Source organism: Rahnella sp. GSA61A (assembly GCF_019969905.1).
Taxonomy (GTDB): domain Bacteria; phylum Pseudomonadota; class Gammaproteobacteria; order Enterobacterales; family Enterobacteriaceae; genus Rahnella; species Rahnella aceris.
In genome coordinates, this window is record NZ_JAHXYO010000017.1 from 1 (window position 1) to 57,671 (window position 57,671).

Here is a 57,671-nt window from a genome sequence, read left to right on the forward strand (position 1 = left end):
ATGATTGAGTTTACGTTCATGGCGGATGCGGGCGTAGAACGCGCCGGTTTCGGCGGCGGCGTCCACGTCCTCACCGGCCTCGCGGTAAGGGCGGGCGTACAGGTAGCTTTCGCCGGTCACCGGCGCGACGCTGCGCACCTGCGCGCTGACGTCCAGCGGCGTGGTGGCCTCGCGGTAGTTGTAATCGCGTTTGAAGATTTTGCCGGTGACGGCGTTCCAGTGGATTTTCAGCCCCCAGACGCTTTCGGCGTGGCCGTCGCGCATCCCCGACGGCTCGCAGTACGGCAGGGTGACGCCAAACTGGTACTGCTCCGGCCCGTCGCCGAACAGCACCTTTTCACACGTCAGGCGCGTGTCCGCCTCAAAGCGGAACCAGATACCGACCTCGGCCAGAATGCGTTTTATAAACTGCAGGTCGGTCTCGCCCCACTGGGTGATGAGTTCGCGGTCAGGGTAGGTGTGGCTGAGGCGAAACTCAAAATCCTGCCCCTCGAGCCCGTGCTTGCGCAGGATAAACTCCGCCACTTCAGGCACCGACTGGTTCTGAAAAATAAAGCTGTTGGTGCTGTTTTCCAGCAGCCGCAGGCGCGGCACCAGCTCAAGGCGGTACAGGGTTTCGTCGGCGGAGGTCGACAGGCGCTGAAAGTCACGGATAACGCCGTACACGACGCGTTCCGGCTGGAAAGGCGTGCCCATCGTAAAGCTGGCGAACTGGCGCAGCATCTGCGCGGCACCGATATCCGGTGCGGGGCAGGTGACGTCAACGGTGTAGGAAAAAGTCTCGCTGAGCTGTTCCTCGCCGCGAAAGTTCAGCACGTCCAGACTGTAAGGGCTGTTCCAGATATCAAGTGAGTAGCGGGAAAGTGTGTCCATTCCGGTCCCTGGTTGGCATGTGAAAAGCATCCTGCTTTTCGGAGTGTGAGGAGACTGTATTCACATGGTGAAATTGTGGGAATAGAGTTTACTCAGAAATTTGGCTTCGTATAGTGATATTGATTCGAGAGTCTGAACAATATTTTAGGGAATAAAAAAAGCCCCCGCGTGTGAGCAGGGGCTTGTATTACTCTGACTAAGTTGCTTATAAATTAACTTTCGGTACAACAAAAGCTGTTTATAAACTAGGTTGTCAGATAGTTCTGTGCTTTAGCAAGACCATCGGAAATTTGTGAATACGCCTTGTTCACCGCATTACTGGTGTCACTCACCGCGTCCTGACCAAAGTTTGATAGGCGATCGGCAACCTTATTAACATCTTCCGACCAACCCGCACCATTAACCATTTCAATATCATGTTCTGTTAATTGTTTCATCTTAGGCCTTCCTTTTAATCTGTTAAAGCAAGTCCCCTTAAATAACGGGGGCGATGAAAACATTGAGTAAGTCTATGGAGATAATTTCTACGCAATGTCTTCACAGGGATTAAGCCTAGAGTACTGCGGGCGGAATTTGACTAGGAATAATCTCCTATGTGGATTTAGATATGTAACTCATTGTTTGAAATCATTATTAATATATTTTTAAATCTGAATAATTAATGCAATGTGCAAAAAATAATCGAACCAAAGGTCAGGTGGTTATTTTTTATAAGACATTGAAATTAATATTGCTGCGCAATTATCCCTGCGTGGAAATAACTTCATCCGGTGTTTCAGAGTAATCGCGGTGGCAGCGTGATTATGTGCTGCTATCTTTCAAAGATTCTGTTTTTACAGCCGGTTTTTCTGGAACACTTAAATATGCTCTTTCGTAAAGAGGTCAATGAACATCAGCAAAGTCACTGGGCGGGTAAGGCTTTATTGCTCGCCGGCTGGCCTTTATGGATCGTCACGACACTCACGGCCCTCTTCCTGTTTGCTTTACTGGTATTCCTGATCTTCGCTAACTACACACGTCGCATCAACGTCAGCGGTGAAATCATTACTCAGCCGCACAGCATTAATTTATTCAGCCCTGAGCAGGGCGTGGTCACCAAATTGTATGTCGATACCGGTAAACCCGTAAAAAAAGGCCAGCCTTTATATGAAATCGACGTCAGCCGCGTGACGCAGGCGGGGAATGTCAGTACCACCACGCTCGCCGCTATTAAAAAGCAGCGCGAGCAAATCGATTCCATTATTGCCCAGCTGGAACACAATAAGCAGGAAACCCTGCAAAACCTGCAACAGCAACTCGATCAGTATCAGAAGGCGCATGAAGTTTCACAAAGCATGGTGGATTCGGCGCAGGAAGGGCTGGATGCCATGAAAAAGAGCATGCAGAACTACGGGGCATATCAGAAGAAGGGCCTGATCAATACTGACCAGTTGAATAATCAGCGCTACCTGTTTTACCAGCAGCAGACATCGTTCCAGAGCCTGAACACCCAGGCGATTCAGGAAGCGCTGCAAATCACCAATCTGCGCAGCGAACTGGTCACCCGCGCCGCCGAGTTTGATAACCAGATTTCACAGTACGGCTACCAGCGCAATGACCTCGAACGCCAGCTGGCGCAGGCCGATGCCAAAGGGTCATTGCTGATCACCGCGCCGACCTCCGGCAAAATCTCTTCGCTGAGCGTCACGCCCGGACAGATGGTCAACGCCGGTGACAGCCTCGCGCAACTTGTACCGGCCAGTAATTCCCCGTTCTTTCTCGTTGCCTGGCTGCCGAATGAAAGCGTGCCTTACGTGAAAGCCGGCGAGCACATCAATATTCGGTACGAAGCCTATCCGTTTGAAAAATATGGCCAGTTCCCCGGCAAGGTGGAATCGATTTCCTCTGCGCCGGTTTCCGAACAGGAGCTGAATTCTTACGCCAGCGCGCCGAGAACGGCCAATGGCACGGTCAGCGGGCCGTATTACAAAGTGATTGTTTCACTGGATAAAAAAGCCATGAACTGGCACGGCGAAACGCTGAATTTATCCAGCGGCATGAAAGCCGAGTCGACGTTATTCCTGGAGAAAAGGCCGCTGTATCAGTGGATGTTGTCTCCGTATTACAGCATGAAGAAAAGCGTGGTGGGGCCAATCAATGAATCTCGATAACGTACGGGAGCTGGCTGACCGCCTGCACTTTAGCTGGCGCCACCGGGTGCCGCAGATTATTCAAACCGAGGCCGCCGAGTGCGGACTGGCCAGTCTGGCAATGGTGTTTGGCTATCACGGCAAACACGTGGACTTGCAAAGCCTGCGTCAGCGCTATGGCATATCTTCACGGGGCGCGACACTGCGCACGCTGATGGATATCGCGGCAGCGAATGAGATGAAATCCCGCGCGTTAAAGCTGGATATCGATGAGCTGAACGCGCTGAAAACGCCGTGTATTTTGCACTGGGATCTCAATCATTTCGTGGTGCTGGTTGGCGTTAAACAGGGCAAAGTGATTATTCACGATCCGGCCTTTGGCCGCCGTTCGCTTGGCATGCGCGAGGTGTCCGAGCATTTCACCGGCGTGGCACTCGAGCTGTGGCCGGACAACGGTTTTACCTCGGAGAAACCGCGCGTACGGCTGGATCTGCGCAAAATGATGGGCAATGTCAGCGGCCTTATTCCGGCGCTGACCAAAATCTTCTGCCTCTCGCTGATGATCGAATCGGTCAACCTGCTGCTGCCGGTCGGGATGCAACTGGTAATGGACCATGTGATCCCGGCGAAAGACCCGGATTTACTGACCCTGATTTGCCTCGGGTTGCTGTTCTTCATCATTTTCCGCACCGGCGTCAGCATGTTACGCGCCTGGACATCGCTGGTGATGAGTACGCTGATTGATGTGCAATGGAAAGCGCGGCTGTTCGATCATCTGATGAAACTGCCGCTCGATTATTTTGAGAAACGCAAACTCGGGGATATTCAGTCGCGTTTTACTTCCCTCGATACGCTGCGTACCACGCTGACCACCAACGTGGTCAACAGTATTATCGACGGCATTATGTCGGTCGGGTTAATCGTGATGATGGTGCTGTATGGCGGCTGGCTGATTTGGGTGATTCTTGGCTTCACGGCGATTTATGTCATCTTCCGCCTGACGACGTATAACGCTTACCGCCAGGTTTCCGAGGAGCAAATCGTTAAAGGTGCGCGTGCCGGTTCGCACTTTATGGAAACGCTCTACGGCATCAGCACGCTGAAAGCACTGGGTTTATCGAAAGCCCGCGCCAATTTCTGGCTCAATCTGAACATTGATAACGCCAATGCGACGGTGCGCAAAACCAGGTTTGAGATGATGTTTACCGGCGGCAACACGCTGATCGCCACGCTCGATCAGGTCGCGCTGCTGTGGCTGGGGGCGACGCAGGTGATTGACGGCCATATGACGCTGGGGATGTTTGTGGCCTTCAACACCTACCGCGGGCAGTTCTCCGAACGTGCTGCCAGTCTGCTGAATATGGTGTTGCAACTGCGGATGCTTTCCCTGCACCGCGACCGTATCGCGGATATCGCGCTGACCGGCACCGAGAAATCACTGCCGGAACGTGAGTTGCTGCGGGCGGGCGAGGCAGCGTCGCTGGAGGTGCGGGATCTGGTGTTTCAGTACGACAGCCTTTCCGCACCGCTGATCAACGGGCTGAACCTGTCGGTGGCAGCGGGCGAAAGTGTGGCGATCACCGGGCCGTCGGGGCAGGGTAAAACCACGCTGATGAAGATCATGACCGGTTTGCTGACGCCCACCGAAGGTCGCATTCTGATTAACGGTATGGATATCACCACCGCCGGACTGAACAATTACCGCAGTTGCATCGCCTGTGTGTTACAGGATGACACGTTGTTCGCCGGATCTATCGCCGAGAACATTGCCAGCTTTGATGAGCAGAAAGATGAAGCGCGTATTATTGATTGCGCCCGCCGTTGTAACATCCACGACGATATCGAACGGATGCCGATGGGCTATGAAACGCTGATCAGCGAACTGGGCGGCAGCCTGTCGGGTGGTCAGAAACAGCGTTTGCTGATTGCCCGCGCACTGTACCGCCGTCCGGCGATACTGTTCCTCGACGAGGCCACCAGCCATTTGGATCTGGACAATGAAATGCGCATCAATCAGGCGATCAGCGAACTGGATATTACGCGGATATTTATCGCCCACCGTCCGTCTACGATTGCCTCAGCAGATCGCGAGATCAAGCTCGGTTAAATCATTCCTTCAGGCGATCCCTGTTCCGGGATCGCCTTTCCAAAATTGCGGCCTCTGTTACATCTCCTCACGGAAAGTTCATCATTTGTTTAAAAGTTATTATAAAATGCGGGCTTCATCGTCTGACGGCGCTGCCATCGCCTCCTGCCGTCTGAACTGTCTGTGCTCCTGTTTCTAAAAAATATCAGCGCAACAGATTAATTTTTAGGAGTTTTCATGTCGAATCAGTTCCCGAGCTCACGCCTTCGCCGCCTGAGACAGTCCGAATCCCTGCGCACTCTTTTTCAGGAAACTGAATTTAGCGTCAACGATCTGGTACTGCCGATTTTCGTAGAAGAAGAGACCTCTGAATACGTACCCATCGAAGCTATGCCGGGTGTGTTGCGCATCCCTGAATCCCGCCTGGCATTTGAAATCGAACGTTACGCCCGCGCCGGTATCCGCTCTGTTATGACGTTCGGTATTTCGCATCACATGGATGCTACCGGCAGCGATACCTGGAACGAAAACGGTCTGGTCGCGCGTATGGCGCGTATCTGTAAAGACACCGTGCCTGAAATGATTGTCATGTCCGACACCTGTTTCTGCGAATACACCTCACACGGCCATTGCGGTGTGTTGCACGACCACGGCGTGGATAACGACGCAACCCTGGTCAACCTCGGTAAACAGGCTGTCGTGGCGGCTGCTGCTGGTGCAGATTTCATCGCGCCATCCGCCGCGCAGGACGGTCAGGTGCAGGCCATCCGCAGTGCGCTGGATGAAGCCGGATTTATCGATACCTCAATCATGGCGTATTCCACCAAGTTTGCATCTTCCCTGTACGGGCCTTTCCGCGAAGCGGGCGGCAGTGTACTGAAAGGCAACCGCAAGCAATATCAGATGAACCCGATGAACCGCCGCGAAGCCGTGCGTGAATCGTTGCTGGACGAGCAGGAAGGCGCCGATGCGCTGATGGTGAAACCGGCCGGTGCGTATCTGGACGTGATCCGCGATATCCGCGAAGCCTCCCGTCTGCCACTGGCGGCGTATCAGGTCAGCGGTGAATACGCGATGATCAAATTCGCTGCACAAGCAGGTGCTATTGATGAGCGTGCTGTCGTACGTGAAAGCCTGGGCGCGATTAAACGTGCTGGCGCAGATATTATCCTGACTTACTTCGCGATGGATATTGCCGAAAACGGGCTGTAATTTTTGTTCTCGCTGCAAACCAAAACCGGGCTTCCGCCCGGTTTTTTTATGTCCTCGCGTCGGAAGCTGATACTGCGCGATGTATGTTCAGATAACGTCTTTAATATTTAAGAGTGGCAGAAAATTAAAATAATGCTTTTTTATAGAGAATTACCTCACCATTAATAGGGTGTAATTAATAAAAAAGTATTCATACAAAGAATAAGGTTTTATAGCGGTTAAATTACTGACTTTTGTAACTTAATAAACTGAGTTTTTTATTAACTAATTTTTATAGCCTGCCGATACCCCATGTGCTTCACATACAATTGTATTTATAAAAATAATGGAGAGCCATGCGCTATGAAAATATTTATGTCATATTTTGAAAATCTAAAGGTCGGGAAAAAATTAGCATTAGGTTTCGGACTTATCTTATTGCTGAGCATTGCAGTTGCTTTATGTGGTATTAAAAATCTGAATGATATTTCCATTCGAGCTGAGAAAATAAGCCAGCTTAAAGTGATAACTGACCAGTTTGCTATGGCGAAAGCTGAAAGACTGGAATATGTGAAAACGCACGATGAAAAATACATCACAATGAATGAGGTGAACTTACAGCAGGTTGATAAAAAAATTGAAAGTCTCAGGTTGCTTCGTTGGGATACAGAGCACCTGAAGATGCTTAATGAAATGTCAGAGGTCATGAAGACGTATCGTGACAAGCGTGCTCAAACGGTCCGCGAGACCCAACAACGTGATCTTGTTGTCAGTAGTTTTGTGCTGACACGCGAAGAATCTGAGATTAACAGTCTGGCTCAGTCCTATGCACGAGATCCCGCACGTGCTGTCACCGCGATCGCGTTAGGGGATATCGTCAGACACATTGATGGGGTGGCGACACGTGTAAAACTCCTCCAGTTTGAGAATACTGAGGAATCCCTTCAGGCTTTAACAGGTTTTATGGATGAATCGATTCAGCAAATGAATGCCGTCAAATCCCAGTTAAATCCGGCTGATGTCAGCATACTTGAAGAAATTGAACGCTCGGTCTCGGCCAAAAAGGCGAGTGCCGGAAACTACCTCCAATCCTATATTGCTGAGCAGGAAGCGACTCAGTTGCTTGCGAAAGCAGGCGGCAAGCTGACCACCCTGAGTGACAATATATTTGAATCGGAGCTGAGCGCGGCGCATGACGATATCAGAAATGCAGTTATATGGATGACTTCACTCCTGGTAGCAGCAGTCTTATTAAGTATTGGCATTGCACTGATTATTTCCCGCCAAATTGTGAAGCCTCTGGCTGACACGCTTGACGTCGCCAGACAGATAGCGCGCGGTGATTTAAGAGCCCATCTCAATACCACGCGTCGTGATGAGCTGGGAGAACTGATGCAAGCTGTAGATGAGATGAACACCGATCTCCGCCGTATCATCGGGGATATTCGTACCGGTGTGACGCAGGTGAGCCATGCCTCCGCAGAAATTGCGGCAGGTAATAATGATTTATCCGCACGCACTGAGGAACAGGCTGCTGCGCTTGAAGAAACGGCAGCCAGCATGGAGCAGTTAACTGCGACGGTTAAACAGAACGTGGACAATATTCATCATACTAGCCGCCTGGCGGGCAGTACTTCAGAAACGGCGAATAAAGGCGGGCAACTCGTCTCTCATGTGGTGAAAACTATGAATGAAATTACTGCAAGCTCAGCAAAAATTGCTGAGATTACGACGGTAATTAATAGCATCGCTTTTCAGACCAATATTCTGGCTCTCAATGCGGCTGTTGAAGCGGCGCGTGCTGGCGAACAGGGGCGGGGATTTGCTGTTGTGGCAAGCGAAGTGAGAAGCCTTGCGCAGAGAAGCGCTCAGGCTGCAAAAGAAATAGAAGGTTTAATTGGTGAATCGGTAGAGCGAATTAATGCAGGGTCAGATCTGGTAGAACAGGCGGGGACTACCATGCATGACATTGTGACCAAAGTGGCTAATGTTACCGAAATACTGAATGAAATTACTCAGGCATCGGATGAACAGAACAGGGGAATATCTCAGGTAGGGCAGGCAATAGTGGAAATGGACAGCGTGACTCAACAAAATGCGGCCCTGGTGGAAGAGTCTTCTGCTGCCGCCAATGCGCTGCGAGATCAGGCACAAAATCTTGCTGCGTCTGTTTCACGTTTTATTACTGAGTAATCTGATTCTCAAAACAGTCGTGATATTGCGTGCCGTTTGTGCACCACATAGCATGACTGTTTTGTTAAGCCGACCATGTGTGTCATCGGCCAGGTTTTGAGATAAATGCAATTCCCATCCGTAACCCTACTTCTTCACAATGCCCGCAATATCATTGGTGTTCATCAGATGATAATCGCCATTCATGTCGGTGTAGCTGGTCATGCCGGTATTGCGGTCACGGTCCGGTTCGCCGTGGGCGAAAAACTGGTCGCCGGATTTGGTGTTAATCACATAATCGCTGGCGCAGCCAGTTAACGACAGAGCCAGAACCACAGCCGTCAGGCAGGATAATTTCTTCATTGTTCAGTAGTTTCCCGTTGCAATCATCTGCCCATATTACAAAACAACCCGCCGCAAGAAGCAAAGAATAAAAATGTCACCCGGCGTAAGGGTGCGTGCAAAACCGTGCTTGTGCACCAGCGCGGTGCGATGTGATCCCGTCGTTGTTTCTGTCAGTTGCCCGTAACGCTCTCCCGTCGCTATCTATACTCACATAACCCGTCACATTCTCAGAGGTTGAGTAACAATGGCAGATATTTTGCTTATGTTTTTTTACCTTTGATGTTTTCACCCCCGGAGATAAGCGGGAAACCCTCAGTCTTAAGGCTTAAGCGTTAAATTTCAGATTTTCTGATTACGACTTCGTGTTGGTGTTTTTGCTACATGCGTTTTCCATAACCCGTTTTGCATAAACTCTGTCCTAAGGATCATGATGATGTCGATGAAATTTATTAAAAGTCCTCTTTCTTTGTTGCTGGCAGGCTGTCTGGTCACTGCGTTTACCGCGCGTGCGGATATCGTGATTGGCGTCGCTGGCCCGTTCACCGGCCCGAATGCCACCTATGGCGATCAGTACTGGCATGGTGCCACCCAGGCCGCTGAAGACATTAATGCCGCTGGCGGAATCAACGGCGAGAAAATCAAACTGGTGCAGGGCGATGATGCCTGCGAACCGAAACAGGCCGTTGCGGTCGCTAACCGTCTTGTGGATCAGGATAAAGTGCAGGCGGTGGTCGGGCATTTTTGTTCATCTTCTACCATGCCCGCATCTGAGGTGTACAACGATGCCGGCATTATCGCCATCACGCCGGGATCCACTAACCCGCAAATCACCGAACGCGGCATGAGTGATATGTTCCGCATGTGCGGACGTGACGACCAGCAGGGGCAGGTTGCCAGTGATTACATCATCGACAAGCTGAAAGCCAAAAAAGTGGTCATCATCCACGACAAGGACACTTACGGGCAGGGGCTGGCGGATGCCACCAAAGCGGCGCTTAACAAGCGTGGCGTGAAAGAAGTGATGTATGAAGGGTTATCGCGCGGCGAAAAAGACTTCAACGCGCTGGTCACCAAAATCAGTGCGCAGAAACCGGACGTGGTGTTCTTCGGCGGTTGCCATCCTGAAGCCGGTCCGCTGGTACGCCAGATGCGTGAGCAGGGCGTGCAGGCCACGTTCTTCTCCGGCGACTGTATCGTCAACGAAGAAATGGTCACCGCCGCAGGCGGCCCGCAATATACCAACGGGATTCTGATGACCTTCGGCAAAGACCCGCGTCTGATCCCGGAAGGCAAAGTCGTTATCGATAAATTCCGCGCCAGCAAGTTCGAGCCGGAAGGCTACACCCTTTACTCCTATGCCTCCGTGCAGGCGATCGCCGCCGCCTTCAAAGCCACCGGCGGCAGTGATTCCGCCAAAGCCAGCGCCTGGCTTAAAGCCAACAGCGTCGATACCGTCATGGGCAAAAAAGCCTGGGACAGTAAAGGCGACCTGAAAGTCTCTGATTACGTGGTTTATAAATGGGACGACAAAGGCAAATATCAGGAAGTTAAGGAATAAAGCACTCTTATTTGCCATTTTGAACCCGGGCAGTGCTCACTCTTTATGAAAGAACTGGCTCACGTACTTAATGTACGCTCCGGCTCTTGTGCGCTGGCCGGGTCCAAACTGGCTGCAACGATAACGCTTTATTAGCTTTAATGAATGCGCCCTTAGCCAGGCGCGGTCACAAAAAGAGACTGCGTATTTATGGATTCATTCTTCCTGCAACAACTGTTTAATGGCATTACGCTCGGTGCTGTCTACGGTCTCATTGCCATCGGCTACACCATGGTTTACGGCATTATCGGCATGATCAACTTTGCGCACGGCGAAGTGTATATGATTTCGGCTTACCTCTGTGCCATCGCGCTGGCGCTGCTTTCCTTCTTCGGGCTTCACTCTTTTCCGCTACTGATACTGGGCACGCTGGTGTTCACCATCGTGGTCACCGGCGTGTATGGCTGGGCGATTGAACGCATTGCCTATAAGCCGCTGCGTAATTCGACCCGTCTTGCACCGCTGATTTCTGCTATCGGCATGTCACTTATCTTACAAAATTACGCGCAAATCAGTCAGGGGCCGCGACAGCAGGGCATTCCGACCATGCTGGATGGCGCATTCCGTTTTCATATCGGCGAAAGTTTTGTCCAGATGACCTACACCAAAATTTTCATTCTGGTGGCGTCGCTGGCTGGCATGCTGGTTTTATCGTGGATTATCAGTAATACCAAACTTGGTCGTATGTGTCGTGCGGTGCAGCAGGACAGAAAAATGGCTTCCATTTTGGGTATTAACACTGACCGCATTATCTCGCTGGTCTTCATGATTGGCGCAGCGATGGCCGGACTGGCCGGGGTTCTGGTGACCATGAACTACGGCACGTTTGATTTCTACGCCGGTTTCATCATCGGCATCAAAGCTTTTACCGCGGCGGTACTCGGCGGCATTGGTTCATTACCCGGCGCGATGCTGGGCGGGCTGATCCTGGGGATTGCCGAAGCGCAGTTCTCGGGCATGGTGAATTCTGATTACAAAGATGTGTTCTCCTTTGGATTGCTGGTGGTGATCCTCATTTTCCGCCCTCAGGGCCTGCTGGGCCGTCCGGTCGTGACGAAAGTGTGAGGGAAATAAAATGATGTCACAAACTGCTGTGAACAGCGGATTTTCATTTAAACGCTGTCTGCTGGATGCCATTTTTGCCGGGCTGGTGGCGCTGATTATTTTCGGGCCGGTGGTCGGCGTGGTGCTCGATGGTTACAGTTTTAACTTTCATAGCCAGAGGCTGGTCTGGATCATTGCTGCGGTGATGACGGGCCGCTTCCTGCTCAGTGCATTTTTAGAAACCACAGCCGGGCAGAAAATGCGTGCGCGTTTCGAATCCGACAGCGCGGGCGTCTATGTCCGGTCGCCGGATTATAAAAGTCATCTGCGCTGGGTTATTCCGCTGCTGATTGTGCTGGCCATTTTCTTCCCGTTCGTCGCCACCAAATACATTCTGACGGTCGCCATTCTGGGACTGATTTATGTGCTGCTCGGCCTCGGGCTGAATATCGTGGTCGGACTGGCCGGTTTGCTCGATCTGGGGTATGTGGCGTTTTACGCCATCGGGGCTTACGGGCTGGCGCTGGGGTATCAGTATCTCGACCTCGGCTTCTGGTCGATGCTGCCGCTGGCGGCGGTGATGGCCGCGCTGGCGGGTGCGTTGCTGGGTTTCCCGGTGCTGCGTATGCACGGCGACTATCTGGCGATCGTGACGTTAGGTTTCGGTGAAATCATCCGGCTGGTGCTGACCAACTGGTTGTCGTTTACCGGCGGTCCGAACGGTGTTTCCGCGCCTCCGCCCACCTTTTTCGGGCTGGAATTTGGCCGGCGGGCGAAAGAGGGCGGCGTGCCGTTCCACGAGTTTTTCCATCTGACCTATAACCCGAATATGAAATTTATCTTCATCTATGCCGTGCTGGTTCTGGTGGTGTTGCTGGTGCTGTTTATCAAACACCGGCTGACCCGCATGCCGATTGGCCGCGCGTGGGAAGCGCTGCGTGAGGATGAGATTGCCTGCCGCGCGATGGGGCTGAATCATGTGCTGGTCAAGCTGTCTGCCTTTACCCTCGGGGCTTCCACGGCCGGAATTGCTGGCGTGTTTTTCGCCACGTATCAGGGCTTCGTTAATCCGACGTCTTTCACCTTTTTCGAATCTGCACTGATTCTCGCTATTGTGGTTTTGGGCGGTATGGGCTCAACCATCGGCGTGGTGCTGGCGGCATTTGTGCTGACCGTCGCGCCGGAACTGTTGCGCAGCTTTGCCGAATATCGCGTATTGCTGTTCGGCGTTTTAATGGTGGTGATGATGATCTGGCGGCCACGCGGGTTGATCCGCATCAGCCGCAGCGGGTTTGCCGTGCGTAAAGGAGTCGAGCCATGAGCGAAGCGTTAGCGGATAACAACATCCTGAGTGTCGAGCATTTGCGCATGCATTTCGGCGGCATTAAGGCGCTGAACGATGTGAATCTTGCGGTGAAACGCGGATCGATTACCGCGCTGATCGGCCCGAACGGCGCAGGAAAAACCACGGTATTTAATTGCCTGACAGGTTTTTATAAAGCGTCCGGCGGCAATATTTTGCTCAATACGCGCCGCCGGACGACCAATGTAATCCAGGTGCTCGGGCAGAAATTTCAGCCTGATGACTGGATAAAACCAGCGCAACTGGGCAAACGTATTTTCTACAAAATGTTCGGCGGTACACACCTGGTTAACCGCGCCGGGCTGGCGCGTACCTTTCAGAATATCCGGCTGTTTCGTGAAATGTCGGTGGTTGAAAATCTGCTGGTCGCTCAGCACATGCAAACCAACCGCAACCTGATTGCCGGTGTGCTCAATACGCCGGGTTATCGCCGTGCGGAAAATCAGGCGCTGGACCGCGCATTTTACTGGCTGGAAGTGGTGGAACTGGTGGATTGTGCCAACCGGCTGGCAGGGGAAATGTCTTACGGTCAGCAGCGCCGGCTGGAAATCGCCCGAGCGATGTGTACCGCGCCGGAAATGATTTGCCTGGACGAACCGGCAGCCGGTCTGAATCCGGTTGAAACACGTACGCTGAGCAAAATTATCCGCTTCCTGCGCGATCATCACGACATCACCGTGCTGCTGATCGAACATGATATGGGCATGGTGATGGACATTTCCGACCACATTATCGTGCTCGACCACGGCGACGTGATTGCCGAAGGAATACCGCAGGCTATTCAGAACGATGAGAAAGTCATTGCCGCGTATCTGGGTGCTGATGAAGACGACGAGGTCAGCTTATGAGCGACGCGATGCTGGAATTTCGTGATGTGAATGTGTATTACGGGGCGATTCAGGCATTACAGCAGGTCTCATTGCAGGTCAGTGAGGGGGAAACGGTGGCGTTGATTGGTGCCAACGGTGCCGGGAAATCAACGCTGCTGATGTCGATATTCGGCCAGCCACGTATACAGAGCGGGCAGATCCTGTTTCGCGGGGAAGATATCAGCCGCAAATCGACACACTTTGTGGCTTCGGCTGGCATAGCGCAATCGCCGGAAGGGCGACGTGTTTTTCCGGATATGACCGTGGAAGAAAACCTGCTGATGGGCACCATTCCCGTCGGGAATAAACACGCGGCAGAAGATCTGCACACCATGTTTGAGTTATTCCCGCGCCTGAAGGAACGCCGTAAACAGCGGGCGATGACCATGTCCGGTGGTGAACAGCAAATGCTGGCGATTGCCCGTGCGCTGATGAGTCGCCCGAAGCTGTTACTGCTCGATGAACCGAGTCTTGGGCTGGCGCCTATTATCGTTAAACAGATTTTCCAGACCTTGCGCGAACTGGCAAAAAACGGCATGACTATCTTTCTGGTGGAGCAAAATGCGCATCATGCGCTCAGGCTTTCTGACCGGGGTTATGTGATGGTCAACGGACAAATTCGGCTTAGCGGTTCAGGCGAAGAACTTTTACATAATCAGGAGGTGCGGAAAGCTTATCTCGGAGGAATCTGATTTTTCATCTTCAATGCCCGCGATACCCCGTATTGCGGGCCTTCCCGCCAACTTTTTTCCGCATTTTCAACCTGCCTCCACATTTCGCCCACAGTATTCCGCTATCATGCAATTCTTACAGAAAGGTGACCGGAAAGTTAATTTTCTGAGGTATCATGCGGAATTAGCTGTCATGAATTTGTAAAACGTCAGTTTTTTTGGGCACATCAGTGGCCTGAAGCCGTGTTAAGGCGTTGACCCACCAGGATCAACAGGCTATATAGCGCTATCCGTTTTTGGCATGAATTTTCCTGTCTCAGGGATGAAGTAAGTGAATGACAAACGGGTCATTCGCTCGATGAGTTGAACCGTCGGCGCTGCTCGTAAAACAGCAGAAATGGGTCGTAGAGTTTATTGTTTAAATCAGACAGGGTGCTGAAATGGCTTCTGAGATAATTTCCTTCGTATTATTTCTTTCTTCTATTTTTCTCTACGTCACGCGGGCGTCGGCCAGCCGTGTCTGGTTTTCACTGGTGCTGTTTTTCCTCGGGCTTTACGTCATTCTTAACGTCATCCTGATCGGCAGCAATTATTTCACCGGTGAAGGCATCACGGACGCGGTGTTATATACCGTCACCAGTAGCCTGAAAGGGGCGGGGCTCAATAAATATATCCTGCCATTTATCGGTTTACTGGCAGGGCTTGTCAGCGTATTCGCTTTGCTGGCGTGGGGGCTGAAGCAGCGTCGTGCCAAAAACAGCAGCGCGGTCTACAGTGCGCTGGCCGTGGTGCTGGCGGTCTTTTCTGTCGGTTCCACACAGGCATTCCAGAACATCTCGCGTCTGGTCAAAACGCAAATCTCAGGCAGCGGTGCAGATTTTAGTACCTATTACAAAGTGCCCGAAAAAGCCATTAAAGGCGCGAAAAAGCCTAACCTGGTTTATATCTACGGCGAGAGTCTGGAACGCACGTATTTTGATGACAAAGTCTTCCCCGGCCTGACCACCGAATTAAACCGCCATAAAGCGCAGAGTACCGATTTCACAAACACCAAACAGTTGCCGGGCACTGGCTATACCATCGCAGGTATGGTGGCTTCTCAGTGTGGGATCCCGCTGTTTGCGCCGTTTGATGGTAATGCCTCCAGTGCACTGGCGACTTTCTACCCTGAAAACGTCTGTCTTGGCGATGTGCTCAAAGGTGCAGGTTATACCAACTATTTCTATCAGGGCGCTGAACTGGCTTTCGCAGGCAAAGGGACCTTCCTGAAATCCCATGGTTTCGACCATCTTTATGGTTACAACGAATTGCGTCCGACTGTCGCGGACCCGTCTTATAAAAATGACTGGGGCTGGTATGACGACACCTTGCTGGATGAGGTGTACAAAAAATTCGTGACGCTGAGTCAGGAAGGTAAGCCGTTCTCACTGTTCACGCTGACCGTTGATACGCATCATCCTGACGGCTTTATTTCCCGCGGCTGTACCCGCAAGGAATATAAAGTGAACGGTAAAGCCAACCAGTCTCTGAGCGCCGTGTCCTGCAGTCAGGAACTGATTGCCGCATTTATCGATAAGATTAAAAAGTCCGGTTATTTCGATAACACCATCATTGTGGTGTCTTCCGATCATCTGGCGATGAACAACACGGCTTACAACATTCTGACCAAACAGAACCGTAAAGACCTGTTCTTCGTACTCGACGGGCGTCATCCGGCAGGGGAGCTGAACGGTGCGAAACGCAGCACCCTGGATAATGGCGCGACCGTACTGGATATGATGGGCGGCGACAACTACATCGGTCTTGGACGCAGCGGTGTTTCTGCGACATCGATGACTGCGCAGTTCCTCAATATTGATGACAAAGTGAATGCCTGGAAACCGGCGGTCATCAAACAGTGGGGCTTCCCGAACAGCATCAAAGACTATGCGGTGAATACCAAAGACAGCACTTTCACCTTCTCCGGCATGACCATCAAAACGCCGTTTATTCTGAAGGTCACGGCAGACAAAATTGAGCCGATGTTTGATGTCTATCTGTCCACGCCGCTGAAAAAACAACTGGCCGGACTGGCGACCAGCGATAACTTTGTCTGGGTTGATAAATGCTACGAAATGGGACGCGTCTGGGCACCAGAGTTGTCGCTCAATACCGGCCTGTGCGTTGCATCGGGGAACCTCGGGGCGAAGCCGACGATCGTGCAGATCACCGGTGATACCTTCAAAGGTAAAGTGGACTTCGTGAAAGACACCTCGGGCAGCAATGCGATTTATCAGCAAACCCTGAAGACGCTGAACATTGATGATTCCGCCACCACTTATCAGTCGAAAGCCATCGCTTTTATGGTGCCGGGATTGCCGGAGCAGGTAAAAGCGATTACCGGTGTTTCAGCCGTTGAAAACTGGGGACGCTGGTCAGATGCCAATCTGGCACCGTCGGTGAAAATTGATTACGTTAAACCGCTGCCCGCCACCTTTGATGTGGTGATCCGCGCACGGGCTTACGGCAATAACATCGATAAGCCGGTTTCCGTCCGTGTCGGGGATCAGGAGCAGTTTGTCACCTTCGGCGATAAAGACGGTATCGTGAAAGTACAGTTCACCAATCCGGGAGCGGAGCAAAGTATCGTCATCACGCCGCCGGAACCGACCGAACCCACTGAAGGCACCAGCGGCGGCTTCCAGCCTCGTAAACTGGGCATCGGCATGGTTTCTCTTGAAGTTCAGCCGGTGGATCCGCAGTCTTAATCCGCTGTTTGCCCTAAACGCTAAAAACCCGCTCCGGCGGGTTTTTTATTGGAAGCAAATTGGGGAAATGGCAATTGAAAAAACACTTAGCATTTTTATCGCTTTACTATCCCATTTCGGTTATTCATTTCAAGAATAACTATCATTAAAACAATATTATAAAGAAATAAGCCGATGGGTATACTCGCCAAATTCCTGCACGGAAACACAGCCCGAAGCAGGCATCTCATCACACTTTTGGGGATAGCGTATGCGCAAGACATTCAACAAAACAAAGACCCGTATTCACCGTGCTGTTTTACTGGCCGCGACCTCGGCAGTGATCATTTCCGGCAGCGTGCTGGCGCCGCTGAGTGCGGCACAGGCCGCCGATAAAACCACGGTTAAGGTCGGAATTATCAGCGGGGAGGACGAAGATGTCTGGCGTGAAGTGGTCAGACAGGCCGCAGCAAAAGGTCTGACGGTAAAACCGGTGATTTTCAACGATTACAACCAGCCAAATGAAGCCCTGCAAAACGGCGAAGTGGATGCCAATGCCTTCCAGCATCAGCCTTTCCTCGATAACCAGATCAAAGTGAATCACTACAACATCGTGCGCGTGGGTGATACCGCTGTGTGGCCAATCGGGTTGTACTCTAAAAAAGTAAAATCTGCCGACCAGCTGAAAGAAGGGGCGGTGATTGGCGTGCCGAATGACCCGGCGAACGAAGCGCGCGGGCTGATCCTGCTTCAGCAATCTGGCGTGATCAAACTCAAACCGGGCGCCGGTATTTTCGCCACTACGGCGGATATCACTGAGAACCCGCGCCACGTCACCATTAAAGAGCTGGATTCCGGCATTATCGGCCGCTCCGTGCCGGATCTGGATGCTGCGATTGTGAACACCGACTGGGCGCTGAAAAGTGGCCTGACGCCTGCGGATCGTATCGCGCAGGAACCGGTAAAGAATAATCCTTACAACAACTTCATCGCGGTGAAAACTGAAAATGTGAATGCGCCGTGGGTGAAAACGCTGGTCAGTTCTTACCAGAACGAGGCTGTCAAACAGGTGTTTGATAAGGTCTATAAAGGCACCGGCGTGACGGCCTGGTAAGGATGTAAAGCATGACGATCATCTCTGAAACCGGTGCGCAGTTCACGGCGACGTCTTCAGAAAAAGCCCCTCCACGCCCGGCTAACGCCGGGCAGTTTGCCGGTGGCACTCTGAAAACGCATCAGGATGAGGTGCATGACGTCGTGCGCCTTGACCATGTAAGCCGTCAGTTTGGCACAATTCAGGCGCTGAAAGATGTCTCGCTGACGGTCCGGCGGGGCGAAATCCTGGGCATTATTGGCCGCAGCGGTGCGGGGAAATCCACCCTGATCCGCTGCCTGAACGGACTGGAACAGCCGGACAGCGGCGTGATTGAAATCGAAGGCCATGCCATCACCGGCCTGAGCGAGAAAGCCTTGCAGTCAGTGCGCAGTCGCGTGGGGATGGTGTTCCAGCATTTCAATTTGCTGTCGGCCAAAACGGTTGAGCAGAATGTCGCGCTGCCATTGAAAATCGCCGGATATAACAAGGCACGGCGTCAGGCGCGTGTCGCCGAACTGCTGGCGTTGGTCGGGCTGGAAGATAAGGCAAAGAACTATCCGGCGGCGTTGTCCGGCGGTCAGAAACAGCGCGTCGGTATTGCCCGTGCGCTGGCAGCCAGTCCGGCACTTTTACTTTGCGATGAAGCGACATCGGCGCTCGATCCTGAAACCACGCGTTCGATTCTGGCGCTGCTGCAATCCCTCAATCAGAAACTCGGCATCACCATTTTGCTGATCACCCATGAGATGGAGGTGATTAAAAAAATCGCGCATCGCGTGGCGGTGATTAATGGCGGTGAAATTATCGAAGAGGGGCCGGTGTGGCAGGTGTTTGCGCATCCGCAGTCCGCGCTGACCCGTACGCTGTTACAGGGATTATTGCCGCAACTGCCGGAAGCGCTGGCTGAACGGTTGTCGCCGGTACGTCAGGGCGAGGCCATTTACAGCGTCCAGTATGCGGAGCAGGGGCGGCAGGGCGAAATACTCACTCAAATGGCGACGGCATTACCGGGCAAATTCCGGCTGATCCAGGGCGGCGTGGATCATATTCAGCATTATGCCGTTGTGCGTTTCTTCTTCTCAGTGCCGGTAAACGATACGGCATCTGAGCAGGTTGTTTTAGACTGGCTGCGACAGCACCAGGCCACCGTGGAGCTGACAGGTTATGTCTCCGGTAATGATTGATTTACTGATTAACGCCGTCGAAGAAACGTTGCTGATGACGGCAGTTTCCGGCCTGTTCTCGCTGATCGCGGGTTTGCCGCTGGGCCTGATTCTGGTGATGAGCAGTCCTGGCGGCATTGCCGAAAATCGCTGGGTTAACCGCTCGCTCGGGCTGGTGATCAACGGTTTCCGTTCTCTGCCATTTATCATTTTGCTGGTGGCGCTGATCCCGGTAACCCGTTTTCTGGTGGGCACATCGCTCGGCACCTGGGCGGCGATTGTTCCGCTGTCGATTACCGCCACGCCGTATTTCGCCCGCGTGGCAGAAGTCTCGCTGCGCGACGTGGATCGCGGACTGACTGACGCCGTTCGCGCGATGGGTGCCAGTAAACTGCGTATTGTCTGGGACGTGCTGATCCCGGAAGCGCTGCCCGGTATTTTGTCCGGATTTGTGGTCACGCTGGTGGCGTTGATTGGCGCATCGGCGATGGCGGGCGCTATCGGCGCAGGCGGACTGGGTGATCTGGCAATCCGTTACGGTTATCAGCGTTTTGAAACGGTGGTGATGATAGAAGTGATCGTCGTGCTGATTGTGATGGTTTGCGGCATTCAGTGGCTGGGCGATCGTATCGTGGCGCGCGTCGATAAACGTCATTAAAAAGCCGGTTATGCGGCGACCGGCTATGTTCAGTCTCTACAACTCGCTGCGTGAACGCCAGCGTTCACGGGCCATAAATCCTTTCACACCGACATCCAGGAACGGGCGCGGCGGCAGATAACTGGCGCGTCCGATGCCCTGCATATCGGCCAGCAACGGATTGTCCTCTCCCAGCGCATGTTCCGCCAGCAACCGCCCGAACGCACTCTGCTTGGAACTGCCGGAACCATTACATCCCGCTGACGAATACACGTTCGGCGCAATATTCCCCCATACCGGCGCGCCGTTGCGCGTAATGCTGATCAGCCCCGACCAGGTGTACGCCATATTGACGTCCTGTAACTGCGGATAAATACGGGCAAATAATGCCTGATGGCGGCGGGCATGACGGCCGGTTTCTACCGCACGGGTCACCAGACCTGGCGTAAAGTTGACGTGTTCGCGGATCAGGAAGCGATGGTCAGAGGTATAGCGCAACGTCGCACCCGCCAGTGCATTCACCGGCGTCGAGCCCCACGGCGCAATATCACCGATAAGCTGACGTTGTGCGGGTGACAGCGGTTCAGTCAGTGTTGCAAACGTCGACATCGCGAAGACGTTGCCTTTGAACAGCGGTAACCCGCGTGCTGCACCATTGATCGCCAGCATCAGTTTACCGGCACGCACTTCGCCGTGCGGCGTTTCTGCATGAATAGTGCCCTGAGTGTCAATCTGCAACGCAGGTGAGTTGGCATAAACCGTGACGTTTGCCGGCAACGTGGCCACCAGCCCGCTGATCAGCGCCGCCGGATTCACCAGAATACAGTTGGGCGTATACACCGCGCTGCGGTAAAAACCGGTGCCCAAACGCTGGCGGAGTGCGGCTCTGTCCAGCAGCTCAAAGCTTTCGCCGAGCGTGGTGAGTTCCTGCTGATAATGCGCGATTTCACCGTCAAACTGCGCACTCACGGCGCAATGGTATTTGCCTGAATTCAGCCAGTCGCACGCAATATCATGTTTATCGACGGTCTCTTTCAGATGATGCAACCCGTACTGTAAAAGACGCCGGTACGCATTGGCGTGTTCCAGCTCAGCCGATGTGCTGCCGACGGTATGCGGTAAATCAATCACAAAACCCGAATTACGGGCCGAAGCGTTATCGGCCACGTCGAGCGCCTCGAGTACCACAACATGCTCATGCGGCCGAAGCTCGGCAATACGACGGGCAAATGCCAGCCCGGCAAAGCCTGCGCCAATCACCAGCCAGTCTGCCGTGACTTTTCCACGTAAAGCCGGATGGCGGGGAATATCACCCCGCAGCGCCGCCCAGCCGTTAATATTTTGATCAAGAGGTAAATGTTTAATTTTCATTGTCTGTCAGGTGGTTATCCCGGGTGCAATGATCCTAAGGGATAGACGTATAGATGTCTAATGCGGATTAATGCTATCAAAAGAAGGTGAGCTGAATACTGCACAGATAGCGGCTGAATCTGGTCGTCTGCTACCCCCTGAGAATTTTGCCGGTGACCGGTCGCCTGTCTCCGGAAGTTGGCTATGAAATCCTCCTGTTGCGCGAAAGAAAAAATTGAGAGCGCTATCCGTTGAGAACCAGAGACATGTCCGGGTATCGGGCGCACAGGAAATCGACGAATGCGCGAACTTTTGGCGCAGCAAGCCGCCTGGAAGTATGCAAAACCCAAAGTTCCCGCTCTGCCCCCGACACGATGCCCCACTGAACTAAATCGCCGCGGGCAAGCTGGTTCCATGCGATGGATTGCGGAATGAGGGCAGCCCCACCGCCGGCGATTGCCGCATCGCGGACCATCAGTAACGAAGAGAAGCGCAATTTTGGGATCGGCTCCAGGACCAGTTGCCCGCCATCGAGACTCCAGTGGGCAGGCTGGAAACTCGACGTTACGATGCCGGGCACTGGCCTGATTGCGCCGGGGAGTGGCCTGATTATTTCAGGTGCGGCCACGACAACCAGCCTGTCTTTGGCGAAACACCGTCCGACTAAATTGCTGTCGGGGCTTGGGTTGATGCGGATTGCGACGTCAAATTGTTCCTCGACCAGATCTACCATGCGATCTTCCGCCACGATTTCAATTTCAATTTCCGGGTAGGCCGCACAGAATTCGGCACCAATGCGCCCCATCGCAAGCTGGGAAAACAGCACCGGAGCGGCGACACGCAAACGCCCGCGAGGCGTCGAAATACCATCACCGACCGCCGTCATGGCTTCGGTCACCTCACTCAGCAGGCCTTCAGTCCGGGAGATCAGCGTCGCCCCGGCTTCGGTGAGCTTCAAACCGCGAGCGTTTCGCTCGATCAGCCTCACACCCAGTTGCTCCTCAAGATCTGCGATGCGTCGCGATAGCGTGGCTTTGGAAATGCCGCTTGCGCGGCTTGCCTTCCCCAGCCCTTCATTTGTGGCGACGAGTATGAAATCAGACAGCGCGTTCAGGTTCATGGTGTTCCATTTATGAGACAAGGTGTCTAAGTTTTAGGATCTTTGTTTTTTAATTGCAACGGAATATTGTCTCGTTATCAGAACTTGCTACGAGGAACTGCAATGAACAACGTACAACGCGCCGTACTGATTGGGGTCTCTGGTTTATGAATAAGCCCGATCCGGTATTACTCGGGAAGCTGGCCAACGACGTCGCCAGCGGCACGCTACAGTCCAGAATTGGCGGCGTAGTGGGCTTCGCTGATATTCCCAACGCAATCGAACGTAATCGTACCGTTTCACGGACCGGTAAGGTCGTTGCGGATTTCTCACGTTAACCATTATCACTATCTTGCAGGAGTTAAATATGAGCATTCTCGTTACCGGTGCCACGGGCACCATTGGTTCACTTATCATTCAGGGTCTGGCTGACGCTGGCGCCGGGGTCAAAGCCCTGGTACGCCAGGCGGGTAAGCGCGAGTTTCCGGCAGGGGTTACGGAAGTCGTTGCAGACCTGACCGACGTCGCGTCGATGCGTGCCGCGCTGTCATCGGTACGAACGCTGTTTCTGCTGAATGCGGTTACGCCCGATGAGGTTACTCAGGCCCTGATCGCCCTGAACCTCGCCCGCGAGGCGGGCATTGAGCGTATCGTTTATCTGTCGGTGATCCATGCTGATAAATTCACCAACGTTCCGCACTTTACCGGCAAGCATACGGTTGAACGCATGATCAAAAGTCATGACATCCCCGCCACCATTCTGCGTCCGGCTTATTTCATGCAAAACGACCTGATGGTTCAACAGACGATTCAGAACTACGCGGTGTACCCGATGCCTGTCGGCTCGGCGGGCGTCTCAATGATTGATGCGCGCGATATCGCGGATGTCGCCGTGGCTGAGTTGCTGCGACGCGACAGGGCATCGTCTGCGCTGGATCCTGTCACGCTGGAGTTGATTGGGCCGCAACCGCTGACCGGTGCGTCCGTGGCGAAGATCTGGAGTTCAGCCCTGGGTCGCGAGATTACTTACGGGGGAGATGACGTCACCGCGTTTGAAGAGCAACTCGCCTCGTACGGTCCCAACTGGCTGGCTTATGACATGAGCCTGATGATGGCTGGTATTCAGACGTTCGGCATGCAAGCTGCTGAAGGAACCGCAGAACAGCTACAGGCTCTCATTGGACACCCGCTGCGCACTTATGAAGATTTCGTTCGCGAGTCTGTTGCCGGGAGCTAAACCGCGAGGTAAAGGGGCGGTTTACTGTCAGGCAGTACGCCGCCGAACAACCGGTAAACGTAACCCAGTCAGGCACTTGTTACCTTGCAGGCATCTTCTCAGGAGGATACGGTATGTACTGGGTTCGGCAGTTCCTCATCCGCACAGGCTTCACCCTGGATACGACTCTGTGCATACCCGCGCAGGCGCTGGAACGGGCTGGTCAGAACGGTATAAACCGACGATACGGGAGTGATTATGAAAAGAGAGTCGTTATTCAGGTACGCGCGGGAACACTATAATTCGGAGCCGGAATATCTCTGGCGTAACCTGCCGGATTATGCCGTGCTTCGTCATCACAATGGTGATAAATGGTTTGGTCTCGTGATGAATGTATCCGGTACCAAGCTGGGGCTGAAAACGGAAGATAAAGTCGACATACTTGAGGTTAAGGTCCGGCCGGAGCACATCGGCTCATTACGTCAGAAAGACGGCATTTTGCCTGCTTATCATATGAATAAAGAGCACTGGGTCAGTGTGATCCTTTCCGGACCGCTGCCGGCAGATGAAATACACGAGCTGCTTGCCGACAGTCATGAACTGACATGCTGATAATATATTCAAAGACAGAGATACCTATGCAGGCGTTATTTCTTAAGCCCCCTTTGATGGATAAGCTCTGAGCGGCAAGGCGCTGCAAAGGAATACGCCACGTGCATAATTAATGGTGCAATAAGTCACTTAAAAACTTCCTGGCACGCGGGTGTTGCGGATGATTGAAGAAGTTTTCCGGTTTGGATTTTTCCAGAATTTTCCCCTGATCCATAAACCAGATTGTGTCCGCCACGTCGCGGGCAAAATTCATTTCGTGTGTGACGCACATCATGGTCATACCTTCACGTGCCAGACTGCGCATCACATTCAGGACTTCACCGACCATTTCCGGATCAAGCGCCGACGTCGGTTCATCAAACAACATCACCGGCGGTTTCATGGCTAATGCCCGGGCGATGGCAACACGTTGCTGCTGCCCGCCGGAAAGCTGTGCCGGATAGGCATTGGCTTTGTGTGATAATCCGACACGTTCCAGCAGTTCACCCGCGTGCTTGCGCGCTTCCTGACGTTTCACGCCGAGCACCTTTACCGGCGACATCATGATGTTGTCCAGCACCGAAACGTGCGGGAAAAGATTAAAGTTCTGGAAGACAAAACCGATACGCGTGCGCAACTGATTCAGGCGGGTGCTGGTGCCATGAATATCCATACCATCAAACAGGATCTGGCCCTCTTCAATAGGTTCCAGCCGGTTCACGGTGCGGATCAGCGTTGATTTGCCCGAGCCGGACGGTCCGCAAACCACCACGACTTCACCACTTCTAATTTCTGCACTCAGGTCGGTGAGCGCCTGATATTCGCCATACCATTTATTAACCTGATTAAATAAGATCATTGGTCGCATCGTCGTTCCTTATTATGATTGAGTCTTCAGCAGTGGAGCCTTCGTCATTTTCTCCGCTTCCGGCATCCGGTTCTGCCGTTTGCGCGTGATACGGGCTTCAAGCTTATTGGCCAGCCACGTCAGGCTGAAACAGATGATGTAATAGCCAATCGCGACAATCGCGAAGACTTGAAAAGGTTTGGTCAGCAGTTGGTTATTCACCTGATTAGCGGCAAAGGTCAGCTCCGGCACGTTAATGACGTAACCCAGCGTGCTGTCTTTAATGATAGAAACCAGCTGGCTGACCAGACTTGGCAGCGTGTTGTATAACGCCTGCGGCAGAATAATCAGACGCAGCGTTTTGAAATAACTCATCCCTAAAGCGCGCGCCGCTTCGTACTGGCCGCCCGGCAGCGCCTGAATACCGCCGCGCACGATCTCGGCGATATACGCACTTTCATAAATCACCAGCGTACACAGCATGGTGCTGAAGCCGCTGATGTTGTGACCGATTAACAGCGGAACACAGAAATACGTCCAGAACACCACCATCAACAGCGGAATGCCGCGTAAGCCGTAGACCCAGCAGGCAGCGGGCCAGCTCAGCCAGCGGAAAGGCGATAAACGCGCCAGCCCGAGGAGAATACCCACCGGCAGTGCAAACAAAACGGCCAGCAGGGAAATCAGTAACGTACAAAGTATCCCGCCGAGCGGTCCCTGCGGATATTGCCCCATCAGGAACAGCATCCCGTTGTCGTGCAAAATCGTGAACATCTCGAGCATGTGATTACCTCGCGTAGGCCCGCTGGAACCGGCGGGCCAGCAACGCGCCAGCACCCATCAGCAGCAGAGAGAAGAACAGATAACCGGCAGAGGCCACCAGATACGATTCGAAAGTCCGGAACGTCTGGTTTTCAATATCACGGGTCACGTAAGTCAGTTCAGCTACGCCAATGACCATAGCCAGACTGGTGTTTTTGAACAGTAAAACGGTGTGGTTGAGCAGCGAGGGCAGCGCGTTGCGGATACCCTGCGGTAAAATAACCGAACGCAGCGATCGGGTGTAACTCATGCCCAGCGCGCGTGATGCTTCGGTTTGCCCTTCAGGAATAGCGCGTAATCCGCTGCGGATGTCTTCAGAGAAATACGCCGCCTGACACAATCCGAGCGCAAACATCGAGAACAGAAACTCGGCGTTGAAATCGTTAATCCACATCTGCACAGATTCCGGCAGCAGCGTCGGAATGGCGAAATACCACATCATCAGCTGAATAAGCGTCGGCACATTGCGGTGATACGACACATAGGCGCGGACGAAATATTCGGCGGCGCGTTTGTGCGTCAGCCGGATGACGACCAGCAGCAGGGCAATACACATCGCGAGCAGCCAGGACCCCAGCGCCAGCTTGAGGGTGACAACCATGCCATCGACGATCATCTGCCCGAACTGACCGGTCAGGACTTTGCTGAAATCGAGCGTCATCGTATTTTCACCCTCCTGAATGGTTGAACTGTGGGTTTATAGGAAAAAGATCACAGACCTTCGCCGGGGCGCATGGTGGAAAGGCCACCGGGAACCTGCAACGTCGGGGTGATTTCGATGTTGCCGATGTTGACGGCAATCGGCGCAGAAACGGCAAACGCCACGCAATCGGCGATGTCTTTGGCTTCGGGCAGTTCAAAACCGTCAATGAAACGGCGGCGGGCTTCTTCGTGATCGCCGGAAACATTGCCGAAAATGTCAGTCGCCACGCGACCCGGGCAGATTTCAGTGATGCGCACACGCTTGCCGTAGCAGTCAACGCGTAGCTGGCGCGACAGGGCGTGAACCCCGGCTTTGGTGGCGTGATAAATCGAGTTGCCGCCGAAGTTATAAATCGCGGCAATCGAGGTGATGTTGATGACGTGGCCGCGATCGCGTTCCATCATGCCCGGCACCAGCAGGCGGCAAAGATGCAAAACGGCGCGCAGATTCACATCCACCTGCGTATCCACGGATTCTTCATCGGCGCTCAGGATAGAGCCGGGACGGGAAACACCGGCGTTGTTCACCAGAATATCCACGCTGATCTCGCTGCACAGGCGCGTCACCGCGTCGAGGTCGCTGACGTCGAGCGCATGCGGAATACAACCGGTGCGGGCGGCGAGGGCGGCCAGCTGATCGGCGCGGCGTGCGACAGCATGAACGGTGATCCCTTCCTGACAAAGGCGTTCGACAATGGCTTCACCCATTCCGGCCGATGCGCCGGTCACCAGCGCGGTTTTGTAATCTGAAAATGGCATTGCGACTCTCCTGTTAAACCTCCGGCTCCATCATGTTCTGCCGGTGGGTGTTTTCTGACTGTATCCAGTAATTCTCAGACGGTATAAGACATAAACCGTGTGAGGCGATAAGAGGGGCTTATAACAGCGTGTTTTACCGTGCCATCTGGCGGTGTTGCCGGGCTGGCGGCATCAGCGCGATGTCCATTTCGGCAATAATTTCCCGCAGCGTATGCACCATTTCGAGGGATTCCGGCGTATCGCCGTGAACCAGAATCGATGTCGCATCCACCGGCAACGTCACGCCGTCGATGCTTTGCACCGTGCCTTCGCGCAGCAACTGGCGGATGCGCGCGCGTACCTGCTCTTTGTCATGAATAACCGCGCCCGGTTTCGTCCGGCTGACCAGCAGGCCGTTGCTTTCATAGGCGCGGTCGGCGAGAAACGTACAAATCACCGGCAAATCCAGCGCCCGCGCCATGCGCTCGACGGCGTTGCCGGGCATCGTGCTGATGATCATTTGTGCATCGAAATTCTTCACCGCCTGCAATAACACCCGCGCCAGCCGGGCGTCTTCGGACACCATATTGCCCAGCGCACCGTGGAAACTCATGTGCCTCAGCGGGTAATCCGTCGCTTTCGCAAAAGCAGAAAGCGCGCCAAGCTGATAGGTGACGTAATGCGCCATCACCTCTGGTTCGATGTGCATCCGGCGGCGGCCAAACCCGGACAAATCGGGGAATCCGACGTGCGCGCCGAGATCTACCTGATACTTTTTCGCCAGCGCGACGGTTTTCGCCATAATCACCGCATCCCCCGCGTGAAACCCGCAGGCCACGTTGGCGGAGGTGATCAGCGGCATCAGCGCGGCGTCGTCGGCGATGGTGTAATCGCCAAAGCCTTCGCCGATATCGGCGTTTAAATCGATGTATTTCATGCGGTCAGCTCCTCGCGGCGTAAAGTGAAAATCTCCGCGCCGTATTCCACGCAGTCACCGTCTTCCACGGACAGGGATTCCACCACGCCCTGCACCGGGCTGCGCAGCGGCAGATAAATCACGCCGACTTTCAGCAGCCCGAGCAGCGCATCTTTCCCGACTTTTTCACCCGGTTGTGTGAACGGAATTTTGTTGAGCGGATGCTGTAACAACACGATGCCGGGGAAAGGTGCACACACCGCGTCGGGGGCGGTCAGCGCGGGGAGCGCAGGCGTTTCGTCCGGCCTGCGGCATGGCAAAATGGCGGGGGAGACTGGCGCGTATTTCATGCTGACCCGAAAGCCGTTTCCACTGAGTTCAATCTGGCTCAGGCCGGACTTACGCATCTTTCGTGCGATATCTCGCAACTCGCTGAGTGCTGGTGCTTTTTTTTCCATATCCTTCCCGTCGAAGAGAGAGTGTCCCCGCGCAATAACGACGACAAAACGACCCGCTTTGCGGGCGGTAAAAGCACTCTATCGTGTCACTGCCGACGTCAGGAAAGAGGATTTCGCTTTGCGGTAATAAGGTGCGCTTATTACCCCACCAGCGTCAGTGGCCGGTTATCCACCGTGCGGCTGGCCATCAGCGACAGTAAAATCGCTTTGACCGCTTCGGCGGGCTGGGACAGCGGCAGATGGTCGGACATACAAAATGACAGCGCCGCCTGAATATTCGGTTTATCAATTTTCGCCATCCACGAATCCGAGGCTTTGAGCATCGCGCGGGCGGCGGATTCCGGCATGATCGTGCAGCCTAAACCCGCCGCCAGCGCGGCATTGAGGGTGGTTTGCGATTCGATTTCGCACTTCACGCGGTACGTCACTGCTTCATGGATAAACGCGTCGTCGATGACTTTTCGCATGATGTTGTAAATGCGCGGCAGGAACAGGTCATACTTTGCCACCTGCGCCAGGCTGACGGATTTCAGCGGTTTGCTCAGCGCGTGCGGGCAGACGAAATACAACTCTTCTTTCATCAGTGGCATAAACCGTAATCCGTGAATTTCCCGGTTGCCGTAAATCACCGCCATATCCATCCGGCCATTCATGATCAGCTCGCTGAGCGTGGTGCCGAAGTTTTCATTGAAATACAATACGATGCCCGGATATTGCCGGTGGACTTCTTCCATCAGCGGCAATGCCAGTTGCTGTGCGGCGGTGCCCGGCGCAAGCCCGACAGAAACGCTGCCCGAAAGCGCCAGCGCCGAGCCGTCAATCGCGCTCTGGGCCTGATCGCACTGGCGCAAAATGGCCTGCGCGTGGATATACAAAATCTTGCCCGCTTCGGTCGGCGTCACGCCGCGTTTGGTGCGGATCAGCAGTTGCTGATTCACTTCGCCTTCCAGCGTCGCGAGTTGCTGGCTGAGCGCAGGCTGCGCAATGTGCAGGATATCTGCGGCCTGAGTGAGGCTACCCACATCGACAATCTTGATAAAATATTTAAGGCGGCGGAGATTCACGATGGCATCCTCATCACGGAAACAAGTGGTGTTATAAGTAATGTGTATGAAGCAAGATGAGTGCCAACACGCACTAACAGGCTGATTTATGTCCGATATCCGGTTTTCCTTCTGATTTACCCGCCGATTTATTCACTGTATAGCCGGATGTTTTCTGCCTTTGCGCAGCCTCCCGAATAATGAAAATCCCCGCCTGCACTGCGCCGGTGCAAATTGCCTGATTTGCGCGTTCAGCCATTGTTTTGTGTTATGTCACCACAACAAAGCGCTATTGGTCGGCGCGGTCCGTTCCTCATTACTCTTTCCCCTGAAGTGCCTCATCGCTGTCCGTCTTTTTACGTTCGATAAAAACAATGGAACCCCAGGACCATGCCTGATATCGCCGATCGCTTAAAAAATGTCTCTGTTTCTGCCTCCGTCGCCATGACGCAAAAGGCCCGTGACCTCGCAGCCGCAGGCGTGAACGTCATTGCGCTTTCTACCGGTGAACCGGATTTTCCGACGCCCCCTCATGCCACGGAAGCCGCCTACGCCGCCGCGCTCGGCGGTGATACCCGTTATCCGCCAACCGACGGAACCCCTGCGCTGCGGGCGGCCATTGCGCGTAAATTTCAGCGCGATAACAACCTGAATTACGACGTGAGCCAGATCCTCACCGCAGGCGGCGCGAAGCAAATTATTTTTAACGCGATGCTGGCGACGATTAATCCGGGCGATGAAGTGGTGATCCCGACGCCGTCGTGGATTAGCTATGCGGATATCGTCAAATTCGCGGGCGGTATTCCGGTGCCGGTGGCCTGCCCGGAGGAGAACAATTTCAAGCCGTATCCGCAGGACATCGACGCGGCGATTACGCCGAAAACCAAGTGGCTGCTGCTGAATTACCCGAGCAATCCGACCGGTTCCGTGGCAACCCGCCAGGAATTGCAGGCGATGGGCGAGGTGATGCTGCGCCATCCGGGCGTGTGGATCCTGACCGATGACATTTACGAACATCTGATTTATGACGACGTGACGTTTTATACGCTGGCCGAAGTGGAACCGCGTTTGCTCGATCGCGTGCTGACGGTCAACGGCGTGTCGAAAGCCTATTCCATGACCGGCTGGCGTTTAGGTTTTTGCGGCGGTCCGCAAGATCTGATTAAAGCCATGAGTAACGTGAACACGCAAAACAGCGGCGGCGTCACCACGCTCACGCAGGCGGCAGCGGTCGCGGTGCTTAACGGCCCGCAGGATTTACTGAAAGAGCGCGCCGAAATCTACCGCCAGCGCCGCGATTACGTGCTGGAGCGGTTAACGTCCGTGCATGAACTGCGCTGTCATAAACCGCAGGGCGCATTCTATCTGTTCGTGAACATTGAAGGCTGCATCGGGAAAACCACCGCAGGCGGGCGTCACATCAATAGCGATGCCGATTTCGTGATGGCGCTGATCGAAGAAAAACACGTCGTCACCGTGCAGGGCGCGGCCTACGGCATGAGTCCGTATTTCCGCATTTCGTATGCGACCAACATGGAAGTTTTGCAAGACGGCTGTGACCGGATAGCTGAGTTTTGTGCGGAGCTGAAGTCATAACGTCTGAGTCAGAAGCATAAAAAAACGGGCCTTTTCTGGCCCGTTTTCTGTTTCATCCATAGAGCGTTTTAAACCCCCATGATTTTCTTCACCGGCATAATGCTATCGCGCAGGCGGGTGAGCCACTGGCTGATCTGCGCCGCAACAGCAATGGCTTCGCGTGCATCGCTTTTGATCAACTGAATACTCTGACCGGGCTGAACCTGCGCCAGGCGCCATAAATCTTCTTCAATAATTCCGGCAATTTTCGGATAGCCTCCGGCAGTATTGGCGTCAGCCAGCTGAATGATCGGCTCGCCGGCAGGCGGAACCTGAACGATGCCGGGGACTAAACCGTATGAACGCATTTCGATGACTTTCGAGGGCGTGACCGGCGCGCCGGATAAGCGGTAACCGGTGCGGTTGCTGTGCAGGGACACTTTCCACGGCTGCGACCAGAAGCGGGGAAGATCGGCTTCAAACAGCGAATATTCTCCGGCGGGAATAGCCCGCAGTTGCACGCATCCCTCAGTGCTGGTCGGGAATACGTTTGCCAGCGCGATCTCCGGCGGCTCGATGCCCATACCTTGCGCAGGCAGGGGAGATGCGGTGGTTTTACCCGCCGCGAGGCGATCATTTTTCTCCAGCGGTCGTCCGTCTAAACCACCAAAGCCACCACGCAGCGCGGTGCTGCGCGAGCCCATAACGACCGGCACGTCAATGCCTCCGGCGACGCACAAATAGCTGCGGGCACCGTAACGCGGGAACTGCATTTCCAGTTCCTGCCCTGCGCGGACGGAACACGCCCACCAGGGCGGAAGATCTGTACCGTCGAGCTTCGTGCGGCAATCTGCGCCGGTGATGGCGATGCTGGTATCGGCGAGAAACCGGACCTTAAACGGAAACATCTGCACTTCAATGCAGGCGGCGTTTTCGTCATTGCCCAGCATGATGTTGCCCGCGTGAAACGCCAGCGGATCCATCACGCCGCTGACAGACACGCCGATATCCCGGAATCCGCTGCGGCCCGCGTCCTGAACAGTATTCAGCGGGCCGGTTTTCACTATTTCAATCACGGCTGGTTCAGTCACAATTCAATCCTTTCTGGCAGAAAGCGCACGCTGTCCCCCGGTGCCATCAGCGCAGGATTCTCTGCCTGCGGGTCAAACAGCGTCAGTTCGGCGAATCCGATGGCGTTCCAGCCGTTTGGCCCGGTCAGCGCGGAAATCCCGGTCTGTGCGCCGCCGATAGTCACGGTGCCTTTGAGCATATTCAGCGAGGGGACTTTTTTACGCGGCGTGGCCAGAGACGGATCCAGCCCGTGGAGATAGCCAAAACCCGGCGCGCTGCCCAGTGAAAACACCGTGTAGCAACCCTCAGAATGGCGGCGGATAACCTCGCGCGGCGAAAGCCCGGTATGCTGGCAAACCGCGTCCAGATCGGTGGCATGTTCGCCGCCGTAAATCACCGGAATTTCAATCAGCTTGCCTTGCGGATGTACGGCCTGTGCCTGTTCCCAGGCGGCCACCAGCAGGGCAAAGGTGGCGTCGTAATCTGCCGGTGTCTGGCGAAACAGCACCAGCAAATTGGTCACGCCGGGGATCAGTGATTCGATATCATCACGCGCGCGCAATGCGACCGCCAGTGACCAGATGCGGCGCTGGGCGGGCAGGTCGAAATCTCCCGGTGCTTCAATCAGCCATGCACGGCTGCCGATGGTGGAGATTTTGATGTTGTCGCCCTGACTGGCAAGAATAAAAGAGGCGCGGGAAGGCGCCTCGTGCGACGCAGTGATCATCGGTTATTCCAGAGGTTCGAATTTAAGGCTGGAGAGCGGCTGTACTTTGTCTTCGCGCACCATTTTGTATTCGGTATTTGGCCCGATCCAGATATCCCAGATTTTATCGATGGTGCCGTCGTCATCCATCGCTTTCAGGCTGCTGTTAACCTTCGCCAGCAATGCCGGTTCGTCCTTTTTCATGCCGACGCCAATCGGCTCCAGCGCCATCGGCTCTTTGATCATCCCCAGTTCAATGCCGTCTTTCCCGGCCTGAGAAATCATTTTGATGGCGGTCATGGTGTTGGTCACAAAGCCCACCGCTTTATTCTGTTCCAGCGCCAGAAAGGCCGACGCAGCATCCTGGAAGGTCACGGCTTTTGCGCCTGCCAGATATATCGATTGTTCAGACGTCGTGCCTTTGGTGGCGCTGATGCGTTTGCCTTTAAAATCCGCACGAGTTTTATCGACGTTGGGCTTTTTCACCACCAGCACTTCTTTCGCCACGTAATACGGATCGCTGAACTGAATCTGTTGGCCGCGTGTTTTGGTATACGCCAGATTGGCAATCAGCACGTCGGCGCGGCCAGTGGCGATCACCGCAATACGCGCTTCAATAGACGTCGGCATCAGATTGAGTTTTACGCCCATCTGTTTGGCTAACGCCGTACATAAATCGACGTCCATTCCCGCCAACTGGCGCGTTTTCGGATCCGGCGACGAGAACGGCGGCACATCGGAATACACGGCACAATTGAGTGAACCGCGTGCCTGAATATCAGAAAGAACATCCGCTTTCGCAGAGGAAAAGGCCGCCATCAGTGGCAACGCCAGCAAGGAACAAGACAGTAACTTCAGTTTCATCATTCATTCTCCGGGATTTTTTAATTAGCAGTGTGTGACGACAACTTCCCCTGGCTCACTGTGAGCAAAACTGGCTGCGGTTTCTTTATGAGTCAGCCCGACTATATAAGCTCACCCTGGCGTTGTATAAGAAGTAAACCCTGTATGGCGATACGCTTTTTGTATGACCGGGAAAAAGGCGGCTCTGCCAGAATAGCGGACAGATTCATCCCGCTGCTCACCAGGAACGAAGGTTAATAATGAACGCCAGAATGGGTATTTCGCTAAAAATATTATCAGCCCTGTGTGCCACATTAATGCTGGCCTGCGTGAAAGGGCTGGGCGGAAATATACCTACCGGAGAAGTGATATTTTTTCGCTCTTTCGTTGCCTTATTCCCGCTGCTGATCTGGCTCAAATTGCAGGGCCCTGTTTTCCCCCAAATTAAAACGAAGAATATATCCGGCCATTTAATTCGCGGCTTTTCCGGCACGGGGGGAATGTATTTTAACTATCTGGCGTTAGTGTATATCTCGCTGGCGGATGCCACGGCGATAAGCTACGCCGCGCCGCTATTTACGGTGGTCATGGCCGCGGTTTTACTGCGTGAAAATGTTCACGCAGCCCGCTGGCTGGCGGTGGGTATCGGTTTCACCGGCATTATCGTCATGCTGTGGGCGCATCTGACAGACAGCGGTTCGCTGCTGTCGGGCAGTTTTAAGCAGGTTTCGGCGGGGCTGGGCGTGATTCTGGCGCTGCTGGCGGCGATGTGTACGGCGGTATCTTCGGTGCAAATCCGTTTTTTAAATGGCATCGAAAGACCGGGCGCGATCGTTTTCTACTTCTCGCTGATGACCATGCTGATTGGTCTGGCGACGATTTTCTTCGGCTGGAAAATCCCGACTAGCTTGCAGCTTTTACTGCTCATCGGTTGCGGCTTTTTTGGCGGAATGGCACAGATCCTGATTACGCTGAGCCTGCGTTACGCCGATGCGTCGCTGCTGGCGCCTTTTGATTACACCACGATGGTCTGGTCGATGATGCTTGGTTTTCTGTTCCTCGACAGTTTTCCGTCATCTTCCACGCTGGCCGGTGCGTCAATCGTGGCCGCAGCCGGGATTTTCGCCTTATTGAGTGAGAGGCGTATAAACAGAACGGCTATTATCAAATCAGCAAAGTAGGGGAGTAAGGGGGGCGGTAAGCATCCTGATCTCCTCCCGGATATCTCAAACGTGCGTGGAACTAAAACGGGTGTGCTTACACCAGAAGCGGACCTTAAAAGATCGTGATGTGTTAGTAGGTTAGTTTCACTGCGAAAACTTGTGAAAAGAATCGGTAAATAATGAATGAATCACTCTCGTCCGCCTTTTCTCGCATCGCCGTATTACGATTAGATAGGGAATAATATGGTCAAGATATCATCTATTTTAGTGCTGATTAAGCACTAATTTATTATTGTCGCACGACTGATAATTAAGCAGTCTTGTTTTTTATTTCTTTGAATTTCCGGCTAGAATAGTTCATAGCAATACTTTGTGACGCGTATTACAATGCTATAAATCTCGAGGTGATACTATTAAGCCGCTGATACATTAATCTTTAGGAGAAATATGAACAAGGAAATCAACACCTTAAAGTTATTAAATGAAATAGGAAACGCTCCATCATTTAGTGACGCGATTGACCAGTATGAGTATTTTAAGAATGATTTAGGTGAGTGGAGGCTTATTTATTCCAACGAGTCTTCTGATGGACCATTTTATCTACCTAAAAAAGAGTTATCACCGAAATGTTACCTCTTAACGCCATTTAAAGGAAGTTCACTATATGTCATAGATAAAGAAGTGATTGAAATTAAGGGATTAACAAAACATTTCATCTCGACAGCAATATATGTTGACAGTAATACTGCCAGCTATATTCGTTCATTTGCCTATGAAGACCAACCGTCAGATAGAGTTTTTCAGGTTTGTCGTTCTGTATCTGAAAATATGTTGCAAGATGATGTTAATAATTTAAATATGGCATTGTATCTATCTGAGATAGAAAATAACCTGAAAGAAACTGACCTTAAAAAGGTTAGAGAAACAGTATCTGCCTTAAAATCGATTTCCATGATGAACTCTCCCTTTAATGATTCGTGGAGAGAGTCGTTTCTAAAAAAATATAAGACAATATCTGAAAGGGATGCCGATGAACTTCTCTTTGACTACTATAACAAAGATGGACGCCCGTTTGGTCAGTTTTCGGCGATAGTAGACCTAATGGAGCTGTTATTGCTAAAAACGAAAATAATTGAATACAGTTCAAAACGGTCCTCTGAAAATAAGTTGTTGAATCTTTTATCTGTGATTGACAAGGAAATCAACATTTTAATGCCAAAAGAAATGGCGGTTTGTGTTGATATTCTCTTCTACAAAAACACGCTACAAATAACCAGGAAACTGAATGGTCTAACAAATACATCTGAACCACTTCAGTTGATTAGAAATTGTGCTATGGATTTATTTATAGTTAGAATGTTAGATTTACTGACTAATACCATTAATGATGGAAACAATACACAGTTTCACCTTGCACAAATATTAACTTGTGATGTTGATGTTTGGGATATATTGAACCTCACTGGGCTCAATGCGATTGCGGTTCATCGAGAGTCATGTAAGTCACTTCCAGTTTATAGTAGTGATTTCACGGAATGGATATTTGATACACTTGGAGATAAAAAGCTAGATAGCATATCAAGAATGTTTACTCCTCAAGGCATTGTCGAAAGAAAAAAAAGGCATTCTCACAATGAGATAAAAAATAACTTACTTAGATCCCGTCAAGAGTTAGTTGAACTATTGAGAAGCAAAAGAAAAACATGACGCTATTTAACTCTGAGTAACCACATTTCAGTCAAATGCGCATGAGTTATTTATGGCTAATCTCGACACTCTGAAATCGGAAGATAACGGGGCGCACAAGCTTCCGTTCCTCGCTCACAGCACACCTTCAGCGTCACGTGTTTGTCTGCTGCGTGCCGCAAGCGGACGTTCAACACTTCTGATTATGTGGCCAAAATCGGTGTGCCACTACACACCAGCCCACCAGTGTGGTATGGCTCCCTGCACGAAGAGTTTGTCATTGAAGCACAATATGGCAGATACCTCGTTCATTTCAGTATCCACTGACTACTTTGTCACAAACCAAAGTCAGCAAAGTGAATTGCGACTGTTTCAGTAGCCACTCTTGTGGGAACAAAAGTGCCAACTTCCGCTCCCCACTCACAGCGGACAGTCCGTCTGCGTGGGGCTGCTATGTGACAGAAATGGGCAGAGCGCGAGTAAATACTCATCAACAAGATGATATTGTGTAACTCACCACCCCTGGTTATATTTGCCAAAATTTAAGATGTCCTATAATGATTTTTTCATAAAAATACGGCTTGTTCCTTCCGGTTGACAGTCAATACGCCCGAACTCTTCCCAGCCATACTTTTTATAAAAATCAGGAGCCTGAAAGCTTATTGTATAGAGAAACGCAGCAGAGCAGCCTCTTTTTCGCCCTTCATCTTCAAAGCGATGAAGGATGTCTGAACCTATCCCCATTTTTCGCAACTCGGGTGGAAGATAAAAAAGATCTATAAACATGAGTCCCAGCGATGACCGCCCTTGCATTCCGCCAAGTACCTTACCCGTGCGGGTTGATCTGACCAATACAGGCAGTGGCTTACGATCGTTTATACCCGTCATAAGATCGTTAAATTCATTGAGCCCTTCTTCAATTAGCAGCAATTGCGCTGCATCTGAATCTTCACATACCTCAAGACTGATTTCTTCCGCTAAGCTGACCATTCCCTATGCCCTTTCAAAAGTGACAGACCCAATGCCTGAGTAGCCAGTGAGGTTAGCGCGGACAACCTGGATTTACCAGTTGCCCGCCTTTTCAGAATGCATAAACGCCTGCCAGATAATATGTGGTCTTAATGATTTTAACTACCACACCGCGACTCATTATTCGCGCATTCAAACAGAAAGACGCATCGGCACTTTTCGATTACCTGTCTTCACCCCGCACACCTTGTTTTCAGGACGAGAAACTCAATTCACTGGAAGATTGAGGTTGACAGGAGAGCCCGTGATACCAGCCAGTTCGCTGTATGCCTAAAAGAGACTGATGGCATCATCCAGCATGTTTAATTCAATTCGACGCATTTCTCTCAGCCCATCTGGCCAGCGAACTCAGGCCAGAAAGGGATAAAAGATTCTCATCTTGTTGGATTTTCGCCAAACGAAAACGATCTTCGTGCTAACCCCTGCTGTTCAGCAAAATCGCAAGGTATCGACCGTTTTGTGATCTACATTGCAGTACATGATTAATACTTTGTACTACAATTTTCATCAAGGTTAAGAACAATAATTGTGAATTGTGCGGTGATCTTGCGACGCATAGGCTCGATACAGGTAAAGTACCCGGCAACTTTTCCTTTTAGTCTTTTGTGGAGCATCTATGAGTAGCCAGGAGTTGAGCAAAACCGATCGCATTATTCTCGAGATAGGGCAGCAAATCGTCAGTGGCAAATATGCCCCGGGGTCTGCGCTGCCAGCGGAAACGGAGTTGTGCGAAGAGTTCCAGACGTCACGGAACATCATTCGTGAAGTGCTTCGCTCGTTGATGTCGAAGCGGCTGGTGGAGATAAAGCGTTATCGCGGTGCTTTTGTGGCTTTACGCAACCAGTGGAATTATCTGGATACCGATGTTTTGCAGTGGTCGTTGGCGAATGATTATGACCCGCGGCTGATCCCGGCGATGAGCGAGGTGCGTAATCTGGTTGAACCGGTCATTGCCCGCTGGGCTGCGGAAAGGGCGACCTCCAGCGAATTAGCGGTTATTGAAAAAGCGCTTAACGATATGATCGCCGATCACCAAAATCGTGACGCCTTCAATGAGGCTGATATCCGTTTTCACGAAGCGGTACTGGCGTCGGTGCATAACCCGGTGCTGCAACAACTCAGTGTGGCGATAAGTTCCTTACAGCGTGCCGTATTTGAACGGACCTATATGGCCGATGAAGCCAACATGCCGCGCACATTGAAGGAGCATCAGGATCTGTACGATGCGATACGGCATCAGAACGCAGATGCAGCAGAACAGGCGGCACTGACAATGATCGCCAGCTCGACCAAAAGGCTGAAGGATATTACATGAGAGAAAGTTATATCGCCATTGACTGGGGTTCGACCAACTTGCGCGCCTGGCTCTACCTGAACGGTGAATGTACCGATCACCTGGAGTCAGAAGCGGGGGTTACCCGGCTCAATGGCCGTACTCCTGAACAGGTTTTCCGCGACACACTTTTACCCTGGCAAGCTCATCAGGTACCGGTTCTGATGGCGGGAATGGTTGGCAGCAACGCAGGATGGATGACGGTACCGTATCTGCCTTGCCCGACGCGGCTGACTGATTTCTCCAGACAGTTAACGCGGGTGGAGCAGGCCACACCGTTCAACGCGTGGATTATTCCCGGTCTGAGTGTGGTCAGCGAGGGTAATTGCAATGTCATTCGCGGTGAAGAAACACAGTTAATCGGTGCTTATACAGAATGTCCGGCTTCGCTTTATCTGATGCCGGGAACGCACAGTAAATGGGTCCAGATGGACGGTAGCGAGATTGTTGATTTCCGTACTGTCATGACCGGCGAACTCCACCATTTGCTGATACACCATTCGCTGATTGGTATCGGGCTGACCGGGCAACAGGCAAATCCGGCGGTATTCCAGCAGGGGCTGGAGAGTGGTTTCAAAGAAACCAACATTATTCGCAGTCTTTTTGAGACCCGCGCGGCGCATGTGTTAGGGCAATTAGATAAAAGCGCCGTCAGTGAATGGCTGTCGGGGTTGTTGATCGGCAATGAAGTGTCGCAAATGCAGCGGCAATACGGCATCACTGGCGATCAGCCCATTACCTTAATTGGGAGTCCCAAACTGACCGCACGTTACCAGCAGGCATTGAAGTTTGCCGGACTGACCTGGCAAACGCTGGAAGGCGATCGCGCTTTCCAGGCAGGTATAAGGAGTATTATCAATGAGTTGGAATACTGAACTTCCGTTAATCGCCATTCTGCGCGGTATCACGCCACAAGACGTTCAGGCGCATGTGACAGCATTGCTGGAGGCAGGTTTTGATGCCGTGGAGATCCCACTCAACTCGCCTGACTGGCAGCGCAGCATCAGTGAAACGGTGAAAGAGTTCGGGCATCGGGCGCTGATTGGTGCCGGGACGGTTTTACAATCTGCGCAAGTTGATGAACTGAATGCGATGGGCAGCCGTCTGGTGGTCACCCCTAATATTCAGCCGGAAGTGATTCGCCGGGCTGTGGGGTATGGCATGACCGTCTGCTCTGGTTGCGCGACCGCGACGGAAGCCTTCAATGCGCTGGATGCGGGCGCTCAGGCGCTGAAAATCTTCCCTTCCAACGCCTTTGGACCGGATTACATCAAAGCGTTGAAAGCGGTGCTACCGCCAGAAATTCCGGTCTTTGCCGTGGGGGGTATCACTCCTGAAAATTTACATCTCTATCTTAATGCCGGTTGTATCGGTGCAGGGTTGGGAAGTGATCTCTACCGTGCCGGACAGTCTGTTGAACGTACGACACAACAAGCTAACGCCTTTGTTAAAGCTTATAAGGAATCAACCCGATGAAAGTGACCAAACTAACCACCTACCGGCTGCCGCCGCGCTGGATGTTCCTGAAAATAGAAACTGATGAAGGCATTGTCGGTTGGGGAGAGCCGGTTGTTGAAGGCCGTGCCCGCAGTGTGGAGGCTGCCGTGCATGAGCTGTCTGAATATGTGATCGGACAGGATCCGGCGCGCATCAATGACATTTGGCAGACCCTCTATCGCGGTGGATTTTATCGCGGTGGTCCGATTCTGATGAGCGCGATTTCCGGCATCGATCAGGCACTGTGGGACATTAAGGGCAAAGCCCTGGGCGTTCCTGTTTATCAACTGCTCGGTGGTCTGGTTCGCGATAAGATTAAAGCCTACAGTTGGGTTGGCGGCGACCGCCCGGCAGATGTGATTGAAGGCATTAAAAAGTTGAAAGGCATTGGTTTTGATACCTTTAAACTCAATGGCTGCGAAGAAATGGGCATGATAGACAATTCACGTAAAGTTGACGATGCCGTCGCCGTCGTGGCGCAAATACGTGAAGCATTCGGTAACAGCATTGAGTTCGGACTCGACTTCCATGGCCGCGTCAATGCACCTATGGCGAAGATTCTGATCAAAGAGCTCGAACCTTACCGTCCGCTATTTATCGAAGAACCGGTACTGGCCGAACAGGCAGAATACTATCCTCGTCTGGCTGCTCAGACACATATTCCCATTGCAGCCGGTGAACGCATGTTCTCGCGCTTTGAGTTCAAACGTGTATTGGCCGACGGTGGTTTAGCCATTATCCAGCCGGATTTGTCGCACGCGGGTGGGATCACGGAATGCTTCAAAATTGCGGCGATGGCAGAGTCTTACGATATTTCGCTGGCACCGCATTGTCCGTTGGGGCCGATCGCACTGGCTTCTTGCCTGCATCTGGATTTTGTGGCGCGTAATGCGGTATTCCAGGAGCAGAGTATGGGTATCCATTATAATAAGGGAGCCGAATTATTGGATTATGTCATTAATAAAGAAGACTTTACCATGACGGATGGTTATTTCTATCCGCTGAATAAACCCGGACTGGGCGTTGAAATTAATGAGGAGTTGGTGATTGAGCGCAGTAAGAATGCCCCTGACTGGCGCAATCCAATTTGGCGTTATGAAGATGGTGCTGTCGCCGAATGGTAACCTGCTCTATATATTTTAAGTCACAGAAGTATCAGGTAAAACTATATCAATAAAGCAATTAATAATAATATCGATATATCCGTATTTGTTTTTCAATCCACATTAGGTGGAATGGCCATCTTATGCCCTGACACCAGGGACAGACTCATTAAGGTGATAATAATGAACATCGATCTGTGCTCTACAACACTAAAAAAATTAAACGCAAAAATAATACCTTTTATTATTATTTGCTACTTTGTTGCCAATCTGGATAAAACCAATATATCCGTTGCGGCACTGCAAATGAATGCCGATTTGGGCCTGTCTGCCAGTATGTATGGCCTGGGTGTCGGTATGTTCTATATCTCCTACATCATTTTTGAAATACCCAGTAACGTCATTATGACGCGGGTTGGTGCACGCATCTGGATTGCGCGCATCATGATTACCTGGGGGATTATCAGCGCCGGGATGTCACTGGTCCATACGCCGACACAACTGTACGTGATGCGCTTTTTGTTGGGTATGGCAGAAGCCGGGTTTACACCGGGGATTATCTACTATATCTCCTGCTGGTTTCCCAAGAGCAACCGCGCACGTGCCATGTCGTTCTTCTATATGGGATCGGTGCTGGCGTCAGTGATTGGATTACCGATTTCCGGCAGTATTCTCAATATGCACGGCATTGCTGATATCGCGGGCTGGCGCTGGCTGTTTGCGATGGAAGGCATCCCGGCCATCATTCTCGGCTGTCTGGTACTGTTACGTCTGCCGGATACGCCAAATCATGCCACCTGGTTGAGTGCGGACGAGAAAAAATGGCTGAACACCCGGTTACAACAAGAGAATGGTGACGTAGAAGTAGGGAAACATCATTCATGGGCCAGTGCGCTCAGGAATAAAGTGGTATTGATGTTGAGTCTGGTGTGGTTCCTGCAAGCATTTTGCTCAATTGGTATTACACTCTTCCTGCCGCTCATTATTAAAAGTGTGGCTACAGAACAGAGTAATTTCGTTATTAGCGTTTTGTCGGCCATTCCTTTTGCCTTTGCCGCGATATTTATGTACGTGAATGGACGCCATTCGGATCTCACCAAAGAGCGTTCGCTGCATCTGGGGGTGCCGTTAATTATTTCCGGCTTACTGCTGGCTGCCTCGATATATACCAGTAACCTCTTTATTGCCTATATTATGCTGGTATTGACCGTCGGCTTTAACTTCGCGCTGACCCCGATATTCTGGGCGGTAACGACCGAAAAATTAGCAGGTGTTGCTGCAGCGGCGTCTATTGCTTTTATTAATGCCATTGCCAACTTTGCCGGTCTGGGATTGCCGCCATTGCTGGGAAAAATAAAGGATGTCACCGGCAGTTTCCATTATGGCTTATTGATCATTGCTACGGCACTGGTTATCGGCGGCATCGTCGGTATCTATGTCGGCCGTCCGGCTAAAGTAATAGCGACAAAATCGTCAGCCTCATCATTATCGCAACACTAAGGTCTTGTTATGAAGAATATCGCGGTTAAACAGAAAATATTGAAGCAGGCATCGCTGCCAGATCAGTTGAATGCACAACTGAACGCGCTATACGATGTGTATGAATACAACGACATGGCCGCCGGGGAGTTTGACCGGTTAGCCGCCGAGTTTCGTGTAGTACTCACTAACGGCGAAGCCGTGGTCAGTCGCGAATTTATGGGACGGCTACCTAACCTTGAACTCATCAGCGACTTTGGTGTTGGCTATGACGGTATTGATGTTGCCGCAGCAAGAGAACGTGAGATCGCTGTGACCCATACCCCCGGGGTATTGACGGATGACGTCGCCGACCTGGCCATGGGGTTGATACTGGCAACGTCACGCCAGATCCCCGCAGCACAACGCTTTATCGAACAGGGAGCATGGCAGAAGGGCGGTTATCCCTGGACCCGTAAAGTCTCAGGGGCGCGGTTAGGCATTATTGGCATGGGGCGTATTGGGCGTGCTATCGCCAAACGCGCTGCGGCATTTAATATGTCGATCGCCTATACGGATCGCGCTGCACTTGCCGACACGGATTACACCTTCCATGCAACTTTGCTATCGCTGGCCGGGGCGAGTGATTTTCTGGTGGTCTGTACCAACGGAGGTGCCGAAACCCGCGGCCTCGTTAACCGCGATGTATTGAATGCTCTGGGCGCGGAAGGCATTCTGATCAATATTTCCCGTGGTTCGGTAGTCGATGAGCGGGCGCTGACTGAAGCCATCGAAGAGGGGACACTCGGGGGAGCCGGTCTTGATGTTTTCACCGACGAACCGCACGTTCCGCACGCATTGTTACACCGGGAAAATGTGGTGGTCACACCGCATATGGCCAGTGCTACCTGGGCGACGCGCAAAGAGATGTCGCGTCTGGTGCTGGAAAATGTCAACGCCTATTTTGCCGGCGAGCCGTTGGTAACACCTGTTCCGCAGTAAGCGAGTGAAAACGTATTCTGCATGTAAATCAAAGCGCGGCGTTACGTCGCGCTTATTGATTGTCAGCGTTAAACCCCCATCCGGGAGGGGATGATTGTCCCGGAGCGGAGGGAAAACTGGAAATGTCTGAGGTATTCAATGGCAGAGACCCTGCCGTAAAGATATAGACAACGTCTATATCGCTTGCGAATAAATCGATTTCACTTTGTTGAACGTCAGACTTATGCTGCTGCGGAAACATTAAGGGCTATCAGGAGAGAATATGGAAACCCAACAACTGGCAGCGTTAGTTGTTCACTCAATTGGCGGCGCGGATAACCTCACTAAAATGACCTACTGTGCCAGTAGGATCCGGATGCAGGTGCGCGATGCTTCCCTGCTCGACAGGCAGGCATTAGAAGCACCGGAGGCCATTCGGGCTGTACTTGAAGTAGAAACACCACAATGCGACACGGAGTATCATCTGGTGGTCGGACCGGGCAATACCCGGTCGCTGTATCAGGCGCTGACGGCGTTAACTCAAAAATAGTCAGACCAGCAGGTGGCTGACCCGCGCCAGATGCTCTTGCATCAATGCCTGCATCTGCACCACGTGCGCCGCATCCATCTTCTCCCGCATCATATAAAAGCCCACGTTATAGCGCGGGCTTTGTTGCGTGGTTTGCAGCGGTATAATGCCGTAACGCGCAAAGTAGTCCGCCATGCACGTCGGATAACTCAGCATGATGGCGTCGGAATCATTGACCATGTCTATCGCCGCCATCATCGAGTTAGTTGACCAGATCACCCTATCTTCAAGATGCATCTGGTTGCGCGCCAGCCTTTTGGGTTGCATGTCCTCGACCATGTGTTGAAAACGCCCTTCATCCGGCGTCAGTTCAACGCAAGGATAGTCTTGCAGCTGGAAGGGGTCGATGACGTTGTTGCCTAACGGATGCCCGCGTCGGACAAACAGGCTGTCGGTGACGCTGAACAGCGGCACAAAGGTGATGCCTGCCCTGGAATTCAGCCCCTGAATCTCATGCCCGATAAAGAGATCGATATCACCGCCAAGCAGTAAGTCCATCAGTCGCAGGTGATTTCCCTGATCGATATGGATATTTACCGTGGGATGCAGCGTGCGGTAAGTGTTGAAACTGTCGCGTACAAACATGTGCCACCAGGCATGCCCGGTGCCCATCCGCAAACTCTGCACCTGACGCGCTTTGATAAGCGCCAGTTTACTCAGCGTATTTTCATAAATACGCTGCATCATCTGCGCCTGCTCCAGCAAAAGATCGCCGTACTCGGTCGTTTTCACGCCCGTTGAGGTGCGCACAAGCAGTTGCACGCCCAGATTCTCCTCCAGCTTCTTCATATTATGCGTAAGTGTCGGCTGACTAAGGCAAAGTTTGTTTGCTGCATGACTCACATTTTTGAACATCGCCACTTCGATAAACTGCCGCAGAATTTTATCCAAGATCACACATTTCCCAGGTGGTATAGATAATTTGTATACCTTAGCAGTGAAAATCAATTTCCACCAATGTCTCCGCTTCGCTATTTTCCTCCTATGACGGTATTCCCGCCACGACCAGAGAGTAAGCCATGAGACGAGTAATCCCGGGACTGGTTGCAGCCACGCTGACCCTGACATCGAGTCTGGTTCATGCCGACACCCTGCGTATGGAATGTCCGCCTGGCAAGGAAAGTCGTCAGTTCTGTAACGACATTAAACAGCAGTTTGAAGCGCAGACCGGCCACACGCTGGAATTTATCGATCTTCCACCGGCTTCGAATGAAAAATTGTCGTTGTTTCAACAGATATTTGCCGCCAAAGATTCGGGCGCGATCGATCTCTTCCTGGCCGACACCGTCTGGATCGGTGTGCTGGATAAACATCTGCTGGATTTAACAGATAGCGTCAGTGATATCCGCAATGATTTTTTCCCGAACGCGTTCCAAAACGACATCGTTAACGGTCGTGTCAAAGCCATTCCCGCTTACATGGATGCAGGCGCGCTGTTTTATCGCAAAGATTTATTGGCGAAATACGGCCAAAAGCCGCCTGTGACCTGGAGCGAGCTGACGCGTATTGCCACGCTGGTTCAACAAGGTGAGCGTGAAGCGGGACATCAAAACTTCTGGGGGCTGGTGTTTCAGGGCAAAGCCTATGAGGGGCTGACCTGCAATGCGCTGGAGTGGGTGGAGTCGCAGAAGGGCGGCAGTTTTATTGATACTAACGGCAATATCACCATCAACAATCAACGCGCCGCACAGGCGCTGGATATGGCCGCGGCATGGATCGGGAAAATCGTTCCACCGGGAGCATTAGGTTACATGGAAGAGGAGTCCCGTCCGGTCTTCCAGAACGGTGATGCCCTGTTTATGCGCAACTGGCCTTATGCCTACACGCTGGCGCAAGACCGCAGCAGCCCGATCCGTGGCAAAGTCGGCGTCATTCCGTTACCCCGGAGCGAGGACGGCACCTCTGTGAGCACCATGGGCGGCTGGCACTGGGCGATCAGCGCTTACACCAAAAATCCGAAAGCCGCGCTGGCGCTGTTAAAAATTGTCAGCAGTGCCGAATCACAGAAGAAAGGGCTGACGCTGATGGGCAGGGCGCCGTCGCGCACCGCGCTGTATGACGATCCTGACGTCCTGGCGCAGGCACCCTATCTCGCCGAGTTTAAAGAGATCTTCCTGCTGGCCAGGCCTCGCCCTGCATCGCAGACCAAACGCCAGTACGCGCAGGTCTCCAAAGCGATTTATAACGCAACTTACAACGTGCTGCGTGGCGACAGCGACGGGGCGACCGCAGTGGCAGAGTTGCAGCAGCGGCTGGAGAGAATTAAAGCCAGAGGATGGCGCTGAGTTCAGCGTCCCCATTAACGGTCCGGAGTTTGACGCATGAAGCCAGAAACACCCTCACTATCACTTCCTGACGATAACGTTGGCAGCCGCGCGGTGAAGCGCAGCAAGCCCGGTTATCAGCTACGCCGCAGCCGTATCGCCTGGCTGCTGGTGGCGCCATCTCTTCTGTTACTGGCCGCCGTTGCAGGCTGGCCGCTGTTCCGCACACTGTTTTACAGCTTCACCGATGCCATGCTGGATTCGCCCGATGATTACCGTTTTGTCGGCTTCACCAACTACATTGACCTGGCCGACGGTGCCCATTATTACGGCGTCCTGGCCGATCCGCTGTGGTGGAAGGCCGTTGGTAACACGCTGCGTTTCAGTGTGATGTCGGTGTCGCTTGAACTGGTGTTCGGCATGCTGCTTGCCCTGCTGATGAACCAGAAGTTTCGCGGTCAGGGGCTGGTGCGAACCGCCATTCTGGTGCCGTGGGCGATCCCGACGATTGTGTCCGCCAGAATGTGGAGCTGGATGTTCCATGACCAGTATGGGGTGGTGAACAATCTGTTGCTCAGGCTTGGGGTTATTCACTCCCCGCTGGCGTGGGTAGCAGACCCGGGGTTATCCATGTGGGCGGTGGTCATCGTCGATGTCTGGAAAACCACACCGTTTATGGCGCTGATGCTGCTGGCCGCATTGCAGCTGATTCCGCGCGATCTGTATGAAGCGGCGCGGATTGACGGGGCCAATACCTGGCAGCGTTTTCGTCGAATCACACTGCCGTTGATCATGCCGGCAATGATTGTCGCGCTGATTTTCCGCGTCATGGATGCGCTACGGGTGTTTGATCTGATTTATATCCTGACCTCCAACAGTGAAGCCACCGTGTCGGTGTCGGGTTATGCACGAGATTTGCTGGTGAGTTATCAGGAGATGGGATCCGGTTCCGCCGCGTCGGTACTGGTATTCATGATGGTGGCAGGGATTGCAGCCTGCTTCCTGATGCTGGGTCGCCGCCGCAATGGAGAGGAATAATCATGAAAATGAAACGTCAGCAGCAAAAACTCGCACAGCGTTCACTGATTTTTGCAGGATCTGCATTTGCCTGTTTGATCTGCCTGTTCCCGTTCTACTACGCGATTATCACCTCGCTACGTTCGGGGGCAAATCTGTTCACCGTGATCTGGTTGCCCGATGAAATGAACTGGGGGAATTACGTGACCGCGCTGATGGATAACGGCATTGCCCGCAGTCTCTTTAACTCGGCGGTGGTGGCAACGCTCACTGTTGGTCTGTGTCTGCTGGTGTCAATCACGGCTGCTTTTGCGCTGTCGCGCATTCGTTTTAAAGGGCGAAAGTATCTGCTGTTCACCATTCTCTGTGTGTCCATGTTCCCGCAGGTGGCTGTGCTGTCAGGTATGTTTGAGCTGGTGCGGTTTATGGGGTTGTATGACTCGCTTGGCGCGCTGGTCCTGTCCTACACCACCTTTTCATTACCCTTCACAATCTGGGTGCTGACCACCTTTATGAAGGCGATTCCCGTCGAGCTGGAAGAAGCGGCAATCGTCGATGGTGCCAGCACCTGGACCATTATCAGCCGTATCTTTGTGCCCATCATGGGGCCGTCGCTGGTGACGACCGGACTGCTGGCGTTCATCGGCGCCTGGAATGAATTTATGTTTGCCCTGACGTTTGTGATTTCCGGCGACAAGCGAACCGTTCCCGTGGCGATCAGTATGTTGCAAGGATCTTCCCAATTCGAACTTCCATGGGGCGCCATCATGGCTTCCTCAGTCATCGTCACGCTTCCCATTGTAGTGCTGGTGCTTATTTTCCAGCGACGCATTGTCAGTGGATTAACCAACGGCGCAGTCAAAGGCTGATGCCTCAATCAGTATCGTCAGGAGACCCGAATAATATGGCTACAAAAATTGTTTTAGTGGGCGCAGGCAGTGCGCAGTTTGGTTACGGTACGCTGGGTGACATTTTCCAGAGCACCGCGCTGTACGGCAGTGAAATCGTACTCCATGACATCAATCCGGCCTCGCTGGCGGTAACGGAAAAGACGGCCCGTGATTTCCTGGCAAAAGAAGATCTCCCCTTTATCGTCAGTGCGACCACTGACCGTGCCACGGCGTTGCGCGGTGCCGGGTTTGTGATTATCTCGATTGAGGTGGGCGATCGTTTTGCCCTGTGGGATCTTGACTGGCAGATCCCGCAGCAGTATGGCATTCAGCAGGTCTATGGCGAGAACGGCGGCCCGGGGGGATTGTTCCATGCGCTGCGTATTATTCCGCCTATTTTGGACATCTGCGCCGACGTGGCCAACATTTGCCCTGACGCCTGGATATTTAATTATTCCAATCCGATGAGCCGCATTTGTACCACCGTGCATCGTGCCTTCCCTGAGCTGAATTTTGTCGGCATGTGTCACGAAATAGCGTCCCTTGAGCGCTATCTGCCTGAAATGCTGGGAACCTCCTTCGATAATCTGAATCTGCGTTCGGGTGGCCTCAACCACTTCAGCGTGCTGTTAGAAGCCCGGTATAAAGACAGTGGTAAAGACGCGTATGCCGACGTCAGGGCCAAAGCCCCGGACTATTTCGCGACTTTGCCGGGTTACAGCGACATCCTGGCGTATACCCGCTCCCACGGTAAGTGGGTGGAAACCGAAGGCAGCACCGAACGTCATGCGCTCGGCGGCAAAGACAGCTCGTATCCCTGGGCAGACCGTACGTTATTCAAAGAAATCCTTGAGAAGTTCCACCACCTGCCGATCACCGGCGACAGCCATTTTGGCGAATACATCAGCTGGGCGGGCGAGGTCAGCGATCATCGCGGCATTCTCGACTTTTATACTTTCTATCGTAACTACCTCGGTGAGGTGCAGCCGAAGATTGAGCTTAAGTTGAAGGAGCGCGTGGTGCCCGTCATCGAGGGAATTCTGACCGACTCAGGCTATGAGGAGGCCGCCGTCAACATTCCGAACCGCGGATTTATCAAACAACTGCCAGCGTTTATCGCCGTGGAAGTGCCTGCGATTATTGACCGGAAAGGTGTACATGGGATCAAGATCGATGTCCCGGCCGGTATCGGCGGGTTACTCAGTAATCAGGTTGCCATCCACGACCTGACGGCGGAGGCCATCCTTGAAGGGTCCCGCGATCTGGTGATTCAGGCACTGCTGGTTGACCCGGTGAACAACAAATGCCGTGCTATTCCAGAACTGGTGGATGTGATGATTTCTCGTCAGAGCCCATGGCTTAACTATCTGAAATAAAAACAGACTCTATTGATGCCGGGAGCTTCCGGCATAACAACATCATGGATTCGGAGGGGAATATGGCGCAACTGACCTTGGACAAGATTCAAAAACGCTATGGTGCAAAGACAGAGGTCATCAAATCGCTGGATCTGCACATTAAAAGCGGAGAGTTTGTGGTGATCGTCGGGCCTTCCGGCTGCGGCAAGTCAACACTACTGCGGATGATTGCCGGGCTTGAGGAGATAAGTGGCGGGGGCATGTATATCGACGGGAACTATGTGAACGATGACACGCCGGCAGAACGCGGCATTGGCATGGTATTTCAGTCATATGCCCTCTATCCGCACATGAGCGTCTATCAGAACATGGCGTTTGGGCTGGAACTTGCGCGCCATCCGGCATCCGAAATCGACCAGCGCGTGCGTGAGTGCGCACGTATTTTACAGCTCGAACCCCTGCTGGCGCGACGGCCAAAAGACTTGTCCGGCGGCCAGCGCCAGCGTGTAGCGATTGGCCGTGCCATCGTCCGTGAACCCCGCCTGTTCCTGTTCGACGAACCGCTTTCAAACCTCGACGCTTCCCTGCGCGTGCAGATGCGCATGGAGGTGTCGGCCCTGCACAAACGTCTGGGCGTCACCATTATTTATGTCACCCACGATCAGGTCGAGGCGATGACGCTTGCCGACCGTATTGTGGTACTCAATCAGGGCAACATCGAGCAAGTGGGCACGCCGCTGGAGCTGTACGACCAACCTGCCAATGAGTTTGTGGCGCAGTTTATCGGTTCGCCGAAGATGAATCTGCTTCCTGCCACGCTGCGCCAGGCGGGTGAACAACAAAGCGTGGTCGAGCTGGATAACGGCAAGGCGCTGGTTCTGCCTGTTGCCACGCCGGCAGCGGCACAGGGCCGCAGCGTGAACTTGGGTATTCGCCCGGAACATATTCGCAGCGGCAATCGGGAAGAGTGTGAATATCAGGGAGAGGTGATGTTTGTTGAGCAGATGGGCAACGAAACCCTGTTGTATCTGGATAACGGCAATGCCAGTGAACCCTGGGTGGTCCGTCACGCAGAACGTTCAGCCATTCAGGTTGGCGAGATCGTTGGCGTGCGGCTGCCGGTGGAGCGCTGTTACCTGTTCGACAGTCACGGTCGGGCGTTCCATCGCCATCTGACCATGAATCATTAATTCGTTTAGGGAAGAGAAAGTCATGAGTGATATGCACAGCGCACAGCAGTGGAAGGATGCCGTGGTTTATCAGGTCTATCCGCGCAGCTTTATGGACAGTAACGGTGACGGTACCGGTGATCTCAACGGCATCATCAGTAAACTCGACTATTTGCAGCAGCTCGGCATCAATATGCTGTGGCTGTCGCCGGTTTATCGTTCGCCGATGGACGATAACGGCTATGACATCTCCGATTACGAGAATATTGCCGATATTTTTGGCTCGATGGCTGAAATGGAGCATCTGATCGCGGAAGCAAAAGCACGGGATATCGGCATTCTGATGGATCTGGTTGTCAATCACACCTCCGATGAGCATCCGTGGTTTATTGATGCGCTGACATCAAAAAACAGTGCTTACCGTGATTTCTACATCTGGCGCAAACCGGCGGCTGACGGCGGACCGCCCAATGATCAACGTTCCCATTTTGGCGGCAGCGCCTGGACACTGGATAAGGCCAGTGGGGAATATTATCTGCACCAGTTTTCAACGCGCCAGCCGGATCTCAACTGGGAAAATCCCGACGTACGTGCCGCCATCCACGCGATGATGAACCGCTGGCTGGCGCTTGGTATCGGCGGGTTCAGAATGGATGTTATTGACCTGATCGGCAAAGACGTCGATCAACAGATCATGGCAAACGGTAAAAATCTGCATCTTTATCTTCATCAGATGAACCGCGCCACCTTTGGCCCGAACGGCAGCATAACCGTTGGTGAGACGTGGAGTGCAACGCCGGAAGATGCACTGCTTTACAGCGCCGAAGCGCGGCAGGAACTGACGATGGTCTTTCAGTTTGAGCACATCAGGCTTTTCTGGGATGAACATCATGGAAAGTGGCGCAACAAGCCCTTTGATCTGCTGCATTTCAAGGCTGTTATCGACAAATGGCAGACAGCGTTAGCCCACTGCGGCTGGAACTCGCTGTTTTGGAGCAATCACGATTTGCCACGCGCCGTTTCCAAATTTGGCGATGAAGGTCAGTATCGCGTCGAGTCGGCAAAAATGCTGGCCACAGCGCTCCACTGCCTTAAAGGCACGCCTTACATTTATCAGGGCGAAGAGATTGGCATGACCAACGTGCGTTTCCCGCGCATTGAGGACTATCGGGATATTGAAAGTCTGAATTTGTATCAGGAACGGGTGGCCGAAGGCGTCAGTCGCGAAGAGATGATGAGGGGGATCCACGCCAACGGTCGCGATAACGCCCGAACGCCGATGCAGTGGGACAGCAGTCAGCATGCTGGTTTTACAACATCACAGCCCTGGATTGACGTGAATCCCAATTATAAACAGATAAACGTGGCGGCGGCGCTTGACGATCCCAACTCTGTTTTTTACCACTACCAGCAACTGGTGGCGCTGCGTAAGCAACAACCGCTGCTGGTTCACGGCGACTTCAGGCAGATTTTCAACAGCCATCCGCAGGTTTTTGCCTGGTTACGCACGTCGGGCGACCAGACGCTGGTGGTGATCAATAATTTCACCCGTGAACCCCTGACGCTTGACGTGCCGGACAACCTGCAGTCGTTGCAGGGCCAGTGCCTGATCAGTAACTATGCGCCACGTGAGCAACTGGGTGCGCGTTTACAACTGCAACCCTATGAATCTTTTGCTTTATTAATCGGGAGTCTCTGATGGCAAACTGGTGGAAAGAGGCCGTGGCGTATCAGATCTATCCACGCAGCTTCAAAGACAGCAACCGCGATGGTATTGGCGATATTAACGGCATAACTGAAAAACTCGATTATCTTAAGGATCTGGGGATCGATCTGATCTGGATCTGTCCGATATATCAGTCACCCAACGACGACAACGGCTACGACATCAGCGACTACCAGCAAATCATGGCAGAATTCGGCACGATGGCCGATTTTGACCACCTGCTGGAGCAGGTCCATCTGCGCGGGATGCGGTTGATTATTGATTTGGTCGTTAATCATACTTCTGATGAACATCCCTGGTTTGTGGAGTCGGGTTCCTCCCTCGATAATCCGAAACGCGACTGGTACATCTGGCGCGACGGTAAACAGGGGGGCGAGCCGAATAACTGGGAGAGCATTTTTAACGGATCCGCCTGGAAATATAGCGCGGCCACCGGGCAGTACTTTTTACATTTGTTTTCTGAAAGGCAGCCGGATCTCAACTGGGAGAACCCCGGCGTGCGCTCGGCCATTTACACCATGATGCGCTGGTGGCTTGATAAAGGCGTGGACGGCTTCCGAATTGATGCTATCTGCCATATGAAAAAAGAGCCAGCATTCAGTGACATGCCTAATCCGCAGGGACTCCCTTATGTGCCGTCGTTCGAACGCCATCTGAATTATGACGGATTGCTCGATTACGTCGATGACATGTGTGAACAGGTACTCAGCCGCTACGACATTGTTACCGTCGGTGAGATGAACGGCGTCACCGCTGAACAGGGCGAGGAGTGGGTTGGTGAGCAGCGCGGCAGACTGAACATGATCTTTCAGTTTGAGCACGTAAAGCTGTGGCAGGACGGTCAACACACTAAAGCGCAGTCTGGCCTCGATCTGATGGGCTTAAAAGATATTTTCACGCGCTGGCAGACGCTGCTGGAAAATAAAGGCTGGAATGCGTTATACGTCGAGAACCATGATCTTCCCCGCGTGGTGTCAGGATGGGGCGACGCCGAAAACTATCATCGTGAGAGTGCGACTGCCATTGCAGCTATGTACTTCCTGATGAAAGGAACGCCGTTTATCTATCAGGGACAAGAGCTCGGCATGACCAATACGCATTTCGCCAGCCTGGATGATTTTGACGATGTTGCCGCAAGAAAACGTGCGAGTGAAATGCGCAGACAGGGCATGGAGGAGTCAGACATTCTGGCAATTCTTAGCCGTACCGGGCGCGATAACTCACGTACACCGATGCAGTGGGATCACAGCATTCATGGCGGTTTCAGCTCCGTGACGCCCTGGTTTCCTGCAAACAGCAATTACCGCGAAATCAACGTCGCGCAGCAGCGCGAAGATAACCATTCCGTTCTGAATTTTTATCGTGCGCTGATCCGCCTGCGGCGGCAGATGCCAGCGCTGATTGAGGGGAACTATCAACTCCTGTTGCCTTCCGACCCCCATATTTACGCCTATCTGCGTACGCTGGAAAATCAGCAGATCCTGGTGATCGGTAATTTCAGCGCCTGTCCACAAGAGGTTGATTCACAACAGTTGGTGCTGGAAGGTGCGCAATTGCTACTGGGTAACTATCAGGAGGAGGGAGCGCTGCACATTTTACGGCCCTATGAGACACGGATTTATCAACGTTAAGCTCTGTCTGCGGGAATATTCTGCGCACACATAGCCAGAATGCAGGGTTTACCTCCGGTAAGCCGTGGTTCCGTATCAACCCGAATCGAACTCACCTGACCCCAAATCTGACCACCAAATTTCCCGGTGCGGAGGGGAAACTGAAAATGCATCGGGAAGGTTTTCATGCTCACTGATTGCCTCAACGCCATACAGGCAGGGGCTCCGGCGTATAAAAACCAAAAAGCCCGCTTAAGTTTCCTTAAGCGGGATTTTCTAATTTGGCTCCTCTGACTGGACTCGAACCAGTGACATACGGATTAACAGTCCGCCGTTCTACCGACTGAACTACAGAGGAATCGTTGGAACGGGGCGAATAATAGCGACTGCCTGTGGGCATGTCAAAGGGTTAACGAAAAAAGTTGTCTGACTGCTTTCTTAATATTCAACTTGTTGACTATTAAGGCAAAGTGATTAAAACCTCTGCCATTTTTCTGTACGTCACGCCTTTTCACGTCTGTATTGCACTAAAAGTATTCACAAGTTGCCTGATTGTTGTGCAGGGGGTATCGGTAAGTTTTATTCTGGCCGTTATTCTGCAAGTTTTTTGCCAGCCACCGGCCATAAAATCGTCATAAATTCAGATCTGCTGCACAAATTTCACTCATATTTCGAAACTGGCACACCCCGTGCATTGTTATTTTACTAACAACGGCTAGCTTTTTGACAATGAAGCAACAGGGGATTAACTGATGCAGCCAGCGCAGGATGTGATTGAACAAATCGAAGCCTCGTTTGCCGGGCAGACACCCACGGGCAAACGCATTGCCAGCTATCTGCTGGCAAATCTTGCACAGATCCCGTTTGAAACGGCGGACAGCATTGCGCGCAGCGCGGCGACCAGTGGCATTTCTGTCGGGCGATATCTGCGCAGTCTCGGCTATCGCAATCTCGATCACTTCAAGCAAACGCTGCGCCTGCAAAGCGGCACATCATATCAGCCGTGGGTGGTTACCGACCGTCTGGGCGCTTATCGCGAACGCAGCAAACAGCCGCAGCAGGAAAAGTTGCAACAGTCGCTGACGCTCGAACTCGAAGCCATTAATCACGTGTATCAGCTGGCGCAAACTGACAGTTTTGCACAGGTCAGCCGCCGTCTGGCCGATGCGGAGGCGGTGTTTATTCTCGGTATCCAGTCGGTACGCGGCATTGCCAACAACTTCTCCAGTTATCTCGAGTACTTACGGCCAAAAGTCTATTTCGCCGACGGGCTTTCCGGCACCTATGTCGAATCCCTGAATTCGGAATTCGCGCAGCCTTATCTGGTAGTGACCGACACCCGTGCCTATTCGAAGATGGCGCAAACTTATTGCGAAGCTGCCTGTGAACGCGGCCTGAACGTGGCACTGATCACCGACATTTACTGTCCGTGGGCGCGCGATTATCCGGTGGATTTATTGCAGGTGAAAACCGACACCGGCCAGTTCTGGGACTCGATGGCGCCGCTAAGCTGCCTGTTCAATCTGTTGTGCTCGGCGGTGCTCGAACTGCGCGGTCACGATGTAGAACAGCGCCTGGCGAATAACCGCATCCTGCAAAAACAGCTCGGACAATTTGAATCCTGAATTTCTAAACCAGCGGACAGATTTATTGATGAATACGAAAACACCTGATGTTGCCCTGATCGATCTGGCTGAAATTCTGCCCGATGCGGTGATCGACCTGAAATATGCCACCGCCGATAACCTGACCGGTCAGCCGATTTATCGCGAATCCCTCTGCCTGCTGCATCCCGATGCCGCGTCGGCGTTGGTTCGTTGTAACGAAGTCGCGAAACTGGCCGGATTCACGTTGAAAATCTATGACGCTTACCGGCCGCAGGCGGCGCAGGCCTGTTTGTGGGCGGCGTTTCCGAATCCGGATTATGTGGTGGATATCAGACTCGGTTCGCACCATAGCCGCGGTGTGGCGGTGGATCTGACCTTGCTGGATGAGCAGGGTGAGGCGGTGGATATGGGCGCGGGCTTCGATGAAATGACCGAAGTATCGCATCCGTTTTACCCCGATTTACCGCCACATATTCAGCGTAACCGCTTACTGCTTAACGCCGTGATGGCGGCGGGGGGCTTTAAGGGTATCACCAGCGAGTGGTGGCACTTTGAATTACCGGATGCCAAAACGTATCCGTTGTTGGAAGAGCGGTTCGGCTGCTATCCGCCGGTTAATGCCGCGTAATTATTGCACGTCTCTTATCACTTTTTGACAGAGCCAGGAGTTCTCAGATGAGCAACACAGCAATCAACACGTTCCGCAAAAATACGAAAACACAGGTCGCCGGTGCCATTTTTCTCGCCTTGTCAGGCTTAAGTTTTGCCACGCAGGCCGCCGTGCCGAAAGACATGCTGGTGATTGGTAAAGCAGCCGATCCGCAAACGTTGGATCCTGCGGTGACTATCGACAACAACGACTGGACGGTCACGTATCCGGCGTATCAGCGTCTGGTGCAGTATAAAACCGAAGACGGCAAAGGCTCGACGCAGGTTGAAGGGGATCTGGCGGCAAGCTGGACGGCATCACCGGATCAACTGATCTGGACCTTCAAACTCAAGCCGGGCGCTAAATTTGATGACGGTTCCGACGTCAATGCCGATGCGGTGAAATGGTCGTTCGAACGACTGATGAAAATCGGTCAGGGGCCGTCGGAAGCCTTCCCGAAAGACATGACGGTGACCGTTGTCGATCCGATGACGGTGACCTTTACGCTCAAAACGCCGTTCGCGCCATTCCTCTATACACTGGCGAATGACGGCGCGGGTATCGTCAATCCGGCGATTGCCAAAGCCAATCCGGCCGATGAAG

General features: G+C 52.7%; 53 protein-coding genes, 1 tRNA gene and 1 pseudogene (1 of these 55 running past the window's edge). 37 read left to right on the forward strand and 18 right to left on the reverse strand.

Going from position 1 to position 57,671, the window contains the following annotated elements:
- The coding region (locus tag LC431_RS19155; RefSeq protein WP_370633904.1) for a type VI secretion system Vgr family protein at positions 1 to 873 on the reverse strand (873 nt) is incomplete at its 3' end.
- A gap of 245 nt (positions 874 to 1,118) precedes the next feature.
- A complete protein-coding gene (locus tag LC431_RS19160) occupies positions 1,119 to 1,310 on the reverse strand; it encodes a hypothetical protein (RefSeq protein WP_013576041.1) in 192 nt (63 codons plus the stop codon).
- A gap of 426 nt (positions 1,311 to 1,736) precedes the next feature.
- Between LC431_RS19160 and LC431_RS19165 the strand changes: the two genes are divergently transcribed.
- The 4 genes from LC431_RS19165 to LC431_RS19180 all read left to right on the forward strand — a co-directional run bounded on the left by LC431_RS19165 (position 1,737) and on the right by LC431_RS19180 (position 8,472).
- Positions 1,737 to 3,023, forward strand: a complete 1,287-nt coding sequence (locus tag LC431_RS19165; RefSeq protein WP_223510174.1) for an HlyD family secretion protein — start codon at positions 1,737 to 1,739, stop codon at positions 3,021 to 3,023.
- Positions 3,010 to 5,109 (forward strand): peptidase domain-containing ABC transporter, encoded by a 2,100-nt coding sequence (locus LC431_RS19170; protein WP_013576039.1) that lies wholly within the window; start codon positions 3,010 to 3,012, stop codon positions 5,107 to 5,109. Before LC431_RS19165 ends, LC431_RS19170 begins: the two co-directional genes overlap by 14 nt.
- Positions 5,110 to 5,325: 216 nt before the next feature.
- Entirely contained in the window at positions 5,326 to 6,300 is a 975-nt protein-coding gene (gene hemB, locus LC431_RS19175) for a porphobilinogen synthase (protein WP_013576038.1), read from the forward strand.
- A gap of 342 nt (positions 6,301 to 6,642) precedes the next feature.
- Positions 6,643 to 8,472 carry a methyl-accepting chemotaxis protein gene (locus LC431_RS19180; RefSeq protein ID WP_223510175.1) on the forward strand — a complete coding sequence of 610 codons (1,830 nt, stop codon included), beginning with the start codon at positions 6,643 to 6,645 and terminating at the stop codon, positions 8,470 to 8,472.
- A 126-nt stretch (positions 8,473 to 8,598) separates the two neighbouring features.
- Here the strand turns inward: LC431_RS19180 and LC431_RS19185 are convergent, their stop codons facing one another.
- Entirely contained in the window at positions 8,599 to 8,814 is a 216-nt protein-coding gene (locus tag LC431_RS19185; RefSeq protein ID WP_013576036.1) for a YgdI/YgdR family lipoprotein, read from the reverse strand.
- Between the two features lie 415 nt (positions 8,815 to 9,229).
- On the opposite strand from LC431_RS19185, the gene LC431_RS19190 reads away from it, so the two are divergent.
- The 9 genes from LC431_RS19190 to LC431_RS19230 all read left to right on the forward strand — a co-directional run bounded on the left by LC431_RS19190 (position 9,230) and on the right by LC431_RS19230 (position 19,983).
- The gene (locus LC431_RS19190; protein WP_112152190.1) at positions 9,230 to 10,354 is read left to right on the forward strand and encodes a branched-chain amino acid ABC transporter substrate-binding protein; all 1,125 of its coding nucleotides are present in this window, start codon (positions 9,230 to 9,232) and stop codon (positions 10,352 to 10,354) included.
- Positions 10,355 to 10,543: 189 nt separating this feature from the next.
- Positions 10,544 to 11,458 (forward strand): branched-chain amino acid ABC transporter permease, encoded by a 915-nt coding sequence (locus tag LC431_RS19195; RefSeq protein ID WP_013576034.1) that lies wholly within the window; start codon positions 10,544 to 10,546, stop codon positions 11,456 to 11,458.
- Between the two features lie 13 nt (positions 11,459 to 11,471).
- Positions 11,472 to 12,758 carry a high-affinity branched-chain amino acid ABC transporter permease LivM gene (gene livM, locus LC431_RS19200; RefSeq protein WP_223510195.1) on the forward strand — a complete coding sequence of 429 codons (1,287 nt, stop codon included), beginning with the start codon at positions 11,472 to 11,474 and terminating at the stop codon, positions 12,756 to 12,758.
- Positions 12,755 to 13,648 (forward strand): ABC transporter ATP-binding protein, encoded by an 894-nt coding sequence (locus tag LC431_RS19205; protein WP_013576032.1) that lies wholly within the window; start codon positions 12,755 to 12,757, stop codon positions 13,646 to 13,648. The genes livM and LC431_RS19205 overlap by 4 nt, the downstream gene beginning before the upstream one ends.
- On the forward strand, positions 13,645 to 14,361 hold the full coding sequence (locus LC431_RS19210) for an ABC transporter ATP-binding protein (RefSeq protein ID WP_013576031.1): 717 nt from the start codon (positions 13,645 to 13,647) through the stop codon (positions 14,359 to 14,361). Before LC431_RS19205 ends, LC431_RS19210 begins: the two co-directional genes overlap by 4 nt.
- Before the next feature lie 419 nt (positions 14,362 to 14,780).
- Positions 14,781 to 17,087, forward strand: coding sequence for a phosphatidylglycerol--membrane-oligosaccharide glycerophosphotransferase (gene opgB, locus LC431_RS19215; RefSeq protein ID WP_013576030.1), 2,307 nt, complete (start codon positions 14,781 to 14,783; stop codon positions 17,085 to 17,087).
- 250 nt (positions 17,088 to 17,337) lie between these two features.
- Positions 17,338 to 18,180, forward strand: a complete 843-nt coding sequence (locus LC431_RS19220) for a MetQ/NlpA family ABC transporter substrate-binding protein (protein WP_013576029.1) — start codon at positions 17,338 to 17,340, stop codon at positions 18,178 to 18,180.
- A gap of 11 nt (positions 18,181 to 18,191) precedes the next feature.
- A complete protein-coding gene (locus LC431_RS19225) occupies positions 18,192 to 19,346 on the forward strand; it encodes a methionine ABC transporter ATP-binding protein (protein WP_112152192.1) in 1,155 nt (384 codons plus the stop codon).
- Positions 19,327 to 19,983: a methionine ABC transporter permease gene (locus tag LC431_RS19230; RefSeq protein WP_112152193.1), complete on the forward strand. Its 657-nt coding sequence runs from the start codon at positions 19,327 to 19,329 to the stop codon at positions 19,981 to 19,983. Before LC431_RS19225 ends, LC431_RS19230 begins: the two co-directional genes overlap by 20 nt.
- A gap of 36 nt (positions 19,984 to 20,019) precedes the next feature.
- Here LC431_RS19230 and LC431_RS19235 read toward each other — a convergent pair whose 3' ends face one another.
- Positions 20,020 to 21,333 (reverse strand): FAD-binding oxidoreductase, encoded by a 1,314-nt coding sequence (locus LC431_RS19235; protein ID WP_013576026.1) that lies wholly within the window; start codon positions 21,331 to 21,333, stop codon positions 20,020 to 20,022.
- Positions 21,334 to 21,556: 223 nt separating this feature from the next.
- The gene (locus LC431_RS19240; protein ID WP_223510196.1) at positions 21,557 to 22,432 is read right to left on the reverse strand and encodes a LysR family transcriptional regulator; all 876 of its coding nucleotides are present in this window, start codon (positions 22,430 to 22,432) and stop codon (positions 21,557 to 21,559) included.
- A 146-nt stretch (positions 22,433 to 22,578) separates the two neighbouring features.
- Here LC431_RS19240 and LC431_RS19245 point away from each other — a divergent pair, with 146 nt between their 5' ends.
- The 3 genes from LC431_RS19245 to LC431_RS19255 all read left to right on the forward strand — a co-directional run bounded on the left by LC431_RS19245 (position 22,579) and on the right by LC431_RS19255 (position 24,239).
- Entirely contained in the window at positions 22,579 to 22,749 is a 171-nt protein-coding gene (locus tag LC431_RS19245) for an NADPH:quinone reductase (protein WP_015690107.1), read from the forward strand.
- Positions 22,750 to 22,778: 29 nt separating this feature from the next.
- Positions 22,779 to 23,648, forward strand: a complete 870-nt coding sequence (locus LC431_RS19250) for an NmrA/HSCARG family protein (protein ID WP_223510176.1) — start codon at positions 22,779 to 22,781, stop codon at positions 23,646 to 23,648.
- A 237-nt stretch (positions 23,649 to 23,885) separates the two neighbouring features.
- The gene (locus LC431_RS19255) at positions 23,886 to 24,239 is read left to right on the forward strand and encodes an MmcQ/YjbR family DNA-binding protein (protein WP_112198548.1); all 354 of its coding nucleotides are present in this window, start codon (positions 23,886 to 23,888) and stop codon (positions 24,237 to 24,239) included.
- 109 nt (positions 24,240 to 24,348) lie between these two features.
- Here LC431_RS19255 and LC431_RS19260 read toward each other — a convergent pair whose 3' ends face one another.
- From LC431_RS19260 to nac, 7 genes are all read right to left on the reverse strand, one after another.
- Positions 24,349 to 25,086 (reverse strand): amino acid ABC transporter ATP-binding protein, encoded by a 738-nt coding sequence (locus LC431_RS19260; RefSeq protein WP_013576021.1) that lies wholly within the window; start codon positions 25,084 to 25,086, stop codon positions 24,349 to 24,351.
- Between the two features lie 12 nt (positions 25,087 to 25,098).
- Positions 25,099 to 25,848: an amino acid ABC transporter permease gene (locus LC431_RS19265; RefSeq protein WP_013576020.1), complete on the reverse strand. Its 750-nt coding sequence runs from the start codon at positions 25,846 to 25,848 to the stop codon at positions 25,099 to 25,101.
- A 4-nt stretch (positions 25,849 to 25,852) separates the two neighbouring features.
- Positions 25,853 to 26,548 carry an amino acid ABC transporter permease gene (locus LC431_RS19270; protein ID WP_013576019.1) on the reverse strand — a complete coding sequence of 232 codons (696 nt, stop codon included), beginning with the start codon at positions 26,546 to 26,548 and terminating at the stop codon, positions 25,853 to 25,855.
- Between the two features lie 50 nt (positions 26,549 to 26,598).
- Positions 26,599 to 27,348 carry an SDR family oxidoreductase gene (locus tag LC431_RS19275; RefSeq protein WP_013576018.1) on the reverse strand — a complete coding sequence of 250 codons (750 nt, stop codon included), beginning with the start codon at positions 27,346 to 27,348 and terminating at the stop codon, positions 26,599 to 26,601.
- Between the two features lie 133 nt (positions 27,349 to 27,481).
- A complete protein-coding gene (locus tag LC431_RS19280) occupies positions 27,482 to 28,264 on the reverse strand; it encodes a LamB/YcsF family protein (protein WP_223510177.1) in 783 nt (260 codons plus the stop codon).
- Positions 28,261 to 28,701 carry an acetyl-CoA carboxylase biotin carboxyl carrier protein subunit gene (locus LC431_RS19285; RefSeq protein ID WP_223510178.1) on the reverse strand — a complete coding sequence of 147 codons (441 nt, stop codon included), beginning with the start codon at positions 28,699 to 28,701 and terminating at the stop codon, positions 28,261 to 28,263. The genes LC431_RS19280 and LC431_RS19285 overlap by 4 nt, the downstream gene beginning before the upstream one ends.
- 140 nt (positions 28,702 to 28,841) lie before the next feature.
- Complete coding sequence (gene nac, locus LC431_RS19290) at positions 28,842 to 29,765, reverse strand: nitrogen assimilation transcriptional regulator NAC (RefSeq protein ID WP_013576015.1); 924 nt, start codon at positions 29,763 to 29,765, stop codon at positions 28,842 to 28,844.
- Between the two features lie 369 nt (positions 29,766 to 30,134).
- On the opposite strand from nac, the gene LC431_RS19295 reads away from it, so the two are divergent.
- Positions 30,135 to 31,340: a pyridoxal phosphate-dependent aminotransferase gene (locus LC431_RS19295; protein WP_013576014.1), complete on the forward strand. Its 1,206-nt coding sequence runs from the start codon at positions 30,135 to 30,137 to the stop codon at positions 31,338 to 31,340.
- A gap of 68 nt (positions 31,341 to 31,408) precedes the next feature.
- Here the strand turns inward: LC431_RS19295 and LC431_RS19300 are convergent, their stop codons facing one another.
- From LC431_RS19300 to LC431_RS19310, 3 genes are read right to left on the reverse strand one after another with little or no spacing between them, the layout of a single operon-like run.
- Positions 31,409 to 32,395, reverse strand: coding sequence for a biotin-dependent carboxyltransferase family protein (locus tag LC431_RS19300; protein WP_217243672.1), 987 nt, complete (start codon positions 32,393 to 32,395; stop codon positions 31,409 to 31,411).
- A gap of 11 nt (positions 32,396 to 32,406) precedes the next feature.
- A complete protein-coding gene (pxpB, locus tag LC431_RS19305; RefSeq protein WP_013576012.1) occupies positions 32,407 to 33,117 on the reverse strand; it encodes a 5-oxoprolinase subunit PxpB in 711 nt (236 codons plus the stop codon).
- A gap of 3 nt (positions 33,118 to 33,120) precedes the next feature.
- A complete protein-coding gene (locus LC431_RS19310) occupies positions 33,121 to 33,960 on the reverse strand; it encodes a transporter substrate-binding domain-containing protein (protein ID WP_223510197.1) in 840 nt (279 codons plus the stop codon).
- Positions 33,961 to 34,199: 239 nt separating this feature from the next.
- Here LC431_RS19310 and LC431_RS19315 point away from each other — a divergent pair, with 239 nt between their 5' ends.
- Positions 34,200 to 35,120 (forward strand): DMT family transporter, encoded by a 921-nt coding sequence (locus tag LC431_RS19315; protein WP_015690098.1) that lies wholly within the window; start codon positions 34,200 to 34,202, stop codon positions 35,118 to 35,120.
- Positions 35,121 to 35,549: 429 nt separating this feature from the next.
- On the forward strand, positions 35,550 to 36,809 hold the full coding sequence (locus LC431_RS19320) for a hypothetical protein (RefSeq protein WP_153376568.1): 1,260 nt from the start codon (positions 35,550 to 35,552) through the stop codon (positions 36,807 to 36,809).
- Between the two features lie 531 nt (positions 36,810 to 37,340).
- Here the strand turns inward: LC431_RS19320 and LC431_RS19325 are convergent.
- Complete coding sequence (locus tag LC431_RS19325) at positions 37,341 to 37,778, reverse strand: N-acetyltransferase (RefSeq protein WP_223510179.1); 438 nt, start codon at positions 37,776 to 37,778, stop codon at positions 37,341 to 37,343.
- 131 nt (positions 37,779 to 37,909) lie between these two features.
- Between LC431_RS19325 and LC431_RS19330 the strand changes: the two are divergent.
- The 8 genes and pseudogenes from LC431_RS19330 to LC431_RS19365 form a co-directional block, all read left to right on the forward strand.
- Positions 37,910 to 38,120 (forward strand): annotated as a pseudogene (locus LC431_RS19330) (GNAT family N-acetyltransferase); the annotation flags it as partial.
- 313 nt (positions 38,121 to 38,433) lie between these two features.
- Positions 38,434 to 39,132: a D-galactonate utilization transcriptional regulator DgoR gene (gene dgoR / locus LC431_RS19335; RefSeq protein WP_013575998.1), complete on the forward strand. Its 699-nt coding sequence runs from the start codon at positions 38,434 to 38,436 to the stop codon at positions 39,130 to 39,132.
- Positions 39,129 to 40,025 carry a 2-dehydro-3-deoxygalactonokinase gene (locus LC431_RS19340; protein ID WP_013575997.1) on the forward strand — a complete coding sequence of 299 codons (897 nt, stop codon included), beginning with the start codon at positions 39,129 to 39,131 and terminating at the stop codon, positions 40,023 to 40,025. The genes dgoR and LC431_RS19340 overlap by 4 nt, the downstream gene beginning before the upstream one ends.
- The gene (locus LC431_RS19345; RefSeq protein ID WP_223510180.1) at positions 40,009 to 40,626 is read left to right on the forward strand and encodes a 2-dehydro-3-deoxy-6-phosphogalactonate aldolase; all 618 of its coding nucleotides are present in this window, start codon (positions 40,009 to 40,011) and stop codon (positions 40,624 to 40,626) included. Before LC431_RS19340 ends, LC431_RS19345 begins: the two co-directional genes overlap by 17 nt.
- A complete protein-coding gene (gene dgoD / locus LC431_RS19350; RefSeq protein ID WP_015690092.1) occupies positions 40,623 to 41,771 on the forward strand; it encodes a galactonate dehydratase in 1,149 nt (382 codons plus the stop codon). The genes LC431_RS19345 and dgoD overlap by 4 nt, the downstream gene beginning before the upstream one ends.
- Before the next feature lie 162 nt (positions 41,772 to 41,933).
- Positions 41,934 to 43,250: an MFS transporter gene (locus LC431_RS19355; RefSeq protein WP_223510181.1), complete on the forward strand. Its 1,317-nt coding sequence runs from the start codon at positions 41,934 to 41,936 to the stop codon at positions 43,248 to 43,250.
- A gap of 9 nt (positions 43,251 to 43,259) precedes the next feature.
- Entirely contained in the window at positions 43,260 to 44,210 is a 951-nt protein-coding gene (locus LC431_RS19360) for a 2-hydroxyacid dehydrogenase (protein WP_121019198.1), read from the forward strand.
- A 262-nt stretch (positions 44,211 to 44,472) separates the two neighbouring features.
- Positions 44,473 to 44,739 (forward strand): PTS transporter subunit EIIB, encoded by a 267-nt coding sequence (locus tag LC431_RS19365; RefSeq protein WP_013575992.1) that lies wholly within the window; start codon positions 44,473 to 44,475, stop codon positions 44,737 to 44,739.
- On the opposite strand, the gene LC431_RS19370 is transcribed toward LC431_RS19365, so the two are convergent.
- Positions 44,740 to 45,675 carry a LysR family transcriptional regulator gene (locus tag LC431_RS19370; RefSeq protein ID WP_013575991.1) on the reverse strand — a complete coding sequence of 312 codons (936 nt, stop codon included), beginning with the start codon at positions 45,673 to 45,675 and terminating at the stop codon, positions 44,740 to 44,742.
- Positions 45,676 to 45,797: 122 nt separating this feature from the next.
- Here LC431_RS19370 and LC431_RS19375 point away from each other — a divergent pair, with 122 nt between their 5' ends.
- From LC431_RS19375 to LC431_RS19405, 7 genes are all read left to right on the forward strand, one after another.
- Positions 45,798 to 47,063 (forward strand): ABC transporter substrate-binding protein, encoded by a 1,266-nt coding sequence (locus LC431_RS19375; RefSeq protein WP_119261760.1) that lies wholly within the window; start codon positions 45,798 to 45,800, stop codon positions 47,061 to 47,063.
- Between the two features lie 36 nt (positions 47,064 to 47,099).
- Positions 47,100 to 48,080: a carbohydrate ABC transporter permease gene (locus LC431_RS19380; protein ID WP_037034551.1), complete on the forward strand. Its 981-nt coding sequence runs from the start codon at positions 47,100 to 47,102 to the stop codon at positions 48,078 to 48,080.
- 2 nt (positions 48,081 to 48,082) lie between these two features.
- Entirely contained in the window at positions 48,083 to 48,928 is an 846-nt protein-coding gene (locus tag LC431_RS19385) for a carbohydrate ABC transporter permease (protein WP_112198474.1), read from the forward strand.
- A gap of 35 nt (positions 48,929 to 48,963) precedes the next feature.
- The gene (locus LC431_RS19390) at positions 48,964 to 50,325 is read left to right on the forward strand and encodes an alpha-glucosidase (protein WP_112198473.1); all 1,362 of its coding nucleotides are present in this window, start codon (positions 48,964 to 48,966) and stop codon (positions 50,323 to 50,325) included.
- A gap of 62 nt (positions 50,326 to 50,387) precedes the next feature.
- The gene (locus LC431_RS19395; protein ID WP_037034544.1) at positions 50,388 to 51,497 is read left to right on the forward strand and encodes an ABC transporter ATP-binding protein; all 1,110 of its coding nucleotides are present in this window, start codon (positions 50,388 to 50,390) and stop codon (positions 51,495 to 51,497) included.
- A 22-nt stretch (positions 51,498 to 51,519) separates the two neighbouring features.
- Positions 51,520 to 53,175, forward strand: a complete 1,656-nt coding sequence (locus LC431_RS19400) for an alpha-glucosidase (RefSeq protein ID WP_223510182.1) — start codon at positions 51,520 to 51,522, stop codon at positions 53,173 to 53,175.
- Positions 53,175 to 54,833, forward strand: coding sequence for an alpha-glucosidase (locus LC431_RS19405; protein WP_223510183.1), 1,659 nt, complete (start codon positions 53,175 to 53,177; stop codon positions 54,831 to 54,833). Before LC431_RS19400 ends, LC431_RS19405 begins: the two co-directional genes overlap by 1 nt.
- Positions 54,834 to 55,094: 261 nt before the next feature.
- Here the strand turns inward: LC431_RS19405 and LC431_RS19410 are convergent.
- A tRNA-Asn gene (locus tag LC431_RS19410) sits at positions 55,095 to 55,170 on the reverse strand.
- Between the two features lie 394 nt (positions 55,171 to 55,564).
- Here LC431_RS19410 and LC431_RS19415 point away from each other — a divergent pair.
- The 3 genes in view from LC431_RS19415 to LC431_RS19425 are tightly spaced (at most 47 nt apart) and all read left to right on the forward strand, a layout consistent with a single transcriptional unit that may run on beyond the window.
- Positions 55,565 to 56,437, forward strand: a complete 873-nt coding sequence (locus LC431_RS19415) for a MurR/RpiR family transcriptional regulator (RefSeq protein ID WP_013575983.1) — start codon at positions 55,565 to 55,567, stop codon at positions 56,435 to 56,437.
- A gap of 28 nt (positions 56,438 to 56,465) precedes the next feature.
- A complete protein-coding gene (gene ddpX, locus LC431_RS19420) occupies positions 56,466 to 57,047 on the forward strand; it encodes a D-alanyl-D-alanine dipeptidase (RefSeq protein WP_013575982.1) in 582 nt (193 codons plus the stop codon).
- A 47-nt stretch (positions 57,048 to 57,094) separates the two neighbouring features.
- Positions 57,095 to 57,671, forward strand: the 5' portion of a protein-coding gene (locus tag LC431_RS19425; protein ID WP_013575981.1) for an ABC transporter substrate-binding protein. 1,004 nt of this gene lie beyond the right edge of the window; the window shows 577 of its 1,581 coding nt (coding positions 1–577); it begins with the start codon at positions 57,095 to 57,097; its stop codon lies off the right edge, out of view.

Coding starts and splice junctions, on each gene's coding strand:
- LC431_RS19160 (WP_013576041.1), bottom strand. CDS start 1,310: ATGAAACAATTAACAGAACATGATATTGAAATGGTTAATGGTGCGGGT.
- LC431_RS19165 (WP_223510174.1), top strand. CDS start 1,737: ATGCTCTTTCGTAAAGAGGTCAATGAACATCAGCAAAGTCACTGGGCG.
- LC431_RS19170 (WP_013576039.1), top strand. CDS start 3,010: ATGAATCTCGATAACGTACGGGAGCTGGCTGACCGCCTGCACTTTAGC.
- hemB (WP_013576038.1), top strand. CDS start 5,326: ATGTCGAATCAGTTCCCGAGCTCACGCCTTCGCCGCCTGAGACAGTCC.
- LC431_RS19180 (WP_223510175.1), top strand. CDS start 6,643: ATGAAAATATTTATGTCATATTTTGAAAATCTAAAGGTCGGGAAAAAA.
- LC431_RS19185 (WP_013576036.1), bottom strand. CDS start 8,814: ATGAAGAAATTATCCTGCCTGACGGCTGTGGTTCTGGCTCTGTCGTTA.
- LC431_RS19190 (WP_112152190.1), top strand. CDS start 9,230: ATGTCGATGAAATTTATTAAAAGTCCTCTTTCTTTGTTGCTGGCAGGC.
- LC431_RS19195 (WP_013576034.1), top strand. CDS start 10,544: ATGGATTCATTCTTCCTGCAACAACTGTTTAATGGCATTACGCTCGGT.
- livM (WP_223510195.1), top strand. CDS start 11,472: ATGTCACAAACTGCTGTGAACAGCGGATTTTCATTTAAACGCTGTCTG.
- LC431_RS19205 (WP_013576032.1), top strand. CDS start 12,755: ATGAGCGAAGCGTTAGCGGATAACAACATCCTGAGTGTCGAGCATTTG.
- LC431_RS19210 (WP_013576031.1), top strand. CDS start 13,645: ATGAGCGACGCGATGCTGGAATTTCGTGATGTGAATGTGTATTACGGG.
- opgB (WP_013576030.1), top strand. CDS start 14,781: ATGGCTTCTGAGATAATTTCCTTCGTATTATTTCTTTCTTCTATTTTT.
- LC431_RS19220 (WP_013576029.1), top strand. CDS start 17,338: ATGCGCAAGACATTCAACAAAACAAAGACCCGTATTCACCGTGCTGTT.
- LC431_RS19225 (WP_112152192.1), top strand. CDS start 18,192: ATGACGATCATCTCTGAAACCGGTGCGCAGTTCACGGCGACGTCTTCA.
- LC431_RS19230 (WP_112152193.1), top strand. CDS start 19,327: ATGTCTCCGGTAATGATTGATTTACTGATTAACGCCGTCGAAGAAACG.
- LC431_RS19235 (WP_013576026.1), bottom strand. CDS start 21,333: ATGAAAATTAAACATTTACCTCTTGATCAAAATATTAACGGCTGGGCG.
- LC431_RS19240 (WP_223510196.1), bottom strand. CDS start 22,432: ATGAACCTGAACGCGCTGTCTGATTTCATACTCGTCGCCACAAATGAA.
- LC431_RS19245 (WP_015690107.1), top strand. CDS start 22,579: ATGAATAAGCCCGATCCGGTATTACTCGGGAAGCTGGCCAACGACGTC.
- LC431_RS19250 (WP_223510176.1), top strand. CDS start 22,779: ATGAGCATTCTCGTTACCGGTGCCACGGGCACCATTGGTTCACTTATC.
- LC431_RS19255 (WP_112198548.1), top strand. CDS start 23,886: ATGAAAAGAGAGTCGTTATTCAGGTACGCGCGGGAACACTATAATTCG.
- LC431_RS19260 (WP_013576021.1), bottom strand. CDS start 25,086: ATGCGACCAATGATCTTATTTAATCAGGTTAATAAATGGTATGGCGAA.
- LC431_RS19265 (WP_013576020.1), bottom strand. CDS start 25,848: ATGCTCGAGATGTTCACGATTTTGCACGACAACGGGATGCTGTTCCTG.
- LC431_RS19270 (WP_013576019.1), bottom strand. CDS start 26,548: ATGACGCTCGATTTCAGCAAAGTCCTGACCGGTCAGTTCGGGCAGATG.
- LC431_RS19275 (WP_013576018.1), bottom strand. CDS start 27,348: ATGCCATTTTCAGATTACAAAACCGCGCTGGTGACCGGCGCATCGGCC.
- LC431_RS19280 (WP_223510177.1), bottom strand. CDS start 28,264: ATGAAATACATCGATTTAAACGCCGATATCGGCGAAGGCTTTGGCGAT.
- LC431_RS19285 (WP_223510178.1), bottom strand. CDS start 28,701: ATGGAAAAAAAAGCACCAGCACTCAGCGAGTTGCGAGATATCGCACGA.
- LC431_RS19295 (WP_013576014.1), top strand. CDS start 30,135: ATGCCTGATATCGCCGATCGCTTAAAAAATGTCTCTGTTTCTGCCTCC.
- pxpB (WP_013576012.1), bottom strand. CDS start 33,117: ATGATCACTGCGTCGCACGAGGCGCCTTCCCGCGCCTCTTTTATTCTT.
- LC431_RS19310 (WP_223510197.1), bottom strand. CDS start 33,960: ATGAAACTGAAGTTACTGTCTTGTTCCTTGCTGGCGTTGCCACTGATG.
- LC431_RS19315 (WP_015690098.1), top strand. CDS start 34,200: ATGAACGCCAGAATGGGTATTTCGCTAAAAATATTATCAGCCCTGTGT.
- LC431_RS19320 (WP_153376568.1), top strand. CDS start 35,550: ATGAACAAGGAAATCAACACCTTAAAGTTATTAAATGAAATAGGAAAC.
- LC431_RS19325 (WP_223510179.1), bottom strand. CDS start 37,778: ATGGTCAGCTTAGCGGAAGAAATCAGTCTTGAGGTATGTGAAGATTCA.
- dgoR (WP_013575998.1), top strand. CDS start 38,434: ATGAGTAGCCAGGAGTTGAGCAAAACCGATCGCATTATTCTCGAGATA.
- LC431_RS19340 (WP_013575997.1), top strand. CDS start 39,129: ATGAGAGAAAGTTATATCGCCATTGACTGGGGTTCGACCAACTTGCGC.
- LC431_RS19345 (WP_223510180.1), top strand. CDS start 40,009: ATGAGTTGGAATACTGAACTTCCGTTAATCGCCATTCTGCGCGGTATC.
- dgoD (WP_015690092.1), top strand. CDS start 40,623: ATGAAAGTGACCAAACTAACCACCTACCGGCTGCCGCCGCGCTGGATG.
- LC431_RS19355 (WP_223510181.1), top strand. CDS start 41,934: ATGAACATCGATCTGTGCTCTACAACACTAAAAAAATTAAACGCAAAA.
- LC431_RS19360 (WP_121019198.1), top strand. CDS start 43,260: ATGAAGAATATCGCGGTTAAACAGAAAATATTGAAGCAGGCATCGCTG.
- LC431_RS19365 (WP_013575992.1), top strand. CDS start 44,473: ATGGAAACCCAACAACTGGCAGCGTTAGTTGTTCACTCAATTGGCGGC.
- LC431_RS19375 (WP_119261760.1), top strand. CDS start 45,798: ATGAGACGAGTAATCCCGGGACTGGTTGCAGCCACGCTGACCCTGACA.
- LC431_RS19380 (WP_037034551.1), top strand. CDS start 47,100: ATGAAGCCAGAAACACCCTCACTATCACTTCCTGACGATAACGTTGGC.
- LC431_RS19385 (WP_112198474.1), top strand. CDS start 48,083: ATGAAAATGAAACGTCAGCAGCAAAAACTCGCACAGCGTTCACTGATT.
- LC431_RS19390 (WP_112198473.1), top strand. CDS start 48,964: ATGGCTACAAAAATTGTTTTAGTGGGCGCAGGCAGTGCGCAGTTTGGT.
- LC431_RS19395 (WP_037034544.1), top strand. CDS start 50,388: ATGGCGCAACTGACCTTGGACAAGATTCAAAAACGCTATGGTGCAAAG.
- LC431_RS19400 (WP_223510182.1), top strand. CDS start 51,520: ATGAGTGATATGCACAGCGCACAGCAGTGGAAGGATGCCGTGGTTTAT.
- LC431_RS19405 (WP_223510183.1), top strand. CDS start 53,175: ATGGCAAACTGGTGGAAAGAGGCCGTGGCGTATCAGATCTATCCACGC.
- LC431_RS19415 (WP_013575983.1), top strand. CDS start 55,565: ATGCAGCCAGCGCAGGATGTGATTGAACAAATCGAAGCCTCGTTTGCC.
- ddpX (WP_013575982.1), top strand. CDS start 56,466: ATGAATACGAAAACACCTGATGTTGCCCTGATCGATCTGGCTGAAATT.